This is a genomic window from Streptomyces sp. NPDC058525 (assembly GCF_042719495.1).
Taxonomy (GTDB): Bacteria; Actinomycetota; Actinomycetes; order Streptomycetales; family Streptomycetaceae; genus Streptomyces.
The window spans coordinates 1-56,768 of record NZ_JBHXNP010000048.1 but is presented as its reverse complement, the minus strand read 5'-3'; the positions used below and the strand labels follow the sequence as shown (position 1 = coordinate 56,768).

Annotated in this window: 50 protein-coding genes and 2 pseudogenes (1 of these 52 running past the window's edge); 19 read left to right on the top strand and 33 right to left on the bottom strand. The window is 71.3% G+C overall.

Going from position 1 to position 56,768, the window contains the following annotated elements; all coding sequences use genetic code 11:
• Positions 1-711, top strand: the 3' portion of a protein-coding gene (locus ACFWP3_RS22500; protein ID WP_384223858.1) for a SulP family inorganic anion transporter. It extends 717 nt beyond the left edge of the window; 711 of the gene's 1,428 nt are visible here — the last part of the coding sequence; the start codon falls outside the window, past its left edge; its stop codon occupies positions 709-711.
• An 18-nt stretch (positions 712-729) separates the two neighbouring features.
• The gene (locus ACFWP3_RS22495; protein ID WP_384223856.1) at positions 730-1,965 is read left to right on the top strand and encodes an APC family permease; all 1,236 of its coding nucleotides are present in this window, start codon (positions 730-732) and stop codon (positions 1,963-1,965) included.
• On the opposite strand, the gene ACFWP3_RS22490 is transcribed toward ACFWP3_RS22495, so the two are convergent.
• From ACFWP3_RS22490 to ACFWP3_RS22430, 13 genes are all read right to left on the bottom strand, one after another.
• Positions 1,949-2,476, bottom strand: coding sequence for an SMI1/KNR4 family protein (locus ACFWP3_RS22490; protein ID WP_384223853.1), 528 nt, complete (start codon positions 2,474-2,476; stop codon positions 1,949-1,951). The genes ACFWP3_RS22495 and ACFWP3_RS22490 overlap by 17 nt on opposite strands.
• Before the next feature lie 66 nt (positions 2,477-2,542).
• Positions 2,543-2,935, bottom strand: coding sequence for a YccF domain-containing protein (locus ACFWP3_RS22485; RefSeq protein ID WP_384223850.1), 393 nt, complete (start codon positions 2,933-2,935; stop codon positions 2,543-2,545).
• Positions 2,932-3,795, bottom strand: a complete 864-nt coding sequence (htpX, locus tag ACFWP3_RS22480) for a zinc metalloprotease HtpX (protein ID WP_384223847.1) — start codon at positions 3,793-3,795, stop codon at positions 2,932-2,934. The genes ACFWP3_RS22485 and htpX overlap by 4 nt, the downstream gene beginning before the upstream one ends.
• Before the next feature lie 245 nt (positions 3,796-4,040).
• Positions 4,041-5,597, bottom strand: a complete 1,557-nt coding sequence (locus ACFWP3_RS22475; RefSeq protein WP_384223845.1) for an NADH-quinone oxidoreductase subunit N — start codon at positions 5,595-5,597, stop codon at positions 4,041-4,043.
• Entirely contained in the window at positions 5,594-7,147 is a 1,554-nt protein-coding gene (locus tag ACFWP3_RS22470) for a NuoM family protein (protein WP_384223885.1), read from the bottom strand. The genes ACFWP3_RS22475 and ACFWP3_RS22470 overlap by 4 nt, the downstream gene beginning before the upstream one ends.
• Positions 7,148-7,185: 38 nt before the next feature.
• The gene (locus ACFWP3_RS22465; RefSeq protein WP_384223842.1) at positions 7,186-9,186 is read right to left on the bottom strand and encodes an NADH-quinone oxidoreductase subunit L; all 2,001 of its coding nucleotides are present in this window, start codon (positions 9,184-9,186) and stop codon (positions 7,186-7,188) included.
• On the bottom strand, positions 9,183-9,539 hold the full coding sequence (gene nuoK / locus ACFWP3_RS22460) for an NADH-quinone oxidoreductase subunit NuoK (protein ID WP_384223839.1): 357 nt from the start codon (positions 9,537-9,539) through the stop codon (positions 9,183-9,185). Before nuoK (ACFWP3_RS22460) ends, ACFWP3_RS22465 begins: the two co-directional genes overlap by 4 nt.
• The gene (locus ACFWP3_RS22455) at positions 9,539-10,129 is read right to left on the bottom strand and encodes an NADH-quinone oxidoreductase subunit J (RefSeq protein WP_384223837.1); all 591 of its coding nucleotides are present in this window, start codon (positions 10,127-10,129) and stop codon (positions 9,539-9,541) included. The genes nuoK (ACFWP3_RS22460) and ACFWP3_RS22455 overlap by 1 nt, the downstream gene beginning before the upstream one ends.
• Positions 10,126-10,728 carry a NuoI/complex I 23 kDa subunit family protein gene (locus tag ACFWP3_RS22450; protein WP_384223882.1) on the bottom strand — a complete coding sequence of 201 codons (603 nt, stop codon included), beginning with the start codon at positions 10,726-10,728 and terminating at the stop codon, positions 10,126-10,128. The genes ACFWP3_RS22455 and ACFWP3_RS22450 overlap by 4 nt, the downstream gene beginning before the upstream one ends.
• Positions 10,725-11,693 carry a complex I subunit 1 family protein gene (locus ACFWP3_RS22445; protein WP_069921482.1) on the bottom strand — a complete coding sequence of 323 codons (969 nt, stop codon included), beginning with the start codon at positions 11,691-11,693 and terminating at the stop codon, positions 10,725-10,727. Before ACFWP3_RS22445 ends, ACFWP3_RS22450 begins: the two co-directional genes overlap by 4 nt.
• On the bottom strand, positions 11,690-13,795 hold the full coding sequence (locus tag ACFWP3_RS22440; RefSeq protein WP_384223833.1) for an NADH-quinone oxidoreductase subunit C: 2,106 nt from the start codon (positions 13,793-13,795) through the stop codon (positions 11,690-11,692). The genes ACFWP3_RS22445 and ACFWP3_RS22440 overlap by 4 nt, the downstream gene beginning before the upstream one ends.
• Positions 13,792-14,418, bottom strand: coding sequence for an NADH-quinone oxidoreductase subunit B (locus tag ACFWP3_RS22435; protein WP_384223830.1), 627 nt, complete (start codon positions 14,416-14,418; stop codon positions 13,792-13,794). Before ACFWP3_RS22435 ends, ACFWP3_RS22440 begins: the two co-directional genes overlap by 4 nt.
• Complete coding sequence (locus tag ACFWP3_RS22430; protein ID WP_384223828.1) at positions 14,409-14,816, bottom strand: NADH-quinone oxidoreductase subunit A; 408 nt, start codon at positions 14,814-14,816, stop codon at positions 14,409-14,411. Before ACFWP3_RS22430 ends, ACFWP3_RS22435 begins: the two co-directional genes overlap by 10 nt.
• A 147-nt stretch (positions 14,817-14,963) precedes the next feature.
• On the opposite strand from ACFWP3_RS22430, the gene ACFWP3_RS22425 reads away from it, so the two are divergent.
• From ACFWP3_RS22425 to ACFWP3_RS22395, 7 genes are all read left to right on the top strand, one after another.
• The gene (locus ACFWP3_RS22425; RefSeq protein WP_384223825.1) at positions 14,964-16,139 is read left to right on the top strand and encodes a sensor histidine kinase; all 1,176 of its coding nucleotides are present in this window, start codon (positions 14,964-14,966) and stop codon (positions 16,137-16,139) included.
• Between the two features lie 628 nt (positions 16,140-16,767).
• Positions 16,768-18,129: a sensor histidine kinase gene (locus ACFWP3_RS22420; RefSeq protein ID WP_384223823.1), complete on the top strand. Its 1,362-nt coding sequence runs from the start codon at positions 16,768-16,770 to the stop codon at positions 18,127-18,129.
• A gap of 294 nt (positions 18,130-18,423) precedes the next feature.
• A complete protein-coding gene (locus ACFWP3_RS22415) occupies positions 18,424-19,083 on the top strand; it encodes a LuxR C-terminal-related transcriptional regulator (protein ID WP_384223879.1) in 660 nt (219 codons plus the stop codon).
• A 145-nt stretch (positions 19,084-19,228) separates the two neighbouring features.
• Positions 19,229-21,172: a 2-oxoacid:acceptor oxidoreductase subunit alpha gene (locus ACFWP3_RS22410; RefSeq protein WP_384223821.1), complete on the top strand. Its 1,944-nt coding sequence runs from the start codon at positions 19,229-19,231 to the stop codon at positions 21,170-21,172.
• Positions 21,165-22,232: a 2-oxoacid:ferredoxin oxidoreductase subunit beta gene (locus ACFWP3_RS22405; RefSeq protein WP_384223819.1), complete on the top strand. Its 1,068-nt coding sequence runs from the start codon at positions 21,165-21,167 to the stop codon at positions 22,230-22,232. The genes ACFWP3_RS22410 and ACFWP3_RS22405 overlap by 8 nt, the downstream gene beginning before the upstream one ends.
• Positions 22,233-22,479: 247 nt before the next feature.
• A complete protein-coding gene (rarD, locus tag ACFWP3_RS22400; RefSeq protein WP_384223877.1) occupies positions 22,480-23,367 on the top strand; it encodes an EamA family transporter RarD in 888 nt (295 codons plus the stop codon).
• A gap of 246 nt (positions 23,368-23,613) precedes the next feature.
• Positions 23,614-24,930: a M28 family metallopeptidase gene (locus ACFWP3_RS22395; RefSeq protein ID WP_384223816.1), complete on the top strand. Its 1,317-nt coding sequence runs from the start codon at positions 23,614-23,616 to the stop codon at positions 24,928-24,930.
• On the opposite strand, the gene ACFWP3_RS22390 is transcribed toward ACFWP3_RS22395, so the two are convergent.
• The 4 genes from ACFWP3_RS22390 to ACFWP3_RS22375 form a co-directional block, all read right to left on the bottom strand.
• Positions 24,927-25,337 carry a hypothetical protein gene (locus ACFWP3_RS22390; RefSeq protein ID WP_384223814.1) on the bottom strand — a complete coding sequence of 137 codons (411 nt, stop codon included), beginning with the start codon at positions 25,335-25,337 and terminating at the stop codon, positions 24,927-24,929. The genes ACFWP3_RS22395 and ACFWP3_RS22390 overlap by 4 nt on opposite strands.
• Positions 25,334-25,537: a hypothetical protein gene (locus ACFWP3_RS22385; protein ID WP_326588561.1), complete on the bottom strand. Its 204-nt coding sequence runs from the start codon at positions 25,535-25,537 to the stop codon at positions 25,334-25,336. The genes ACFWP3_RS22390 and ACFWP3_RS22385 overlap by 4 nt, the downstream gene beginning before the upstream one ends.
• A 110-nt stretch (positions 25,538-25,647) precedes the next feature.
• The gene (locus ACFWP3_RS22380; protein WP_384223812.1) at positions 25,648-26,844 is read right to left on the bottom strand and encodes an outer membrane lipoprotein carrier protein LolA; all 1,197 of its coding nucleotides are present in this window, start codon (positions 26,842-26,844) and stop codon (positions 25,648-25,650) included.
• Between the two features lie 244 nt (positions 26,845-27,088).
• Positions 27,089-28,099: a polyprenyl synthetase family protein gene (locus tag ACFWP3_RS22375; protein ID WP_384223810.1), complete on the bottom strand. Its 1,011-nt coding sequence runs from the start codon at positions 28,097-28,099 to the stop codon at positions 27,089-27,091.
• 202 nt (positions 28,100-28,301) lie between these two features.
• Here ACFWP3_RS22375 and ACFWP3_RS22370 point away from each other — a divergent pair, with 202 nt between their 5' ends.
• Both ACFWP3_RS22370 and ACFWP3_RS22365 read left to right on the top strand, forming a co-directional pair.
• On the top strand, positions 28,302-29,807 hold the full coding sequence (locus ACFWP3_RS22370) for a peptide MFS transporter (protein ID WP_384223808.1): 1,506 nt from the start codon (positions 28,302-28,304) through the stop codon (positions 29,805-29,807).
• A gap of 12 nt (positions 29,808-29,819) precedes the next feature.
• Positions 29,820-31,834 (top strand): annotated as a pseudogene (locus ACFWP3_RS22365) (CocE/NonD family hydrolase).
• A gap of 150 nt (positions 31,835-31,984) precedes the next feature.
• Here ACFWP3_RS22365 and ACFWP3_RS22360 read toward each other — a convergent pair.
• Complete coding sequence (locus tag ACFWP3_RS22360; RefSeq protein WP_384223805.1) at positions 31,985-32,791, bottom strand: Cof-type HAD-IIB family hydrolase; 807 nt, start codon at positions 32,789-32,791, stop codon at positions 31,985-31,987.
• A 141-nt stretch (positions 32,792-32,932) separates the two neighbouring features.
• Between ACFWP3_RS22360 and fahA the strand changes: the two genes are divergently transcribed.
• The 5 genes and pseudogenes from fahA to ACFWP3_RS22335 all read left to right on the top strand — a co-directional run bounded on the left by fahA (position 32,933) and on the right by ACFWP3_RS22335 (position 36,796).
• Positions 32,933-34,156: a fumarylacetoacetase gene (gene fahA, locus ACFWP3_RS22355; protein WP_384223803.1), complete on the top strand. Its 1,224-nt coding sequence runs from the start codon at positions 32,933-32,935 to the stop codon at positions 34,154-34,156.
• Positions 34,157-34,299: 143 nt separating this feature from the next.
• A pseudogene (locus ACFWP3_RS22350) lies at positions 34,300-34,713 on the top strand (HEAT repeat domain-containing protein); the annotation flags it as partial.
• Positions 34,714-34,800: 87 nt separating this feature from the next.
• Positions 34,801-35,445, top strand: coding sequence for a hypothetical protein (locus ACFWP3_RS22345; protein ID WP_384223800.1), 645 nt, complete (start codon positions 34,801-34,803; stop codon positions 35,443-35,445).
• A gap of 83 nt (positions 35,446-35,528) precedes the next feature.
• Positions 35,529-36,107, top strand: coding sequence for a hypothetical protein (locus tag ACFWP3_RS22340; RefSeq protein WP_384223798.1), 579 nt, complete (start codon positions 35,529-35,531; stop codon positions 36,105-36,107).
• A gap of 74 nt (positions 36,108-36,181) precedes the next feature.
• Positions 36,182-36,796 carry a Uma2 family endonuclease gene (locus ACFWP3_RS22335; RefSeq protein WP_384223795.1) on the top strand — a complete coding sequence of 205 codons (615 nt, stop codon included), beginning with the start codon at positions 36,182-36,184 and terminating at the stop codon, positions 36,794-36,796.
• Between the two features lie 56 nt (positions 36,797-36,852).
• On the opposite strand, the gene nuoN is transcribed toward ACFWP3_RS22335, so the two are convergent.
• The 14 genes from nuoN to ACFWP3_RS22265 are packed head-to-tail and all read right to left on the bottom strand — an operon-like array spanning position 36,853 to position 52,682.
• Positions 36,853-38,499, bottom strand: coding sequence for an NADH-quinone oxidoreductase subunit NuoN (gene nuoN, locus ACFWP3_RS22330; RefSeq protein WP_384223874.1), 1,647 nt, complete (start codon positions 38,497-38,499; stop codon positions 36,853-36,855).
• Positions 38,500-38,504: 5 nt separating this feature from the next.
• Positions 38,505-40,103 (bottom strand): NADH-quinone oxidoreductase subunit M, encoded by a 1,599-nt coding sequence (locus ACFWP3_RS22325; RefSeq protein ID WP_384223793.1) that lies wholly within the window; start codon positions 40,101-40,103, stop codon positions 38,505-38,507.
• A gap of 1 nt (position 40,104) precedes the next feature.
• Positions 40,105-42,000, bottom strand: coding sequence for an NADH-quinone oxidoreductase subunit L (gene nuoL, locus ACFWP3_RS22320; RefSeq protein WP_384223790.1), 1,896 nt, complete (start codon positions 41,998-42,000; stop codon positions 40,105-40,107).
• Between the two features lie 12 nt (positions 42,001-42,012).
• The gene (nuoK, locus tag ACFWP3_RS22315) at positions 42,013-42,312 is read right to left on the bottom strand and encodes an NADH-quinone oxidoreductase subunit NuoK (protein WP_030864698.1); all 300 of its coding nucleotides are present in this window, start codon (positions 42,310-42,312) and stop codon (positions 42,013-42,015) included.
• Positions 42,309-43,115: an NADH-quinone oxidoreductase subunit J gene (locus ACFWP3_RS22310; protein ID WP_384223787.1), complete on the bottom strand. Its 807-nt coding sequence runs from the start codon at positions 43,113-43,115 to the stop codon at positions 42,309-42,311. The genes nuoK (ACFWP3_RS22315) and ACFWP3_RS22310 overlap by 4 nt, the downstream gene beginning before the upstream one ends.
• The gene (nuoI, locus tag ACFWP3_RS22305) at positions 43,112-43,711 is read right to left on the bottom strand and encodes an NADH-quinone oxidoreductase subunit NuoI (RefSeq protein WP_384223785.1); all 600 of its coding nucleotides are present in this window, start codon (positions 43,709-43,711) and stop codon (positions 43,112-43,114) included. Before nuoI ends, ACFWP3_RS22310 begins: the two co-directional genes overlap by 4 nt.
• Positions 43,704-45,074, bottom strand: coding sequence for an NADH-quinone oxidoreductase subunit NuoH (gene nuoH / locus ACFWP3_RS22300; RefSeq protein WP_384223782.1), 1,371 nt, complete (start codon positions 45,072-45,074; stop codon positions 43,704-43,706). Before nuoH ends, nuoI begins: the two co-directional genes overlap by 8 nt.
• Positions 45,071-47,578, bottom strand: coding sequence for an NADH-quinone oxidoreductase subunit G (locus ACFWP3_RS22295; RefSeq protein ID WP_384223780.1), 2,508 nt, complete (start codon positions 47,576-47,578; stop codon positions 45,071-45,073). The genes nuoH and ACFWP3_RS22295 overlap by 4 nt, the downstream gene beginning before the upstream one ends.
• A complete protein-coding gene (nuoF, locus tag ACFWP3_RS22290) occupies positions 47,575-48,951 on the bottom strand; it encodes an NADH-quinone oxidoreductase subunit NuoF (protein WP_384223777.1) in 1,377 nt (458 codons plus the stop codon). Before nuoF ends, ACFWP3_RS22295 begins: the two co-directional genes overlap by 4 nt.
• On the bottom strand, positions 48,951-49,688 hold the full coding sequence (gene nuoE / locus ACFWP3_RS22285) for an NADH-quinone oxidoreductase subunit NuoE (protein ID WP_384223775.1): 738 nt from the start codon (positions 49,686-49,688) through the stop codon (positions 48,951-48,953). Before nuoE ends, nuoF begins: the two co-directional genes overlap by 1 nt.
• Positions 49,685-51,010 carry an NADH-quinone oxidoreductase subunit D gene (locus ACFWP3_RS22280; RefSeq protein WP_384223772.1) on the bottom strand — a complete coding sequence of 442 codons (1,326 nt, stop codon included), beginning with the start codon at positions 51,008-51,010 and terminating at the stop codon, positions 49,685-49,687. The genes nuoE and ACFWP3_RS22280 overlap by 4 nt, the downstream gene beginning before the upstream one ends.
• Positions 51,010-51,756, bottom strand: a complete 747-nt coding sequence (locus ACFWP3_RS22275) for an NADH-quinone oxidoreductase subunit C (RefSeq protein ID WP_384223770.1) — start codon at positions 51,754-51,756, stop codon at positions 51,010-51,012. Before ACFWP3_RS22275 ends, ACFWP3_RS22280 begins: the two co-directional genes overlap by 1 nt.
• Positions 51,753-52,307 carry an NADH-quinone oxidoreductase subunit B family protein gene (locus tag ACFWP3_RS22270; protein ID WP_007265818.1) on the bottom strand — a complete coding sequence of 185 codons (555 nt, stop codon included), beginning with the start codon at positions 52,305-52,307 and terminating at the stop codon, positions 51,753-51,755. The genes ACFWP3_RS22275 and ACFWP3_RS22270 overlap by 4 nt, the downstream gene beginning before the upstream one ends.
• Positions 52,308-52,322: 15 nt before the next feature.
• A complete protein-coding gene (locus ACFWP3_RS22265; protein WP_008738438.1) occupies positions 52,323-52,682 on the bottom strand; it encodes an NADH-quinone oxidoreductase subunit A in 360 nt (119 codons plus the stop codon).
• Positions 52,683-53,486: 804 nt separating this feature from the next.
• On the opposite strand from ACFWP3_RS22265, the gene ACFWP3_RS22260 reads away from it, so the two are divergent.
• Both ACFWP3_RS22260 and ACFWP3_RS22255 read left to right on the top strand, forming a co-directional pair.
• Positions 53,487-54,332: a C40 family peptidase gene (locus tag ACFWP3_RS22260; RefSeq protein WP_384223766.1), complete on the top strand. Its 846-nt coding sequence runs from the start codon at positions 53,487-53,489 to the stop codon at positions 54,330-54,332.
• 107 nt (positions 54,333-54,439) lie between these two features.
• Positions 54,440-54,802, top strand: a complete 363-nt coding sequence (locus ACFWP3_RS22255; protein ID WP_384223764.1) for a hypothetical protein — start codon at positions 54,440-54,442, stop codon at positions 54,800-54,802.
• On the opposite strand, the gene ACFWP3_RS22250 is transcribed toward ACFWP3_RS22255, so the two are convergent.
• A complete protein-coding gene (locus ACFWP3_RS22250) occupies positions 54,768-56,051 on the bottom strand; it encodes a geranylgeranyl reductase family protein (RefSeq protein WP_384223762.1) in 1,284 nt (427 codons plus the stop codon). The genes ACFWP3_RS22255 and ACFWP3_RS22250 overlap by 35 nt on opposite strands.
• A 98-nt stretch (positions 56,052-56,149) precedes the next feature.
• On the opposite strand from ACFWP3_RS22250, the gene ACFWP3_RS22245 reads away from it, so the two are divergent.
• Entirely contained in the window at positions 56,150-56,680 is a 531-nt protein-coding gene (locus ACFWP3_RS22245) for a GNAT family N-acetyltransferase (protein WP_384223760.1), read from the top strand.
• Positions 56,681-56,768: the final 88 nt, after the last annotated feature.

Below are 56,768 nucleotides of genomic sequence, written 5' to 3'. Positions count from 1 at the left end.
CTGGCGCTGATCGCCTCCGCCGAGACCCTCTTCAGCGCCGCCGCCGTGGACCGGATGCACGACGGCCCCCGGACCGACTACGACCGCGAACTCGTCGCCCAGGGCATGGGCAACACGGTCTGCGGGCTGCTCGGGGCACTGCCGATGACCGCCGTCATCGTCCGCAGCTCCGCCAATGTGGAGGCCGGGGCCCGCACCCGTGCCTCCCGGATCATGCACGGCGGCTGGCTGCTGCTCTTCGCCGTGGCCTTCCCCCAGGTGCTGGAGGCTGTGCCGCTCGCCGCGCTCGCCGGGGTGCTCCTGCACGCCGGATGGAAGCTCCTGCCGGCCCGGGCCGTGGCCGCGCTGTGGCGGACGCACCGGGGCGAGGCGGTGGTCCTGCTGGTCACGGCCACCGCGATCGTGGCCACCAATCTTTTCGAGGGCGTGCTGATCGGGCTGGGGCTCGCCATCGCCAAGGCGGCCTGGGAGACCTCCCACGTGCACATCGAGGAGGTCTGGGAGGACGGCGAGCTGTCCGTCCGGGTCGTGGGCAACGCCAGCTTCCTGCGGCTGCCCAAACTGCTCGACGCCCTGGACGCGCTGCCGCACGGGAAGCCCGTACGGCTCGACCTGAGCGGACTGCGCCATCTCGACCACGCCTGCCTGACCGCACTGGAGGGCTGGGAGCGCCAGCGGGTGCCGGCGCCCGGCCGGGAAGGCGTCATCTAGCGCCGGTACCCTCCGCGCGTGGACAACGAGTTGAGACGCACGCTCGGGCTGTCCGACGCCGTCGTCGTCGGGCTCGGTGCGATGGTCGGTGCCGGGATCTTCGCCGCCCTCGCCCCGGCGGCCCGCGCGGCGGGAGGGGCGCTCCTCGGCGCTCTCGCACTGGCGGCCCTGGTGGCCTACTGCAACGCGCACTCCTCGGCGCGGCTCGCCGCCCGGTATCCGGCCTCCGGCGGCACGTACGTCTACGGGCGCGAGCGGCTCGGGCCCTTCTGGGGGTATTTGGCCGGGTGGGGGTTCGTCGTCGGCAAGACGGCCTCCTGCGCGGCGATGGCCCTGACGGTGGGCGCGTACGTCTGGCCTGGGCAGCAGCACGCCGTGGCGGTCGCGGCGGTGGTGGCGCTGACCGCCGCGAACTACGGGGGTGTGCAGAAGTCCGCCCGGATCGCCCGGCTGATCGTGGCGGCGGTACTGGCGGTCTTGGCCGGGGTGGTCGTGGTGTGCCTTTCTTCGGGTGCCGCCGACGCCGGGCGGCTCGGCAGCGCGGACTGGGGTGCCTTCGGGCTGTTGCAGGGGGCGGGCCTGCTGTTCTTCGCGTTCGCGGGCTACGCCCGCATCACCACCCTGGGCGAGGAGGTGCGCGACCCGGAGCGGACGATCCCGCGGGCGGTGCCGCTGGCGCTCGGGATCGCGCTGCTGGTGTACGCCCTGGTGGCGGTGGCGGCGCTGTCGGTGCTGGGCGCCGGCGGGCTGGCGGGGGCCGCGGCCCCACTCGCCGACGCGGTCCGGGCGGCCGGCCGGCCCGAACTGGCCCCGGTGGTCCGGGTGGGTGCGGCCCTGGCCGCGCTGGGCTCGCTGCTCGCCCTCGTCCTCGGGGTCTCGCGGACCACGCTGGCGATGGCCCGGGACGGCCATCTCCCCCGCACGCTGGCCGCGGTACATCCCCGGCGCCGTGTTCCGCACCATGCGGAGCTCGCCGTGGGCGCGGTGGTGGCGGTGCTGGCGGCCACCGCCGACCTGCGGGGCGCGATCGGCTTCTCCTCCTTCGGAGTGCTGGCCTACTACGCGATCGCGAACGCCTCCGCGTGGACTCTCGGTTCAGGTGTCAAGGGGCGGGCCGTGGCAGCGGTCGGGCTGTCCGGCTGTGTGGTGCTGGCCTGCTCACTGCCCCTCGCGTCGGCGGTCGCGGGGGCAGGGGTGCTGGCGCTCGGGGCACTGGCCTACGGGGTGCGCGGGCGGATCAGATCCGGGATCTGAACGCCGTCCAGGGAACCAGCTCCAGGTCGGTCTCCTCGCCCAGCCCGGACTCCTCGCAGAACCAGGCGGTGCCGTCCAGCCAGCCGCGGAGCCAGCCGGCCAGGCTGGGGGTGTCGATGGACCAGGCGAGGTCCGGCTCCCCGGGATTCGGGTCGAACAGCAGGACCTGGGCGGTGTCGGAGCGGCAGTCCACGCAGACGTACGTGCCGCAGCCGAAGTCGGCTATCGGCAGCACGCCCTCCGGCCAGCGCCATCCGGACGACTCGCGCTGCGCCCCGTACGTCCGGACGGCCTGACGCAGCGGCAGCAGTCCCTGCTCGGGGCCGAATCCGCCGTCGCCGACGCGGGTGTGCAGACCGGCGAGCAGCGGCGGCAGGGCGAAGCCGAGTATGCCCTCGGCCCGGGCGATCTCCTCGCTGCCCAGCGGCGCGGGCAGGGCCCTTCCGTGCCCGCGCACGGAGGTGCGTACGCGGTCTGCGACTTGCTCCAGCAACTGCTCGGTCTCGTTCATGCGTTCATGGTGACGCACCCCACCGACAGCCCGCTCAGCCTGTGGAAAACTCTGCGGGGGACGCGGTCACCGGGAGGCGAACGGGGCGTCCGACGGGACGATTTCGCGGCCCAGCGGGAGCAGCGAGAGCGGGACCATCTTGAAGTTGGCGATGCCGAACGGGATGCCGATGATCGTGATGCACAGCGCGATGCCGGTGAAGATGTGGCCGAGGGCCAGCCACCAGCCCGCAAGGACCAGCCACAGGACGTTGCCGATGGCGGATCCCGCCCCCGAGTCACGGCGCTCGACCGTGGTGTAGCCGAACGGCCAGAGGGCATACACCGCGATGCGGAAGGCGGCGATGCCGAAGGGGATGCCGATGATGGTGATGCAGAGCAGCACGCCCGCGAGGCAGTAGCCGAGGAACAGCCAGATGCCGCTGAGGATGAGCCATATGACGTTCAGGATTGTCTTCACTGCCTACGGCCTGCCATCTGTTCGAGCCGGGCGATGCGCTCGGCCATCGGAGGGTGTGTGGAGAACATCTTAGAAAGCCCCTGGCCCGGACGGAACGGGTTCGCGATCATCATGTGGCTGGCGGTCTCCAGCCGGGGCTCGGGGGGCAGCGGGAGCTGTTTGGTGCCCGCGTCCAGCTTGCGCAGGGCGCTGGCCAGGGCGAGCGGGTCACCGGTGAGCTGGGCGCCGGAGGCGTCGGCCTCATACTCGCGCGAGCGGCTGATGGCCAGCTGGATCACGGAGGCGGCCAGCGGGCCCAGGATCATGATGAGCAGCATCCCGAAGAGGCCGGGGCCCTCGTCGTCGCTGGATCGACCGACCGGTATCAGCCAGGCGAAGTTCACGAGGAACATGATCACCGAGGCGAGGGCGCCGGCGACCGACGAGATCAGGATGTCGCGGTTGTAGACGTGGCTGAGCTCGTGGCCGATGACCCCGCGCAATTCGCGCTCGTCGAGGATGCGCAGGATGCCCTCGGTGCAGCAGACCGCGGCGTTGCGCGGGTTGCGGCCGGTGGCGAAGGCGTTCGGGGCCTCGGTGGGCGAGATGTAGAGGCGGGGCATGGGCTGGCGCGCGGACGTGGAGAGCTCGCGCACCATGCGGTAGAGCTCGGGGGCCTCGAACTCGCTGACGGGGCGGGCGCGCATCGCGCGTAGAGCCAGCTTGTCGCTGTTCCAGTACGCGTACGCGTTCGTCCCGAGGGCGATGACGACGGCGACGATCAGGCCGCCCCGGCCGAAGAAGCTCCCGATGACGATGATGAGTGCCGACAGACCGCCGAGGAGTACGGCGGTCTTCAGCCCGTTGTGCCGGCGGTGCACGGTACGCCCTCCTAGTGGTGCGGCAGGGGGACCCGATGCGAGGGTCTACGGTCCAGTGGACCCTCCCTTCCTGGTCAACGCGAGGTGGGCGCGTCTGGTTCCCAGGGCGCACGGGGGCCGCCGCCCCGGAGGCGGGGGCGGCGGGGCGGCGGCGGGCGTTGCTCCGTACGGGTTACGGGTGCGGGCGGGGGCGGTGCGTACCAGCAGAGCGCCTCGCTGAGCCCGCGGCCGTCGCGCGTTTCGGCCTACTGCGGGAAGAGGCTGCCCGACGCGAAGCGCAGGACCAGCTGCGGGGCGCCCGAGAGGACGACCGCCGTGACGGCGGTGAGGGCGATGGCCGCCGTGACCGGCCAGGGGGCCTTCGTACGGGCCTGCGCGGACTCGGCGGCGTCGGCGCCCTCGCCGGCCTCCGGGGCGCGGAAGAGGAGCGCGGTCCACCGCAGGTAGTAGTAGAGGGCGATGACGACGTTGACGGCCATGACCACGGCCAGCCAGCCCAGGCCCGCATCGACCGCCGACCGGAAGACGGTGACCTTGGCGAAGAGGCCGATGATGCCCGGCGGCAGTCCGGCCAGGCAAAGCAGGAAGAAGGCCAGCGAGAGCGCGGCCGCCGGGCGCTCCGCGTACAGGCCCCGGTAGTCGCTGATCCGGTGCAGCGGCTTCGTACGGGCGACCAGGGCGGCCACGGCGAAGGCGCCCAGGTTCACCGCGGCGTACATGAGGGCGTAGGCGACCGTGGAGCCGATCTGGTCGCGCTGGGAGTACGCGGCGGCGGCGATCGGGACCAGCAGGTAGCCGGCCTGGCCGACCGAGGACCAGGCGAGCAGCCGTACGGCGCTGTTCGGGCGGTCGGCGGACTGGCGCAGGGCGGCGGCGTTGCCGAAGGTCATGGTGAGCGCGGCCAGTACGGCCAGCGCCGGGCCCCAGATGTCGGAGTACGCCGGGAAGGCGATCACCGTGACGAGGATGAGGCCGGTGAATCCGACGGCCTTGCCGATCACCGAGAGGTAGCCGGCGATGGGCAGGGGGGCGCCGACGTAGGTGTCGGGGACCCAGAAGTGGAAGGGGACGGCCGCGGTCTTGAAGGCGAAGCCGACGAGGGTGAGGGCGACGCCGGCCATGGCGAGGGTGTCGAGCTGACCCGGTACCTCTTCGAGGCGGTCGGCCACCTGGGCCAGGTGCAGGGAGCCGGTGGTGGCGTAGACGAAGCTGACGCCCAGCAGCGACACGGCGGTGGCGGTGACGGAGGAGAGGAAGAACTTGAGCGCGGCCTCGGAGGAGAGCCGGTCGCCGCGGCGCATGCCGACGAGTGCGAAGGCGGGCAGCGAGGCCACCTCGAGGGCGACGATCAGGGTGGCGAGGTCGCGGGAGGCGGGCAGCAGGGCCGCGCCGGCGGCGGAGGAGAGCAGCAGGAACCAGTACTCGCCCGCGGGCATGCGCGTGTCGCGGACGGCGGTGACCGACAGCAGGGCGGTGACCAGCGCGCCGGCCAGCACCAGGAACTGCACGACGAGCGTGAAGTGGTCGGCGGTGTAGCTGCAGGCGGCCGGGTCCTGGTCGCCGACGAGGCAGAAGGTGCTCCGGTCGCCGGCGCGCAGCGGCAGCAGGGTGGCGGTCGCGGCGGCGAGGCCGGCGACGGAGATCCAGCCGAGGGCGGGCTTCGCGCGTTCGGGTACGAAGAGGTCGGCGACCAGGACCGCCAGGGCGACGGCGGCGGTGATCACGACGGGCGCGATGGCGAGCCAGTCGACGGACTGGACCAGGCTGGGGGTGTCGGCGGCCAGGACCGCGAGGGCCGTCATGCGTTGCCTCCTGCGAGGAGCTTCTGGACGGCCGGGTCGGTGAGGCCGAGGAGGACCGCGGGCCACAGGCCGGCGAGGACGGTGAGGGCGACGAGCGGGGTCCAGGCGGCGAACTCGTAGCGCTGGATGTCCGCGACGGCGTGCTCCGGGCCGGCTTTCGGGTCGCCCATGCAGACGCGCCGTACGACGATCAGCAGGTAGGCGGCGGTGAGCAGGGTGCCGAACGCGCCGATGGCCGTGTAGGTGAGGAACGCGGGGCGGGACAGGCCCTCGGCGGGGTCGAACGCGCCGAACAGGGCCAGCATCTCGCCCCAGAAGCCGGCCAGGCCCGGGAGGCCGAGCGAGGCGACGGCGGCGAAGGCGAGGAACGCCCCGAAGCGGGGGGCGCGGCCGTAGAGGGCGGCGCCGGTGGCCCCGGCGAGGGTGTCGAGGTCGGCGGTGCCGTAGCGGTCCTTGAGGGCGCCGACCAGGAAGAAGAGGAGGCCGGTGATCAGGCCGTGGGCGATGTTGGCGAAGAGCGCGCCGTTGACGCCGGTGGGGGTCATGGACGCGATACCGAGGAGCACGAAGCCCATGTGGCCGACGGAGGAGTACGCAATGAGGCGCTTGAGGTCGCCCTTGTTCCCCTTGCGGGCCAGTGCGAGGCAGGCGAGGGATCCGTAGACGATGCCGATGGCGGCGAGCGCGCCCAGGTACGGGGCGAAGGTGGCCATGCCGTCGGGGGTGACGGGGAGCAGGATGCGGACGAACCCGTACGTGCCCATCTTGAGCAGGACGCCGGCCAGCAGGACGGATCCGACGGTGGGGGCGGCGGTGTGGGCGTCGGGCAGCCAGCTGTGCAGCGGCCACATCGGGGTCTTCACGGCGAGGCCGATGCCGATGGCGAGGACGGCCAGGAGCTGGGTGGTGTGGGTCAGTTCGCGGCCGTTGTCAGAGGCGAGTGCCACCATGTCGAATGTGCCGCTCTTCAGTCCGATGAGCAGCAGACCGAGCAGCATGACGACGGAGCCGAGGAGCGTGTAGAGGATGAACCTCCAGGCGGCGGCCTGCCGCTGAGCACCGCCCCAGCGGGCGATGAGGAAGTACATCGGGATGAGGACCATCTCGAAGGCGAGGAAGAAGAGCATCAGGTCGAGGACGGCGAAGGTCGCGAGGGTGCCGGACTCGAGGACGAGGAGCAGGGCGACGAAGGCCTTCGGGGAGGGGCCTTCGGGGAGCTTGAAGTAGCTGTAGAGCGCGCACAGGAAGAACAGCAGCGCGGTCATCAGGAGGAGGGGGAGCGAGATGCCGTCGATGCCGAGGTGGATCCGGATGTTCAGCGCCTGGATCCAGCTGATGTCCGTCGTCGCCTGGAAGCGGGACGGGGCGTCGTGGTCGAAGCCCAGGGTGAGGGCGATCGCCGCGGCGAGGATCACGCCGGTCACGGTCACGCCGTGGCGGAGCACGGCCTGTTCGGGGCTGCGGCCCTTGAGCCCGGGCGGGGGCGGCAGGAGCGCCGCGGCCGCGCCGAGGAGCGGTGCGGCCACGATGAACGCCAGAAGGAACTGCATCACGGACGGGCTGATATCAATCACGGCTGACTCACGGCTCACGATCCGGCGTTGACGTTGGCGAGGACGGCGGTGGCGATCGCCAGGACCACGGCGCCGGCGAGCAGGGCGCTCAGGTAGCTCTGCACGTTGCCGGTCTGGGCGCGGCGTACGAGGCTGCCGAGCAGCCTGGTGCTGCCGCCCGCGCCGCGCACGTACGTCTCCACGACCTCGCGGTCGAGGAAGCGGACCAGGCCGGCGGCCGCGCGGACGGGTCGGACGAAGAGCCGGTCGTAGACGGCGTCGAGGTGGAAGCCGTCCGCCGCGTGGCGGTGCAGCGGGCCGAGGAAGGCCTTGCCGGGGTCGGGGGCGGAGCCGGCCGGGACGGCGGGGTGGTCGTGGGTGACCTCGGCGACCTCGGGGGTCTCGGCGGCTGACTCCGCGGCGGCGGTGGAGGCGGACAGGCCGGTTCCGTAGCCGGCTGCGGCGGCCTTGGCGGTGGCGCGCTGCCACAGGGCGTAGGTGAGCAGCGCTCCGATGACGGCGGCGCCGGTGCCGAGGATCGAGGTGGTCAGCGTCGGGGTGAGTTCCTTGCCGTCGAACCAGTCGGCGAGGGGGCCCGCCGCGAGGCCGAAGGCGGTGGACGGGATCGCCAGCAGCCACAGCACGCCGGTCATGGCGACGGGCTCCTTGCCGTGGTCGGGGGCGGCGGCGCCCCGGCCGCGGAAGGCCATCAGCCACAGCCGGGTGGCGTAGGCGGCGGTGAGCAGGGCGGTCAGCAGGCCGGCGGTGAGGACCAGCCAGCCGGCGGCGCCGGGGGCGAGCTCCGAGTGGCCGGTGGCGGTGTGCTCGGCGGCCACGAGGACGGCTTCCTTGGAGAAGAAGCCGGCGAACGGCGGGATCGCGGCGAGCGCGAGGAGCGCGATCGTCATCGTCCAGAAGGCGTCGGGAACGCGCTTGGCCAGGCCGTCCATACGGGACATGGCGGCCAGGGAGTTCGTACCGGCGGCGTGGATGATCACGCCCGCGCCGAGGAACAGGAGCGCCTTGAAGGCGCCGTGGGACAGGAGGTGGAAGACGGCGGCGCCCCGGTCGCCGACGGCCAGGGCCCCGGTCATGTAGCCGAGCTGGCCGACCGTGGAGTAGGCGAGCACCCGCTTGATGTCGTCCTGGGCCAGGGCGGCGAGGGCGGAGCCGACCATCGTGACGGCCGCAATGACGGCCATGACCACCAGCGCGGCGCGGGAGGCCGCGAAGACGGGGAGGAGGCGGGCGATGAAGTAGACACCGGCGGCGACCATCGTCGCGGCGTGGATCAGCGCGGAGACCGGGGTGGGGCCCGCCATGGCGTCCGGAAGCCAGGTGTGCAGCGGGAACTGCGCGGACTTGCCCGCGACTCCGGCGAGGAGAAGCAGCGCGATCAGTGTCGGGTGGTCGAGCCCGCCCGCGGCGACGGTGCCCAGGATCTTGGTGATCCGGAAGGAGCCGGCGTCGGTGGCGAGCGCGAACAGGCCGATCAGGAAGGGGACGTCGCCGAGCTTGGTGACGAGGAAGGCCTTCAGGGAGGCGGAGCGGGCCGCCTCGGTCTCCCAGTAGTGGCCGACGAGGAAGTACGAGCAGATGCCCATGACCTCCCAGCCGACCAGCAGCACCATCAGGTCGCCGGAGTAGACGACGAGCAGCATCGCGGAGGTGAACAGTGAGACCAGAGCGGCATACGACGGGTAGCGCGGGTCGTCGCGGAGGTACGCCGTCGAGTAGAGCTGTACGCAGGTGGCGACGACCCCGACCAGGACGGCGACCAGCACGGCGAAGCCGTCCAGGTGGAGCGAGAGCTCGATCGGGACCGAGCCGGTCGGGGTCAGTTCGGTCGCGGTGTCGATCGCCTTGCCGCCGCCTTGGCGGACGGCGACGAGCACGGCCAGTACGGCGGCGCCGAGCGTCGGCAGGATCGCGAGCGGCCGGACGAAGCCGGGGGCGGTGCGGCCGAAGAGCAGTCCCGCGACCGCGCCCAGGAAGGGCAGGAGGGGGACCAGGACGGCGAGGGTCGTGGTGCTCACGCGGTGACCTCGCTCGGGTTGTTCGCGGTGTTCGGGGCGGGCTCGTGGCCTTCGGCGGTGTCGCGCAGCCGGTCGACGTCCGAGGTGCCGCGGTTGCGGTAGACCATCAGCACGATCGCGAGGCCGATGCCGATCTCGGCGGCGGCGATGGCGATCGTGAAGAGGGTGAGGGCCTGGCCGGCGTGCAGGGTGTCGCGCAGCCAGACGTCGAAGGCCACCAGGTTGAGGTTGACGGCGTTGAGCATCAGCTCGACGGACATCAGGACCAGGATGGCGTTGCGGCGGGCGAGCACTCCGTACAGGCCCGTGCAGAAGAGCAGCGCCGCGAGCACGGCGGGGTAGGCGAGGTGCATCAGTGCTGCCCCTTGTCACTGGCGGCGCCGTCTTCGGCGGGGGTGTTCCTGCGTGACAGCACGATGGCGCCGATCAGGGCGGCGAGGAGGAGGACGGAGAGCGCCTCGAAGGGCAGCACCCAGTGCTGGAAGAGGATCTCGCCGGAGACCTTCGTGGAGCCCTGGACCGGGCCGTCGAGGTCGATCCAGGTCGTGCGGAAGGCGTCGACGACGACCCAGACGAGGGAGACGGCGGCGACGATGGCGACGGCGAGCGCGATCCAGCGGTTGCCCGAGTCGGCGTCCGGGGAGCGGCCGATGGGGGCCTTGGTGAGCATCAGCCCGAAGAGGAGGAGGACGACCACGGAACCGAGGTAGATCAGGACCTGGACCCAGGCGATGAACTCGGCGGTCAGCAGCAGGTACTCGACGGCGATGCCGCCGAGCGCGACGACCAGCCAGAGGGCGGCGTGCACGAGCTGCTTGGTGGTGACCGTGACGAGGGCCGCGCCGAGGGTGGCGAGGCCGACGAGGACGAAGGCGATCTCGACGCCGGTCGGGGAGAGGAATCCCTGGCCTGCGGCTGCGGCGAGAGTGACGGCGGGGGTCACGCGTCTCCCTCCGGGGTGGTCGGCGGCTGGGTGGCGGCGGCTTCGGCGGCTGCGGCTGCCGCTGCTGCCGCGGCGGCGGCGGTCTCGGCCTTCTCCACGGCCTTGCGGGCGGCGGCGATTTCCTTGGGCTCCTCGGCGGCCGGGTCCAAGGCGGGCGGGGCCGGGACGGTCCACATCCACTCGCGGAGCTTGTCGCGCTCGTGGGTCAGTTCGTGGATGTCGGTCTCCGCGTACTCGAACTCCGGCGACCAGAAGAGGGCGTCGAAGGGGCACACCTCGATGCAGATGCCGCAGTACATACAGAGGGAGAAGTCGATGGCGAAGCGGTCGAGGACGTTGCGGCTGCGCTCGCGGCCGCCGGGGGTGGAGGCCGGGACCGTCTCCTTGTGGGAGTCGATGTAGATGCACCAGTCGGGGCACTCGCGGGCGCACAGCATGCAGACCGTGCAGTTCTCCTCGAACAGTCCGATGACCCCGCGGCTGCGCGGCGGGAGCTGGGGCTGGACCTCGGGGTACTGGGCGGTGTGCGAGCGCTTCGTCATGGTCCGCAGCGTGACCGCGAGGCCCTTGGCGAGGCCGGATCCGGGGATGGGCATTATTGGATCGCCACCTTCACGATGCCGGTGAGCGCGATCTGGGCGAGCGCGAGCGGGATGAGCGTGGTCCAGGCGAGCTTCTGGAGCTGGTCCTCGCGCAGTCGGGGGTAGGTCACGCGGAGCCAGATCACGACGAAGGCGAGGATCGCGGTCTTGAGCAGGGTCCAGACCCAGCCGAGGCCGTCGGCTCCGAAGGGGCCCTGCCAGCCGCCGAGGAAGAGGACGGTGGTGAGGGCGCAGAGGACGACGATGCCGGCGTACTCGGCGAGGAGGAACAGTGCGAAGCGCAGGCCGGTGTACTCGGTGTACGCGCCGAAGATGATCTCGGAGTCGGCGACGGGCATGTCGAAGGGGGGCCGCTGGAGTTCGGCGAGGCCGGCGGTGAAGAAGACGAGCGCGCCGACGATCTGCCAGGGCAGCCACCACCACTCGAAGCTCTCGACGATGCCGGGGAGGGAGACGGTCCCGGCGGCCATGGCCACGGACGCGGCGGCCAGCAGCATCGGGAGCTCGTAGGCGAGCAGCTGGGCGGCCGTGCGGAGGCCGCCGAGGAGGGAGAACTTGTTCGCGGAGGCCCAGCCGGCCATGAGGGAGCCGAGGACTCCGACGCCCATGACGGCGAGCACGAAGAACACGCCGGCGTCGATGACCTGGCCGACGGCGCCTTCGCCCGGGCCGATCGGGATCGCGAGGAGGACGAGGAGGTACGGGAGCAGGGCGACGGCGGGGGCGAGCTGGAAGATCCGGCGGTCGGCGTTGGCCGGGACGATGTCTTCCTTCTGCGCGAACTTCACGCCGTCGGCGACGAGCTGGGCCCAGCCGTGGAAGCCGCCGGCGTACATCGGGCCGAGGCGGCCCTGCATGTGCGCCATCACCTTGTGCTCGGTCTGGCCGACGACGAGCGGGAGCACGAGGAAGACGGCGAAGACGATGATCAGCCGCAGGGCGACGTCGAGGACCTCGTTCACGAGTCTCCCTCCGGGGTGGTCGGCCGGGGCGCCTGCGGCGCGGGCTCGGCGTCGGGCTCGGGCTGCGGGGCGGGCTTGGGTGCTGGGTCGGGCTTGGGCTGGGGGGCGGGTGCGTGCGGCTCGGGCTCGGCGTCGGGCTTGGGCTTCGCCTCGGGCGCGGGGGCTGCGTCGGGCTCGGCCTGCGGGGCGGGCTCGGGCGCTGCTTCAGCCTTCGGCTCCGGCTTCGCCTGGGAGGCTGCCTGGGGCTCGGCCTGCTGCGTCGGCGCGGCCGCGGGCTCAGGCGCCGCCTGGGAGGCGGGCTGGGCGTCGGCCTGGGGCTGCGCCGGGGGTGCCGGCTCGGGCTTCGCCTCAGGTGCGGCATCGGCATCCGGCTTCGGCTGCGGGGCGGGCTCGGGCGCTGCTTCAGCCTTCGGCTCCGGCTTTGCCTGGGAGGCTGCCTGGGGCTCGGCCTGCTGCGTCGGCGCGGCCGCGGGCTCAGGCGCCGCCTGGGAGACGGGCTGGGCGTCGGCCTGGGGCTGCGCCGGGGGTGCCGGCTCGGGCTTCGCCTCGGGTGCGGCGTCGGCATCCGGCTTTGCCTCGGGCGTGGCGGCAGGCTTGGGCTGCGGGGCCGGGGGCTCCGGGGGTGCGAAGGCCGGCTTGGGGTCGTGCCAGGGGGCGTCGGGGCTGCTGGGGGTGGGGCGGGTGCGGGCCTGGGGCTCCCGTGCCGGGGTGGTCTGGCTGGCCGAGCCTTCCGACGCCGAGCGGGTGCGGCGCGGGGGGCGGGGCGGGGTTCCGGTGTTCGGGGTCGCCTGGCCCGCCTGCGCTCCCTGGGCAGCAGAAGTCGCCGGGGCCGCCGGGGCGTCCGGGGTCGCTGGGGTCGCTGGGGCCTCCGGGGTCGCTGGGGCCTCCGGGGTCGCCTGGTCCGTCTGCGCCGCCCGGGCAGCAGAAGCCGCCGGGGTCACCGGGGCGGCCGGGGCCGCCGTGGCGTCCGAGGTTGCCGGGGCGTCCGGGGTTGCCGGGGCGTCCGAGGTTGCCGGGGCGTCCGAGGTTGCCGTGGCGTCCGGGGTTGCCGGGGCAGCGGAGGTCGCCGACGCGTCCGGGGCCGCAGACGACTTCGTGGCGTCCGGGGCTGTCGGGGCAGCGGGGGTGTCCGGGGTTGCCGGGGCCGCCGGGACAGCAGGAGTCGCCGGGGCGTCCGGGGTCGCCGGGGTCGCCTGGACAGCAGACGACTCCGGGGTTGCCGGGGCCGCCGGGACAGCAGGAGTCGCCGAGGCGTCCGGGGTCGCCGGGGCGGCAGCTGTGTCCGGGGTCGCCGGGGCGGCAGAGGACTCCGGGGTTGCCGGGGTGGGCTGGCTGGCTGAGCCTTCTGTGGTTGTGCGGGTTCGGCGCGGGGGGCGGGGTGGGGTGTCCGGGGGCTGGGTGGCCGAGCCTTCCGTGACCGAGCGGGTGCGGCGCGGCGGGGCGCCCTCGCGCGGGGTGCGGGCGGCGGCGCCTGCCGCGCCCGCGGCGCGCGGGGTGCGGGCCGGGCGGGTGGGGGCCGGCGGGAGCTGGCCCTTCATCGGGCCCCAGTCGTTGGGGTCCGGGACGCCCGGCGGGAGCATCTGGCGGCGCTTGGGCGCGTCCGGGTCGTGCGCCTCGCCCGGCTCCTTGGCGCCGGGCCAGGCCTTGGCGACGCGCGCGGCCAGGACGAAGTCCTTGCGCAGCGGGTGGCCTTCGAAGTTCTCCGGGAGGAGGAGGGGGACGAGGTGCGGGTGGTCGGTGAAGGTCACCCCGAACATCTCGAACGTCTCGCGCTCGTGCCATTCCGCACCCGCGTAGACGGCTACCGCCGAGGGGAGGGAGGGTGCGGAGTGCGGGACCGTCGTGCGCAGCAGGAGGCGGCGTACGCGGTGGTTCTCCAGCGAGACCACGTGCGCGCAGATCCGGAAGCCGGTGCCCGGCTCGTCGACCGCGCTCAGCCAGTCGAAGTACGTGCAGCCCAGCTTGTCCCGGGCGATCTCCAGGGCGGAGACCCAGGAGCCGACCGGCACGTCGACGGTCAGGACGTCGTACGCGTACGAGCCCACGGCCTCCTCGCCGAAGACCGTCGCAGCCGCGTCGGGAAGGGAGTCGTAGAGGTTCACGCGCCGCTCCCGGGGGCCGGCGGGGGCGTGACCAGGCCGCTGGTGAGCTGCCCGACGGAGGGGCTGGACGCATAGCGGTCCGCGAGCGACTCCCGAGCGATCTTCTCCTGGAGCTTGAGGATTCCCTGGAGCAGCGCCTCCGGGCGAGGCGGGCAGCCGGGTACGTAGACGTCGACCGGGATGATCTGGTCGACGCCCTTGGTCACCGAGTACGAGTCCCAGTACGGGCCGCCGCAGTTGGAGCAGGCGCCGAAGGAGATGACGTACTTCGGCTCCGGCATCTGCTCGTAGAGCCGCTTCACGGCGGGCGCCATCTTGTCCGTGACCGTGCCCGAGACGATCATCAGGTCGGCCTGCCGGGGCCCCGGCGCGAACGGGATCACGCCGAGCCGGATGAAGTCGTGACGGGCCATCGACGCGGCGATGAACTCGATCGCGCAGCAGGCCAGGCCGAAGTTGAAGACCCACAGGCTGTACCGGCGGCCCCAGTTCAGGACCACCTTCATCGGTTCCGGGGCGAGCCGGGAGAGCACTCCCAGGCGCTTTGGTTCCGGGAGCACGACGCCCTCGGTCGGCGTCGCGGTCGGGGTAACGGCCGAGGTGGCGGCCGGTGTCACGTCCATTCGAGGACGCCCTTCTTGTACGCATAGAGCAGGCCGACGGCCAGGAAGCCCAGGAAGATGAACATCTCGACCAGGGTCGTGGCGCCGTAGCCGGCGGCGGCGAAGACCGTCGCCCACGGGAACAGGAAGATCGAGTCGACGGCGAAGATGACGTAGAGGAACGCGTAGACGTAGTAGCGGACCTGGGTGTGCGCCCAGCCCTCGCCGACCGGGTCGACACCGCATTCGTACGTCAGCAGCTTCTCGGGGGTCGGGACCACGGGCCGCAGCAGGCGGCCGGCGGTGAAGGCCACGGCCACGAAGAGCACACCGAGGAGGGCGAGCAGACCGACGACCGAATAACTCCGGAAGTAGTCCGCCGCGAGCACGGTTACGGTCGATACCGTCGGTTCGGGCACGTCCGTTCCTCGCTCCTCGGTCACTGTCGTCGATCTGGTACAGGCGGGAGTCTAGGGCCTGCCTCACACAGGGTGGGGTTATCCCCCGTTCACAGCCACCCGGCCACCCCATGGCGTCCGCGGACCGCCCTTGGCAGGCTGGGCCGCATGACCACGAGCCATGACACCCCCGACAACGACCGGCCGCCCCCCGTCCGCGCCGTCTTCAGCGCCGTGACGTGGAAGGAGATCGCCCATCTGGTGAGCAACCTGCCGGTGGCGGTGGTCGGATTCGTCTACGCGGTGGTCATGGTCGCCGGAACGGGCGGTCTGTCCGTGACCGCGATCGGACTTCCGCTGCTCGCATGTGGTCTCTGGTTGTCCCGACAGTTGGGACGGCTGGACCGGGCACGGGCCCGGGCGCTCCTGGGCGTACGGGTGGACGAGCCGACGCCGATTCCCGGCCCGCGGCGTGCGGGCGGGTTCTTCCCCTGGTTGTGGACGAGCATCAAGGACCCGGTCGGCTGGCGGACGGTGCTGTACCAGCTGGTCCGGCTCCCGTGGGGAGTGCTCACCTTCACGGTAGCCCTGACCGGGCTGTTCGTGCTGTGGCCGGTGCTGCCGTACGTGGTGCGGCTGCTCGCGAACGCGGACCGGGCGATGGTGCGGGGGCTGTTGTCGCCCTCCGACGACCTGGAACGGCGGATCGCGGAGCTGGAGTCGGACCGGGGCGTGGTGGTCGACACGGCGGCGGCCGACCTGCGGCGCATCGAGCGGGACCTGCACGACGGGGCGCAGGCGCGGCTGGTGGCGCTGGCGATGGGGCTGGGCCTGGCGAAGGAGAAGCTGCTGGAGGACCCGGAGGGCGCGGCGGCGATGGTCGACGAGGCCCACGGGGAGGTGAAGCTGGCGCTCCAGGAGCTGCGGGACCTGGCGCGCGGGATCCATCCGGCGGTGCTGACCGACCGGGGGCTGGACGCGGCGCTGTCGTCGGTGGCGGCGCGGTGCGTGGTGCCGGTGAAGGTGGCGGTGGATCTGCCGGCGCGGCCGGCGGCGGCCATCGAGGGGATCGCGTACTTCGTGGTGTCGGAGCTGCTGCAGAACGTGAGCAAGCACGCGGGGCCGGGGGCGCGGGGCGCGAGCGTGGAGGTGTGGCGGGCCGGGGAGCGGCTGCTGATCCGGGTGACGGATGACGGGCGCGGCGGTGCGGATGCCTCCCGGGGGTCGGGGATGGCGGGGCTCGCGGAGCGGTTGGGGGCGGTGGACGGGGTGTTCGTCGTGGACTCGCCGGAGGGGGAGGGGACGGTGGTCACGGCGGAGTTGCCGTGGCGGGGGCGGGGGTAGGTGGCTGGGCCGACTGTGGTGTGTAGCGGGGCTTCCGTCCGGGTGGGCAGGGGTCCCGTTTTCGTGTTCGGGGTGGTGGGGCGGGGCCGAGCGGGTGGAGTCGGGGGCCGCGCCGCTGCCGGGGCTTCGGGCCGGGGCGCGCGCCTTGAGCGCCGGCGGGGCTGGAGTTGCCGGGGCTTCGATCGGCTGGGGCCGAGCCGGTGGAGTCGGGTGCGGCGCCGCTGCTGGGGCTCCGCCCCAGGCCCCGCGCCTCAAGCGCCGGCGAGGCTGAAATTGCCCCGGCTTCGATCGGCCGGGGCTGAGGCGGTGGAATCGGGTGCCGCGCCGCTGCTGGGGCTCCGCCCCAGGCCCCGCGCCTCAAGCGCCGGCGAGGCTGAAATTGCCCCGGCTTCGATCGGCCGGGGCTGAGCCGGTGGAGTCGGGTGCGGCGCCGCTGCTGGGGCTCCGCCCCAGGCCCCGTGCCTCAAACGCCGGCGGGGCTGGAATTGCCCCGGCTTCGATCGGCCCGGGGTGGGGTTAACCCCCCTGTGGGGAGGCCGACGGGCTGGATGGTTTGGCGGGGGTGGGGGCGGGAGGGTGGAGGGGTAGTGCTGAGACGGGAAGGGTGGGTCCGGAGATGGATGACGGTATGGGGTCGGGCGTGGGGTTCCGGGCTGTGGTGCGGGCTCCGGTGGCGGGGCGGACGTGGCGGGAGTTCGGGTACCTGTTGATCGGGCTGCCGCTGAGCATCCTGTACTTCTCGCTCGCGATCACCGGCCTGAGCCTCGGCGCCGGGCTGCTCGTCACCTTCCTCGGGGTTCCGGTGCTCGCCGGGGTGCTCGCGATGTGCCGCGGGTTCGGCCGGCTGGAGCGGGCGCGGGTACGGGGCCTGCTCCGGGCCGACATCGCCGAGCCCGCGCCGATCCGGGCCCGCAAGGGCGGGGCCCTGTCCGCGATGGGGGCACTGCTCAAGAGCGGGAGCGCCTGGCGGCACGTGCTGTACTCCGTGATCCACTTCCCGTGGGCCGTCTTCGCCTTCTGCACGGCGCTGGTGTTCTGGACGACCGGCTGGTCCCTGCTGCTGTACCCGCTGTGGTTCTGGGTCTTCCCGGCCTACACCAACCAGCCCGGGCTCCAGCTCTTCCAGAACGGCGACTACTCCTTCTACCTCGACTCCCCCGGCGCGATCGCCCTCACCTTCCTGGTCGGGATGGCCTTCACCCTCGCGACCCCGTGGGTGCTGCGGGCGCTGACGGCCGTCGACCGGGTGGTGGTGGGCGGGCTGCTGGGGCCGTCCCGGCTGGCCAGCCGGGTGACGGAGCTGGAGTCCGACCGCGGGGTGGTGGTGGACACCGCGGCCGCCGACCTGCGGCGCATCGAGCGCGATCTGCACGACGGGGCGCAGGCCCGGCTGGCGGCCCTCGCAATGGATCTGGGGCTGGCGAAGGAGAAGGTGACCGAGGACCCGGTGGCCGCCGCCCGGATGGTGGACGAGGCACACGGAGAGGTGAAGATCGCCTTGCAGGAGCTGCGCGACCTGGCCCGCGGGATCCACCCGGCGGTGCTGACCGACCGGGGGCTGGACGCGGCGCTGTCCTCGGTGGCCGCGCGGTGTGCCGTTCCCGTACGGGTGACCGTGGACCTCCCGGCGCGGCCGACGGCGGCGATCGAGGGGATCGCGTACTTCACGGTCTCGGAGCTGCTGCAGAACGTCAGCAAGCACGCGCGGGCCAGGGTCGCCAGCGTGGAGGTGTGGAAGTCGGGCGAGCGGCTGCTCGTCCAGGTCTCCGACGACGGCCGGGGCGGGGCGGGCGCAGGCGTGGGCGTGGGTGTGGGTGTGGAGGCGGGTGCGGGTGCGGGCGTCGGTGCGGGCGCCGGGGCCGGGGCCGGTGGGGGGAGCGGGCTGGTGGGGCTGGCCGAGCGGCTGGACGCCGTGGACGGGATCCTCGTCGTCGACTCCCCCGAGGGGGTGGGGACCACGGTGACCGCCGAGCTCCCCTGGCGGGTCTGAGCAGATCGGAAGACGAGGACGTGCCCGAGAGACGAGGACGTGCCTGAGAAGTCGTGACGGAGGTCCGGGCCGATCGGCCCGGACCCCTTTGTTTTCCCGGCCCGACGCGTCCCCCGCGCGCCCCCCGGGCCCCTCCCGTACCCCCGCCGGAGCCCCGACCGCGGCCGAAACTCCCCCGTGTGCCCACTCGTTGTCCCGGCTCCGCCTGGATCCGGCCTCGAGGCTGGGATGCTTGGCTGAGTCAGGGAGTGCGGGATGAGTGGACGCGGGAGCTGCTGAATCGTGGACGACAGGGTGCGAGTGGTCATCGCCGAGGACTCGGTACTGCTGCGTGAGGGCCTGACCCGGTTGCTGACCGACCGGGGGCACGAGGTCGTGGCGGGCGTCGGGGACGCGGAAGCCCTGATCAAGACGGTGTCGGACCTCGCGGCGCAGGACGGGCTGCCGGACGTGGTGGTCGCCGACGTGCGGATGCCGCCGACGCACACCGACGAGGGCGTACGGGCCGCCGTACGGCTGCGCCGCGAGCATCCCGGGATAGGGGTGCTCGTGCTGTCGCAGTACGTGGAGGAGCAGTACGCCACCGAACTGCTGGCCGGTTCCAGCACCGGGGTGGGGTACCTGCTCAAGGACCGGGTGGCCGATGTGCGCGAGTTCCTGGACGCGGTGGTGCGGGTGGCCCGGGGCGGTACCGCCCTGGACCCCGAGGTCGTCGCCCAGCTGCTCGGGCGCAGCCGGAAGCAGGACGTGCTGGCGGGGCTGACGCCGCGCGAGCGCGAGGTACTGGGCCTGATGGCCGAAGGACGCACGAATTCCGCCGTGGCGAAGCAGTTGGTCGTGAGCGACGGAGCGGTGGAGAAGCACGTCAGCAACATCTTCATGAAGTTGGGCCTGTCGCCGAGTGACGGGGATCACCGGCGTGTACTGGCCGTTCTCACCTATCTGAAATCTTGATCGACTGACACTCTGTCAGATACGGCATACCGGTCGGGCCGTCTCGAAGGGCGGTCCAACGGTCCAGAATGTGGCCGCCCCGGAAGAGCTGACCGTCGTAGGGTTGGTTCTGGGGGTGCCCACGCCTCGAAGGAGGTCCAGTTCAGTGACCAGCCAGGTCAGTAGCCCAGCCGAGCAGGCCGACGGGGCTGGGGGTGCGGTTGTCGCAGGGCAGCGCACCCCGGCGACTCCGGGCGGCAAGGAAGTCCGCCGTCTTGATCGCGTGATCATCCGGTTCGCGGGTGACTCGGGTGACGGTATGCAACTCACCGGTGACCGGTTCACCTCGGAGACGGCGTCGTTCGGGAACGACCTCTCGACCCTCCCGAACTTCCCCGCCGAGATCCGCGCCCCCGCCGGAACCCTGCCGGGCGTGTCCTCCTTCCAGCTGCACTTCGCCGACCACGACATCCTCACGCCCGGTGACGCCCCGAACGTGCTGGTCGCGATGAACCCGGCCGCCCTGAAGGCGAACATCGGCGACGTGCCGCGCGGCGCGGAGATCATCATCAACACGGATGAGTTCACCAAGCGCCCGATGGCCAAGGTCGGCTACCAGACCTCCCCCCTCGAGGACGGCTCGCTGGCCGCCTACAACCTGCACCCCGTCCCGCTGACCACCCTCACCATCGAGGCGCTGAAGGACTTCGGGCTCTCCCGCAAGGAGGCCGAGCGCAGCAAGAACATGTTCGCGCTGGGCCTGCTGTCCTGGATGTACCACCGGCCGACGGAGGGTACGGAGAGCTTCCTGCGGCAGAAGTTCGCGAAGAAGCCGCAGATCGCCGAGGCGAACGTGGCCGCGTTCCGCGCGGGCTGGAACTTCGGGGAGACGACGGAGGACTTCGCGGTCTCCTACGAGGTCGCCCCGGCCACCCGGGCCTTCCCGACCGGCACCTACCGCAACATCTCGGGGAACCTGGCCCTGTCCTACGGCCTGATCGCCGCGAGCCGGCAGGCGGACCTGCCGCTCTACCTGGGCTCTTACCCGATCACCCCGGCCTCGGACATCCTGCACGAGCTGAGCAAGCACAAGAACTTCGGCGTACGCACCTTCCAGGCCGAGGACGAGATCGCGGGCATCGGCGCGGCCCTGGGTGCCGCGTTCGGCGGAGCCCTGGGTGTGACCACGACCTCCGGGCCCGGCGTGGCCCTGAAGTCCGAGACGATCGGCCTCGCGGTCTCCCTGGAGCTGCCGCTGCTGATCGTGGACATCCAGCGCGGCGGCCCCTCCACCGGCCTGCCGACCAAGACGGAGCAGGCCGACCTGCTCCAGGCCATGTACGGGCGCAACGGCGAGGCCCCGGTGCCGATCGTCGCCCCGCGCACCCCGGCGGACTGCTTCGACGCCGCCCTGGACGCGGCCCGGATCGCGCTGACCTACCGGACCCCGGTCTTCCTGCTCTCGGACGGCTACCTGGCCAACGGCTCCGAGCCCTGGCGGATCCCGGACATCGCCGACCTGCCCGACCTCACGACCCGGTTCGCCACCGGCCCCAACCACGAGCTGGCGGACGGCACCGAGGTGTTCTGGCCGTACAAGCGCGACCCGGAGACGCTGGCCCGCCCGTGGGCGGTCCCCGGCACGCCCGGTCTCGAGCACCGCATCGGCGGCATCGAGAAGCAGGACGGCACCGGCAACATCTCGTACGACCCCGCCAACCACGACCTGATGGTCCGCACCCGCCAGGCCAAGATCGACGGCATCGTGGTCCCCGACCTGGAGGTCGACGACCCCGACCAGGCCCGCACCCTCGTGCTGGGCTGGGGCTCCACCTACGGCCCGGTCACGGCCGCGGTCCGGCGCCTGCGGACGGCCGGCCGCCCCATCGCACAGGCCCACCTGCGCCACCTCAACCCCTTCCCGAGGAATCTCGGAGAGGTCCTGAAGCGTTACGAGAAGGTAGTGGTGCCGGAGATGAACCTCGGGCAGCTCGCCACCCTGATCCGGGCGAAATACCTGGTGGACGCCCAGTCGTACAACCAGGTCAACGGAATGCCGTTCAAGGCGGAGCAGCTCGCGAAGGTTCTCGAGGAGGCCATCAATGACTGAGGTGACCGACGCCCCGTCCCTGCTGTCGCTGGTACCGAAGGCCGAGGCAGCGCAGTCGGCCAAGGACTTCAAGTCGGACCAGGAGGTCCGCTGGTGCCCCGGCTGCGGTGACTACGCCGTTCTCGCGGCCGTGCAGGGCTTCATGCCCGAGCTCGGCCTCGCGAGGGAGAACATCGTCTTCGTCTCGGGCATCGGCTGCTCCTCCCGCTTCCCGTACTACATGAACACGTACGGGATGCACTCGATCCACGGCCGCGCCCCGGCCATCGCCACGGGTCTGGCCACCTCCCGCCGCGACCTGTCGGTGTGGGTGGTCACGGGTGACGGAGACGCGCTCTCCATCGGCGGGAACCACCTCATCCACGCCCTGCGGCGCAACGTCAACCTCAAGATCCTGCTGTTCAACAACCGGATCTACGGTCTGACGAAGGGGCAGTACTCCCCCACCTCCGAGGTCGGCAAGATCACCAAGTCGACCCCGATGGGCTCGCTGGACGCGCCGTTCAACCCGGTGTCCCTGGCCATCGGCGCCGAGGCCTCCTTCGTCGCGCGGACGGTGGACTCCGACCGCAAGCACCTCACCGAGGTGCTGCGCGCGGCCGCCGACCACCAGGGCACGGCGCTGGTGGAGATCTACCAGAACTGCAACATCTTCAACGACGGCGCCTTCGAGGTCCTGAAGGACCGGGAGCAGGCGCAGGAGGCCGTGATCCGGCTGGAGCACGGGCAGCCGATCCGGTGCGGCGCCGACGGCGACAAGGGCGTCGTCCGGGACCCGGCCACCGGCGACCTCCAGGTCGTCACGGTCACCCCCGAGAACGAGTCGCGGATCGTGGTCCACGACGCGTACGGCGCCAGCTCGACCACCGCCTTCGCGCTGTCCCGGCTGGCCGACCCCGACACCCTCCACCACACGCCCATCGGGGTGTTCCGGAGCGTCGAGCGGCCCGTCTACGACACGCAGATGGCCGACCAGCTCGACACGGCCGTCGACCGCAAGGGCAAGGGCGACCTGGCCTCCCTGCTGGCGGGCACCGACACCTGGACGGTCGTGGGCTGACCCGCACCGACCCGCACGCCGTACGAAGCACCAAGCGCGAAGCCGAGCCCGGACCCCCAGGGGGCCGGGCTCCGGCGCGTTACCGAGGGGTTTCGCCAGATGTCATGAGTATCTCGTGTAAACGGGCATGACATCCGGGTCGTACGGCGCTACCGTCGAGAGGTTGGCTGAAAGTCGTACAGGAGGACCCGTGAAGGCAGAGACGGACCAGCGCGCGGGTTTGCTCTACGGATTCGGCGCGTACGGGATGTGGGGGCTCGTCCCCCTCTTCTGGCCACTGCTCCAGCCCTCCGGAGCCATCGAGATCCTCGCCCACCGCATGGTGTGGTCGCTGGCCGTGGTCGGCCTGGCGCTGCTCGTGGTGCGCCGCTGGGGCTGGATACGGGAGCTGCTGCGCGAGCCCCGGAAGCTCGCGCTGACCACGCTCGCCGCCTCGGTGATCACCGTGAACTGGGGCCTGTACATCTGGTCCGTCAATAACGGCCACGTCGTCGAGTCGAGCCTCGGCTACTTCATCAATCCGCTGGTCAGCATCGCGATGGGGGTGCTGGTGCTCGGCGAGCGGCTGCGCCGCACGCAGTGGGTGGCGGTCGGCATCAGCTTCGTCGCGGTGCTGGTGCTCGCCATCGGCTACGGGCGGCCGCCGTGGATCTCGCTGGTCCTGGCGTGCTCCTTCGCGACGTACGGGCTGATCAAGAAGAAGCTCAACATGGGCGGCCTGGAGTCGCTGGCCGCCGAGACGGCCGTGCTCTTCCTGCCCGCCCTCGGCTACCTGCTGTGGCTCGGCGCGCAGGGCCAGTCCACCTTCGCCTCGCAGGGCACTGGACACACGCTCCTGCTGGCCTCGACCGGGCTGGTCACCGCGATCCCGCTGGTGTGCTTCGGGGCGGCGGCGATCCGGGTGCCGCTGTCCACCCTCGGACTGCTCCAGTACCTGGCCCCGGTGTTCCAGTTCGGGCTCGGCGTCCTCTACTTCCACGAGGCGATGCCGCCCGAGCGGTGGGCCGGCTTCGCCCTGGTGTGGGCCGCCCTCGCGCTTCTGACCTGGGACGCACTGGGCAGGGCCCGCCGCTCCCGGGCCGCGCTCGCCGCCGCGATGCCGCCCGTCGCCGCGCCGGCCCGCGAGCCCGCGTAACGCGCTCGCGCAGGGCCCGGGACGGGCCCGCGAGGAGCCCGCACCAGCGGGCACCCGACCCCCACGATCCCCGTTGCGGAACTTCCGCAACGGGGATCGTCCGTTTTCCGAACCACCCTGACCGAATTGTGGTCTTGACGGACTGTCACGCTCTCACTGACCATCGGGCTCGCACAGACGCACTATCGCTCACCTGCTCTATCCCCATAGTTCCGTCACATCCCCGCGGAATCCCGGAGCCCCCACATGAGCCTGTCCGTCTCCCGGCGCCTCGCCGCCGTGACCGCGTTCGCGGTCGCCGGCCTGTTCGCCGCCACCACTCCCGCCGCACTGGCCGCCCCGACGGCGGTCGCCGCGGCGCCGACGCCGCCCGACATCCCGCTGGCCAACGTCAAGGCCCACCTCACGCAGCTGTCGACCATCGCCGCCAACAACGGCGGCAACCGCGCCCACGGCCGGGCCGGCTACAAGGCCTCGATCGACTACGTGAAGGCCAAGCTCGACGCGGCCGGCTTCACGACCACCCTGCAGACCTTCACCTCCAGCGGCGCCACCGGCTACAACCTGATAGCCGACTGGCCGGGCGGTGACCCGAACTCGGTCCTGATGGCGGGCGCGCACCTGGACTCGGTGTCCTCGGGCGCGGGCATCAACGACAACGGCTCCGGCAGCGCGGCCGTGCTCGAGACGGCCCTGGCCGTCTCCCGGGCCGGTCTCCAGCCGACGAAGCACCTGCGGTTCGGCTGGTGGGGCGCGGAGGAACTGGGCCTCATCGGTTCGAAGTACTACGTCAACAACCTGCCGGCCGCCGAGCGCGCGAAGTTCTCCGGTTACCTGAACTTCGACATGATCGGCTCGCCGAACCCGGGCTACTTCGTCTACGACGACGACCCGACCATCGAGCAGACGTTCAAGAACTACTACGCGGGCCTCGGCGTCCCGACCGAGATCGAGACCGAGGGCGACGGCCGTTCGGACCACGCCTCGTTCAAGAACGTGGGCATCCCGGTCGGCGGTCTGTTCACCGGCGCCAGCAACACGAAGTCCTCGGCGCAGGCGCAGAAGTGGGGCGGCACGGCCGGGCAGGCCTTCGACCGCTGCTACCACTCGTCCTGCGACAACACGGCGAACATCAACGACACCGCCCTGGACCGCAACTCCGACGCCGTCGCCTACGCGATCTGGACCCTCGGCGCGGCCACCCCGGTCCCGCCGGGCCCGTCCTTCGAGAACACGGCGGACGTGAACATCCCGGACTCCCCCGCCGCCGCGGTGAACTCGCCGGTCACGGTGTCCGGCGTCGCGGGCAACGCCCCGGCCACCACCAAGGTGGACGTGAACATCGTCCACACCTACCGCGGTGACCTGGTGGTCGACCTGGTCGCCCCCGACGGCACGGTCTACAACCTGCACAACCGCACCGGCGGCAGCGCCGACAACCTCGTCCAGTCCTACACCGTGAACGCCTCCGCAGAGGTCGCCAACGGGACCTGGAACCTCCGGGTGAGGGACACGGCCGCGCAGGACGTCGGCTACATCAACAGCTGGAAGATCACCTTCTAGCGCCGGTCGGAACCTCGCGAGGCGGGCTGCGGGTCCTGTATGCGGGCCCGCAGCTCCTCGGCGACCGCCCCGATGTCGGCGAGGCCCAGCTTCGCCGCCTCGACCAGATCGCCCAGCACCTCGGGCGAGGGCAGCTGGCCGGCCCCGGCCACGCGCAGGTACGAGCGGGTCGCGGCGGCGGCGTAGAACTCGTTCATCGGGGATTCCAGCGCCGGGCACACCGCGAGGGTGTGCAGAAACGCGGCGGCCCGCCACGCGGTGTCCGGGGCGGGCTGTTCGGGCACCAGGACGAGGTCGTTCTGGTGCCGGGCGACCGCGGCGGCCACCCCGGAGGGGTCCCATACGGCCGGGTCGGACGGGAGATGGTGGGCGAGAGCGGTCCAGGCCCACTCCATGGTGATCTTCAATTGCCGAAACGCTCCTGGAAGTAGCCCCAGTGGTCGGCGAACTCCTCGATGCCGGACAGGAAGTTCTTCCGGTCCTCGTCGAGTTCGCGTTCCGTGACCTCGGTGATCAGCGCGGTGACCGTCGTGCCCAGGGCCGCCGCGCGCGCCTTCAGGCGTTCGTGGAAGTCCTCGTCCAGGCGGATGGTGACGTGTCTCGACATGCCCAACACCGTACAGCGGGCTTGCTGTACGGGGTACGGGAATGCCGGAAGGGTGGGCAGGGACACAGTCCCTGCCCACCCTTCCGGCTGTGCGGAAAGCTACTGGCGGACTACTTGGCGGAGTCCGCCGTCTTCACCAGCTGGTCCTTGGTGACCGCGCCGACGTAGACCTTGCCGTCGTCCGTGATCAGGGCGTTGACCAGGCGGGTGGAGAAGATGCGGCCCTCGCCGAACTTCCCGGAGACCTTGTCACCGAGGGAGTCGAGGAACTGCTTCGCCTCCTTCGGCGCGTTCTTGTCGTTCTCCAGATCCTTGAGGCCCTGGCCCGCCCCGGTGTTGATCTGCGCCACCGTGGCCCAGCCCTCGCCGAGGACCTTCACCTCGCCCTTGCCGTTCGCACCGCCGGTGAGGGCGTCCAGGCCCGGGAAGGACTCCAGTGCCTTGAACTCCTTCCCGTGCTCGCCCTTGCCGCGCTCGTCCGAGCCCTCGGTCACCTTGGCGCCCTTGGGCGGGGTGAAGGCGAAGGTGTCGGCGGAGGGCTTGGCGAAGTCCACCTTGGTGAAGCCCGCGTCCACGATGGGCTTGCCGCCCTGGGAGGACAGCAGCTGCACGCGCAGCGGCACGCCGTTCTTGGCGTCGACGGCGATCTGGATCGAGCCGACCGTGGAGCCGGCCTGCTTGGGCTTGAGCACCAGCTGGTAGGCGTCCCGCCCGGCGACCTGGGCGGTCTCGCCCACGCCGACGTCCGTGGTCGTGCCGGCGGCCTTCAGGACCTCCTCGGCCAGCTGCTGGGGCGAGGCGGCGAGGCGGTCGGCCGTCTTCTTCTCGTGCTCCGAGGCGCCGGCGGCGTTCTTCTCGTGGAACACCTCGTTCGACTTGGAGGCGTAGCCCCACACATCGGCGCCGTTGTGGATCAGGCTGTACTCGTCCTTGCCGTCCAGGAAGGTCAGCTTCTGGCGGTCCGGGCCGTCGGCCGCGACCCGGAAGGTGTGCGTGCCGCTGGCCAGCTGCGCGACCTTGTCCTCCGGGGCCGCGGAGCCCTCGGCGACACCGCTGCCGCCGAGCAGGCCGCCGGCGATCTTCGGCAGGCCCAGATCGGTGCTGATCTTGGCCGTGCCGGACAGCTCCTGGACGTCCGAGGCGGCGATCTTCTCGATGAGCTGCTGCGCCGTCACCTTCGGCAGGTCGGGGCCGCCGGCGTTGGCGAAGGCCGGGACCATCGCGACGGTCGCCGCGGCCACACCTGCCACCGCGACCGGTACGGCGTACCGGGCGACCTTGCGAGAAGTCTTCGTGTTCGCTGACATGTCAGTGCCCTGCCCTCTGTGTCGACGGCGGCGACCCCCGTGTCGCCGCGCTCACCCGATCTGGTGGGGTTTGATGACTCCATCTGACCAAAACGGCGGCACGGAAGCGTCAGCCCCCGGACGCAACTGAACGTACGACCGTGGGATGACACGAAACAGGCCCTTCTCACCCGACCCGTAGGGGTCGCGGTGCGGAAGGGCCCGTTCCGATCGAGCGGCCGCCCGTGCGGGCGAAGGCGGGGTGCTAGCCCGCGCGGTGGACCACCGCGTCGCAGAGCTCTTCGAGCGCCGACTTGGCGAAGCACTCGGGCAGCGGAGCGAGCGTGGCCCGCGCGTCCTGCGCGTACCGGATGGTGTCGCGGCGGGCCCGCTCCAGCGCGGGGTGCGCCCGCAGCCGGGTGAGCACCTCGGCGTGGCGGGCGTCGTCCGTCAGGTCCCCGTCCAGGAGCCGTACGAGTTCCAGGTCCTCCGGGGCTCCGTCGCGGGCGGCCATCTCGCGCAGCCGCAGGACGGGCAGGGTCGGGATGCCCTCGCGCAGGTCGGTGCCGGGGGTCTTGCCGGACTCGTGCGCGTCGGAGGCGATGTCCAGGACGTCGTCGGCGAGCTGGAAGGCGGTGCCGAGCCGCTCGCCGTACTGGGTCAGGATGTCGACGACCGACTCGTCGGCGCCGGACATCAGCGCACCGAAGCGGCCGGAGACGGCGATCAGCGAGCCGGTCTTGCCGGCGATGACGTCGAGGTAGTGCTCGACCGGGTCGCGGCCGTCGCGCGGACCGGCCGTCTCCAGGATCTGGCCGGTCACCAGCCGCTCGAAGGCCTCGGCCTGGATGCGTACGGCCTCGGGCCCGAGGTCGGCCAGGATGTGCGAGGCGCGGGCGAACAGGAAGTCACCCGTCAGGACGGCCACCGAGTTGCCCCAGCGGGCGTTCGCGCTCTCCACCCCGCGGCGCACGTCCGCCTCGTCCATGACGTCGTCGTGGTAGAGGGTCGCCAGGTGCGTCAGCTCCACGACCACCGCGGACGGCACGATCCCGGGCGCGTAGGGGTCGCCGAAGCGGGACGCGAGCATCACCAGCAGCGGGCGGAAACGCTTGCCACCGGCCCGCACCAGGTGCTGTGCGGCCTCGGTGATGAAGGGGACTTCGCTCTTGGTGGCTTCCAGCAGACCCGCCTCGACAGCGGCCAGTCCGGCCTGGACATCGGTCTCAAGAGCCTGGTCCCGCACGCTCAGTCCGAACGGCCCGACGACGGTCACGAGGGGTACTCCTGTCTGCTGACGATCACGTAGACGATCACCTGGATTGTCGATGTGTCGCTGCCATCACTCAACCCAGCGTATCGGGTCTGTTTTCGATCACCGAGAGCGCCTGTCCGGTCGCCACCCGCGCACCGCCCGAAGCGCACCGGTATGTTCTTGAGGAGCCGAATCAACCGGAGAATACGTTTTGTCCAGAACTATGACCGATATAGAGGACCCCCCGGATCCGGAGGCCGACCAGCCGCCGCCCGGAGACGACCACGCGTTCCTCGGCCACCCCCGCGGCCTCGCGACCCTGTCCGGGCTGGAGGTCTGGGAGCGGTTCTCGTTCCTGGGCATGCAGGCCATCCTCGTCCTCTACTTCGCGGACGCGGTCGCGAACGGCGGCCTGGGGATGAGCCCGGGCACCGCGGCCTCCGTATCGGCGGCCTACGGGACCATGGTCTACCTCGTCTCCGTCGCCGGCGGGTGGCTCGCCGACCGGATCCTCGGTTCGTACCGCTCCGTGCTCTGGGGCGGCATCCTCATCGCCTGCGGCCACTACGCCATGGCCGTGCCGACCGCCGCCATGACCTGGGTGGGCCTCGGCCTGATCAGCGCGGGCACCGGCCTGCTCAAGCCGAACGTGGCCAGCATGGTCGGCAAGCTCTACCGGACCGACGACGACCGGCGCGACGCGGGCTTCGCCCTCTACTACATGGGCATCAACATCGGCGCCTTCGCCGGACCGCTGATCACCGGCTGGCTCGGCGAGCACCAGGGCTGGCACTGGGGGTTCTCCGCCGCCGCCATCGGCATGACCGCCGGCCTGGTCCAGTACGTGCTCGGCCGCCGCCACCTGGCCGGACGCAAGCACTCCGCCGAGTACGCGCTGGCGCCCCAAGCGATGCGCGCTGCCGTGACGAAGATCATCGGCGGCTGCCTCGCCTTCGCCGCGCTCGCCACCCTGCTGGCCCTCACCGGCTGGCTGACGCTGGGCCGGTTCGTCGACCTGCTCACCCTCATCTCGGTGATCGCGCCGGTCGTCTACTTCGCCGTCATGTTCCGCAGCCCGCGGGTGACGGCCGAGGAGCGCGGGCGGCTGCGCCCGTACGTGGTGCTCTTCCTGGCCTCGGTCGCCTTCAACTTCATCCTCTTCCAGGCCTACTCGACGATGATGCTGCTGGCCTCCACCAACGCCCGCACCACCATCCTGGGCTTCGACTTCCCGGCGAGCTGGTACGCCTCCGCGCTCGGCGCCTTCGAGGTGCTGCTGGCCCCGGTCGTCGCCGCGCTGTGGGTCCGCATGGGCCACCGCCAGCCGCACGCCTCGAAGAAGATCGCCATCGGTGTGATCCTCGGCGGCCTGTCCTTCCTGCTGATGGTCATCCCGACCTCCGGGCACAGCGGGGACACCTACCGCATGGCCGCCTGGTGGATCGTCGGCTCCTACCTGCTGCTCGGGCTCGGCGACGTCCTGCTGGAGACCTCCGGCATGTCGGCCACCACCAAACTCGCCCCCAAGGCCTTCAGCAGCCAGACGATGGCCCTGTGGTTCCTCTCCCTGGCACTCGCCAACGGCATCCAGGCACAGGTGGTCAAGCTCTACGGCGAGGTGTCCAACCCCGTGTACTTCGGCGTCAACGGCGGGATCGCGGTGGCCGCGGGCCTGGCCGTGATCGCGCTCGCGCCCTGGCTGCGGCGCACGATGCACCCCGTCCACTGAGGTGGTTGTCGAATGATCATCCGCACCGATTTCCCGTACGAGACCACCCGCGAGGACGTCCGGATCCCGATGGCCGACGGGGTGGAGCTCTACGCCCGGATCTGGCGCCCGGTGACCCGGGAGCCCGTGCCGGCGCTGCTGGAGTACCTCCCGTACCGGCTCACCGACTGGACCGCGCCGCGCGACTGGCAGCGCCACCCCTGGTACGCCGGGCACGGCTACGCCTCGGTCCGCGTGGACGTGCGCGGCCACGGGTGCAGCGGGGGCCGTCCGGGCGACGAGTACGACGCCCGCGAGCTCGCCGACGGGGTCGCGGTGATCGAGTGGCTGGCGGAGCAGCCGTGGTGCACGGGCTCCGTGGGCATGTTCGGGATCTCCTGGGGCGGCTTCAACTCCCTCCAGATCGCCGCCCTGGCCCCCGAGCCGCTGAAGGCGATCGTCACCGTGTGCTCCACGGACGACCGGTACGACAACGACGTCCACTACATGGGCGGCTCCGTGCTGGCCGTGGACATGCACGCGTGGGCGGCCACCATGCTCGCCTTCGCCTCCCGCCCGCCGGACCCGGAGTACGCCGGCGACGGCTGGCGCCAGCAGTGGCTGGACCGGCTGGAATCGGTCGAACCGCTGATCCACACCTGGCTCTCGCACCAGACCCGCGACGCGTACTGGCGCCACGGCAGCGTCTGCGAGGACTACTCGGCGATCGGCGCGGCGGTCCTCGCGGTGGGCGGCTGGCACGACCCCTACCGGGACACCGTGCTGCGGCTGGTCTCCGCGCTGCCGTCCTCCCGGGTGCGCGGCCTGATAGGCCCCTGGTCGCACCAGTACCCGGACCGCGGGCTGCCGCCCGGCCCGTCCATCGGCTTCCTCCAGGAGACCCTGCGCTGGTGGGACCACTGGCTGCGCGGCGAGGACAACGGCGTGCTGGACGAGCCGCTGCTCCGCGCCTGGATCAGCGACTCGCACCCGCCGGCGACCACGTACGGGGAACTCCCCGGCCGCTGGGCCGGGGAGAAGGCCTGGCCCTCGCCGTCGGTGATCCCGGTCTCGTACGGGTTCCAGGGCGCCCCGGTCGCCGTCGCCTCCCCGCAGCACACCGGGCTGGACGCGGGCCGCTTCTTCCCCTTCGGCAACGACGCCGACCTGCCGCCGGACCAGCGGGAGGAGGACGCGAAGTCGGCGTGCTTCGAATTCCCGGTGGCCGACGGGGAGCCGGTGGAGATCCTGGGTCGGCCGTCGGTGACGCTGCGGCTCCGGCTGGACGTGCCGTACGGCCAGGCGGTGGCCCGGCTGTGCGACGTCGCCCCCGACGGCTCCTCCACGCTCGTCACCCGGGGCGCGCTGAACCTGTCCGCCCGCCAGGGCAGGGACCGGGCCGTGCCCTGGCCGGCGGGCTCGTACGAGGACGTCACCTTCGAGCTGAACGGCATCGGCCACGCCTTCGCGCCGGGGCACCGGATCCGGCTCGCCGTCTCCTCCGCGTACTGGCCGTGGATCTGGCCGCGGGCCGGCTCCGAGGCCGGACCCTGGACCCGGCGGGGAGCGCGCTGACGCTGCCGGTGCGGGCCGGGGCCCGGGCTGCCGCCGGCTCTGCGGACGAGGGGATCCTGTTCGAGGCGCCGGAGCAGGCAGAGCCGCTGGGGGTCGTCTTCCCGGCCACGCTCGACGAACCGCGGCCGGAGCGGCTGGTCGTACGGGACGTGGCGCGCGGGACGTGGCGGCTGGAGGTGGATCCGCGGTACGGGGGCACCCGGGTGTACCCGGACGGCCTGGAGTTCAGCGAGGACGCCCTGGAGGTGTACGAGATCCAGGACGGGGACCCGCTGTCGGCCCGTACCCGCTCGGACTGGTCGATCCGGCTGCACCGGCCGGAGCGGGGGTGGGACGCGCGGGTCGAGACGCGGTCGGAGATCTCGTGCGACGAGGGCGGGTTCGTGACGTCGAACGAGGTGGTGTGCCGGGAGGGGGGCGAGGTGGTCTTCCACCGGACGTGGGAACGCCGGCTGCCGCGCACGGCGGGCTAGGGCCAGGGCCAGGGCCCTACCGGGCCACCTGGGGCTCCGCCCCAGACCCCGCGCCTCAAACGCCGGCGGGGCTGGATTTGGCCACGGCCGGCTGCCTGGTGCAGCTGGATTGCCCGCAAGGCGAGTTCAACCTTGCCAGTGTTTGTGCCGCTATGCGTACAGTCGTTCCAGGATGACCGCGATGCCGTCGGACTCGTTCGACAGGGTGATCTCGTCCGCTACCGCGACCAGTTCGCGGTGGGCGTTGGCCATGGCCACCCCGTACGCGGACCAGGCGAACATCGGGACGTCATTCGGCATGTCGCCGAAGGCGATCGTCGTCGAGGCGGGCAGGCCCAGGGCTTCCGCCGCCCGGGCGAGGCCGCTGGCCTTGTCGATGCCCGGCGGCTGGAGCTCCACCGTGTGCTCCCCCGCCATGGTGACGTTCACCAGGTCGCCGACCACCGCCCGCGCCACCCGCGTCAGCTCGTCGTCGTCCAGCCGGGGGTGCTGGAGCAGCACCTTGTTGATCGGGGCCGACCACAGGTCCGACCGCCGCGGCACCCGGACCGTCGGCAGGTGCGGATGCCACATCCGGTAGCCCGGCCCTATCAGCATCTCCGCGTCGACCCCCTCCTGGTTGACCGCCGCGTAGACCTCGCCGATCTCCGCCTCGATCTTGCCGAGGGCAACCTCGGCCAGCCCCCGGTCCATGGACACGGAGTGCAGCAGGCGCCCGCGCGCCGCGTCGTACACCTGCGCGCCCTGCCCGCACACCGCGAGCCCCTCGTAACCCAGGCCGTCCAGCACGTGCCGGACCTGCGGGACCGGGCGGCCGGTGACGATGATGTGCTGCGCGCCCGCGGCGCGCGCCGTGGCGAGCGCCGCGTACGAGCGGGCGGAGACGGTGTCCCCGGCGCGCAGCAGAGTCCCGTCCAGGTCAGTGGCGATCAAGGCATAGGGGAGGGCGGAAGTCACGGCGCCAAGGATACGGACCCCGTTGGACAAGTCCTACAAATAGTGCCCGAATCCGGCCTCCCGCAGGCCCCACCAGCCACGTAACGTGTCAACCAGCCACCGGGACACCCCCGGACCGCGTCGAAAGCGAGGCAGCACCCCATGCCCCAGCAGAGCCCCCTCGATGTTCCCGAGGGCGACCCGTTCGGGCCGCACAACCTCCCCTACGGCGTCTTCTCGACCGCCGGGGAGGACCGTCGCCGGATCGGTGTGCGGATCGGCGGACACGTGCTCGACGCGGGGGCGGCCGCGGCCGCGCTCGGTTCCCCGTATGCCGGGCTGCTCGGGCAGTCCTCGCTCAACCCGCTGCTGGCCGCCGGGCGCACCGCCTGGCGCGACGTGCGCCGTGCGCTGACCGCCTGGGTCACCGACCCCGGCCACCGCCCCACCGTGGAGCCGCACCTGCTGCCGCTCGACGAGGTCGCGCTGCACCTGCCGTACGAGGTCGCCGACTACGTCGACTTCTACGCCAGCGAGCACCACGCCACCAACGTCGGGCGGATCTTCCGGCCCGACGGGGACGCGCTGACGCCCAACTGGAAGCACCTGCCGATCGGTTACCACGGTCGCTCGGGCACCATCGTCGTGTCCGGGACGGACGTCGTCCGGCCCTCCGGGCAGCGCAAGGCGCCCGCCGACCCGGCGCCCGTCTTCGGCCCGTCCGTCAAGCTCGACATCGAGGCCGAGGTCGGCTTCGTCGTCGGCACCCCCTCCGAGCTGGGCCGCCCGGTGGCGCTGGGCGATTTCGAGGACCACGTCTTCGGGCTGTTCCTGCTCAACGACTGGTCGGCGCGCGACATCCAGGCCTGGGAATACGTGCCGCTCGGCCCCTTCCTCGGCAAGTCCTTCGCCACCTCCGTCTCCGCCTGGGTGACCCCGCTGGAGGCCCTGGACGCGGCCCGCGTCGCCCCGCCCGCCCGGGACTTCCCGCTGCTGCCCTACCTGGACGACGCCTCCGCCGACCGCCCCGGCGGCTTCGACCTGCGCATCAGCGTCTCCATCAACGGGACGGAGGTGGCGCAGCCGCCGTTCGCGTCGATGTACTGGACCGCCGCCCAGCAGCTCGCGCACATGACCGTCAACGGCGCCTCGCTGCGCACCGGCGACGTGTACGGCTCCGGCACCGTCAGCGGCCCGGAGACCGGCCAGCGCGGCTCGCTGCTGGAGCTGACGTGGAACGGGCGCGACGCGCTCGAACTCGCCGACGGCAAGCGCACCTTCCTGGAGGACGGGGACACCGTCACCCTCACCGCGTGGGCGCCCGGCGCCGCCGGCACGCGGGTGGGCCTCGGCGAGGTCACCGGCCGCATCGTGGGATCCCGCTAGTCCGCAATGCGGTCGGGGGGGTGGCGGATCCGTCCGCCACCCCGCCGAACCCGCTGGTCAAAGACGCGCGGCCGTACTGCCCGTGGCGCAATACTGCGGCAACACCACGACGGGCCGACCGCCGGTACGTTCCCGGCGCCCTCGCCCGCGAGGTCCGGGTCGCCGTCGCCAAGGGCCTCGCCTCGGTGCACGCCCCGGCCCCGGACCCGCTGGATCCGCTGCCGGCCGACGCCGATCCGCTGGTGCGCGGAGCCGCCCTGGGGGCGCCGGCCGCCACCGGCTGCCCCGGGCGGTACGCCGACACGGCCGTGGCGGCCCTGGCCGATCCGGCCTGGCAGGTCCGGGCGGGTGCGGCCGCCGCGCTGTCGGCCGACGCCGCGGGAGCGGCCGTACCGGCCCTCGCCGGGGCCCTGGCCGATGCCAACGCCGATGTCCGCAAGGCCGCGGTCCTCGCGCTGCTCGCCCACCGGGAGGCCGGCGCGGCCCGGGCGGCCCTGGCCACGGCGGTCACCGACCCGGACGCGGACGTCCGCGCGTACGCCGCCCGGGCGGCCTGACCGGACCGACCGGCCTGCCGCCGGGGCGGACCGCGGGCCGTGGGTGATGCTCCTGGGGCTTCGACCCGACGATCCAGGAGTCCCCGTATGGCCTCTCGTACCGGCATGCTCGTCCTGGCCCTCGCCGCCGCGGCGGCCCTGACCGCCCCGGCGGGACCCGCCGCGGCCACCCCCGGCCCGCACGCCGGCCCGCCCCCGGGGCCGGGCACCGCCACGGGGAGCGCCACGGGCACCGCCACGGGCAGCGCCACCGCCGCCACCGTCCCCCGCACCGGCCCCGCGGCCCTGGCCGGCCTCGCCCGGGCGGCGGTGTCGAGCTCCCGGTACCTGCGGGAACCGGCGGCGACCGCCGCCGGGTACGTGCCCGACCGGTACTGCGTGGCCGACCCGGCGGGCGCCGGAGCCGTGGGCTACCCGCACTTCAACCACGCCTACGACGACTCCCTCGACCCCGCCAAGCCCGCGGCCCTGCTCTACGAGGACGACGCGGAGGGCCGGCGCAGGCTGGTCGCCCTCGAATGGGTCGTCATGGACCGGGACGGCAAGGTCGAGACGGACGACGACCGGCCGAGCCTCTTCGGGCAGCCCTTCAAGGGGCCGATCCCGGGCCGCTTCAAGGGCCAGAAGGTCCACTACGCCCTGCACGTCTGGCTCTGGAAGCCCAACCCGGCCGGCCTGTTCGCGACGTTCAACCCCGACCTGCGCTGCCGCCCGGGCACGACCCGGCCCTGACCCCCCGTTCGGAGGCGCGCCGCGTGCACCGGCCGGGGGCCGCCGGGAAGGTGGACGAAAGCCCCCGACCGGCAGGAGCCCCCATGTCCGCCCGTACTCGCAAGGCTGCCCTGACCTGTGCGGTCGCCGCGTCGCTCGGCCTGGCCGCCATGGCCCCGGCCCACGGCGTCGAAGGCCCCGCACCCGATCCGCGCAACCGCAAGGCGATGGCGGACATGGCGACGGCGATCAAGGTGACGGCCAAATACGTGGACGAGCGGGCGGCCCTCGAGGACGGCTACGTCCCGCACGGCAAGGAGTGCATGGCCAACCCGTTCGGGGTGGGCGCCATGGGCTACCACTACGTCAAGGCGGCCTACTGGGGTTCGAAGGACCCGAGCAAGCCGACCGCGCTCCTCTACAGCGCCGAGAAGGACCGCGACGGCCGCCGCAAGCTCCAGGCCGTGGAGTGGATGTCCACCGACCGCGACCAGGACCTGAAGACCGCCGACGACCGCCCGAGCATGTTCGGGCTGCCCTTCGACGGGCCCATGCCCGGCCACTGGACGGGCATGCCCAAGCACTACGACCTCCACATGTGGGCGTACGAGAAGAACCCGGCCGGCCGCTTCCACAACTGGAACCCGACCGTCAAGTGCGCGGGGCATATGACTCACCCATAAGGGCGGCTTCTCCGGCGTTCCCCGGCGATACGCTGAGCGGACTCGCGAGACTCCGCAGCATGGGAGCACTACCGATGAGCGTCGATCCCGAGACCCCCGAGCAGGGGCCCGCCCCGCGCTGGCCCGTTCCGCCTGCGGGTGGATGGACCGCCGACGACCTTGACCGGCTTCCCAACCTGCCTCCGCACACGGAGCTGATCGACGGGAGCCTGATCTTCGTGAGTCCGCAGAGCATCTTCCACGAGCGCGCCATCGACTTCTTCAAATGGCAGCTACAGGCGGTCGCACCGCCCGATGTGGAGGTCTTCCGCGAGCTCACGATCGACATCGACAAAGGGAATCGACCGGAGCCGGACGTGATCGTGGTCGAGTCCGGGGTCGTGGACGACCGACGCCAAACCCGGTTCCCCGTCGGTGCCGTACGTCTCGCCATCGAAGTCGTCTCACCGGATTCCGAGGCACGCGACCGCAGCAGCAAGCCACTCAAGTACGCCCGGGCCAAGATCCCGCACTTCTGGCGCGTCGAGGATCACGACGGGCGCGCGGTCGTCTACGTCTTCGAACTCGAACCGACTACGGGCGTCTATGTCGCCACGGGCATCTTCCACGACCGACTGAAGGTCTCCGTCCCCTATCCCATCGATCTGGACCTCACCACCATCACGCCGAAGCGGAGGCGCCCCGAGTAGCCCGAAGGGCCCGGCTCCCCCAGGGGAGCCGAGCCCTTCACCGTGCCGTGGGCCGGTCAGCGCACGAACGTGCTCGCCTGACCCGCCAGGTCCAGGAAGTATTGCGGGGCCACGCCCAGCACCACCGTCACCGCGACGCCCACCGCGATCGTCGTCATCGTCAGCGGCGAGGGCACGGCCACCGTCGGGCCGTCGGTCTTCGGCTCGCTGAAGAACATCAGGACGATCACCCGGATGTAGAAGAACGCGGCGATCGCGGACGAGATGACACCGACCACGACCAGCGCCCCGGCGCCGCCTTCCGCCGCCGCCTTGAACACGGCGAACTTGCCCGCGAAGCCGGACGTGAGCGGAATGCCGGCGAAGGCCAGCAGGAACACCGCGAACACCGCCGCGGTCAGCGGCGAACGGCGGCCCAGACCCGCCCACTTCGACAGGTGCGTCGCCTCTCCGCCCGCGTCGCGCACCAGCGTGACCACCGCGAAGGCGCCGATCGTCACGAAGGAGTAGGCGCCGAGGTAGAAGAGGACGGACGAGACGCCCTCCGCCGAGGTCGCGATCACACCGGCCAGGATGAAGCCCGCGTGCGCGATCGAGGAGTAGGCGAGGAGCCGCTTGACGTCGGTCTGGGTCACGGCGATCACCGCACCCGCCAGCATCGTGACGATCGCGATGCCCCACATCACCGGCCGCCAGTCCCAGCGCAGGCCCGGCAGGACCACGTAGAGCAGCCGCAGGAGGGCGCCGAACGCGGCCACCTTCGTCGCCGCCGCCATGAAGCCGGTGATCGGGGTCGGGGCGCCCTGGTAGACGTCCGGGGTCCACATGTGGAAGGGGACCGCGCCGACCTTGAAGAGCAGGCCCATCAGGATCAGTGCCGAGCCGATCAGCAGCAGCACGTCGTTGCCCATGGTGTCGGCGAGCGCCGGGTCGATCTTCGTGACCGTGCCGTCCACCACGTCGGCGATCGCCGCGTACGAGACCGAGCCCGCGTACCCGTAGAGCAGCGCGATGCCGAAGAGGAGGAAGGCGGAGGAGAAGGCGCCGAGCAGGAAGTACTTGACCGCGGCCTCCTGCGACATCAGCCGCTGGCGGCGGGCGAGGGCGCAGAGCAGGTACAGCGGGAGGGAGAAGACCTCCAGCGCGATGAACAGGGTCAGCAGGTCGTTGGCCGCCGGGAAGATCAGCATTCCGGCGATCGCGAACAGGGCCAGCGGGAAGACCTCGGTGGTGGTGAACCCGGCCTTGACGGCGGCCTTCTCGCTGTCGCTGCCCGGTACGGACGCGGCCTGGGCGGCGAAGGAGTCCACCCGGTTGCCGTGCGCGGCCGGGTCGAGGCGCCGCTCGGCGAAGGTGAAGACGGCGACGATCGAGGCGAGCAGGATGGTGCCCTGCAGGAACAGCGCCGGACCGTCCACCGCGATCGCGCCCATCGCCGCGATCTGCGCCTTGGTGGACCCGTACCCGCCGGCCGCGAGGCCGACGACCGCCGCGAAGGCCGAGGCCAGCGCGGCGACGGAGAGGAACACCTGGACGTAGTAGCGGGACTTGCGCGGTACGAAGGCCTCGACGAGGATCCCGAGGATCGCCGCGCCCACCACGATCAGCGTGGGCGCGAGCTGCGCGTACTCGATGACGGGCGCCGGGATCCGGTCGACCGGTGCCTCGGCCGCCAGCGGCCACAGGCTGTGGGCGGAAGTCAGTGTGCTCACTTCGCCGCCTCCACTTCAGGTGCGGGGTCGGTCTGCTTCACGTCCGACATGGTGTGCTTCACCGCCGGGTTGACGATGTCGGTCAGCACCTTCGGGTACACGCCCAGTCCGATCAGCAGCGCGATCAGCGGGGCGACCACCAGCACCTCCCGCAGGCGCAGGTCCGGCATGGTGCGGACCTCCTCCTTCACGGGGCCGGTCATCGTGCGCTGGTAGAGGACCAGCGTGTAGAGCGCGGCGAGCACGATGCCGATGGTGGCGATGATGCCGACGACCGGGTACCGGGCGAAGGTGCCGACCAGGACCAGGAACTCGCTGACGAAGGGCGCGAGCCCGGGCAGCGAGAGGGTGGCGAGGCCGCCGATCAGGAAGGTGCCGGCGAGGACCGGGGCCACCTTCTGCACGCCGCCGTAGTCGGCGATGAGCCGCGAGCCGCGCCGCGAGATCAGGAAGCCGGCCACCAGCATCAGCGCCGCCGTCGAGATGCCGTGGTTGACCATGTAGAGCGTCGCACCGGACTGTCCCTGGGAGGTCATCGCGAAGATGCCCAGGATGATGAACCCGAAGTGCGAGATGGAGGCGTAGGCGATCAGCCGCTTGATGTCGCGCTGGCCGACCGCGACCAGCGCGCCGTAGACGATGCTGATCAGGGCCAGGACGAGGATCACCGGTGTGGCCCACTTGCTGGCCTCGGGGAAGAGTCCGAGGCAGAAGCGGAGCATCGCGAAGGTGCCGACCTTGTCGACGATCGCGGTGATCAGCACGGCGACCGGGGCGGTGGCCTCGCCCATCGCGTTCGGCAGCCAGGTGTGCAGCGGCCACAGCGGGGCCTTCACCGCGAAGGCGAAGAAGAAGCCCAGGAAGAGCCACCGCTCGGTGTTGGTCGCCATGTCGAGCGTGCCCGCGGCGCGGGCCGCGGCGATCTCCTGGAGCGAGAAGTTCCCCGCGACCACATACAGCCCGATGACGGCGGCCAGCATGATCAGGCCGCCGGCCAGGTTGTAGAGGAGGAACTTGACCGCCGCGTACGAGCGCTGCGTGGCCGCGTTCTCGTCGGAGCCGCCCGCCGCGGCAGCGGCTGATCGAGAGGAAGTCGCCCGGTCCCCGAAGCCGCCGATGAGGAAGTACATCGGGATCAGCATGGCTTCGAAGAAGATGTAGAAGAGGAAGACGTCGGTGGCCTCGAAGGAGATGATCACCATCGCCTCGACCAGCAGGATCAGGGCGAAGAAGCCCTGGGTCGGCCGCCAGCGCTGACTCTTGGTCTCCAACGGGTCGGCGTCGTGCCAGCCGGCCAGAATGATGAACGGCATCAGGAGCGCGGTGAGCCCGATGAGCACCACCCCGATCCCGTCCACGCCCAGCTCGTAGCGGACGCCGAAGTCGGCGATCCAGGAGTGGGATTCGGTGAGCTGGTAGCGGTCGCCGCCGGGCTCGAAGCGGATCGCGACGAGCACGGCCAGGGCCAGGGTCGCCAGGGAGAAGAGCAGGGCGAGCCACTTGGCGGCGGTCCGCCGGGCGGCCGGGACGGCTGCCGTCAGGATCGCTCCGACCGCGGGGACCGCGGCCGTCAGCGTCAGAAGCGGGAAACTCATCTCACACCGCCCTCATCAGCAGGGTCGCGGCGATGAGGATCGCCGTGCCCCCGAACATCGAGACCGCGTAGCTGCGGGCGTAGCCGTTCTGCAGCTTGCGCAGCCGGCCGGACAGGCCGCCGACCGAGGCGGCCGTGCCGTTGACCACCCCGTCGACCAGGCTGTGGTCGACATACACGAGGGAGCGGGTCAGGTGCTCCCCGCCGCGTACCAGCACGACGTGGTTGAAGTCGTCCTGGAGGAGGTCCCGCCGGGCCGCCCGGGTGAGCAGCGAGCCGCGCGGGGCGATGACCGGGACGGGCTTACGGCCGTACATCGCCCAGGCGATGCCGACGCCGATGACGAGGACGACCATGGTGGAGGCGGTCACCGTCATGGCGCTGACCGGCGGGTGGCCGTGTTCGTAACCGGTGACGGGCTCCAGCCAGTTCAGGAACCGCTCGCCGATCTCGAAGAAGCCGCCGGCGAAGACCGAGCCGAAGGCCAGGATGATCATCGGGATGGTCATGGACTTCGGGGACTCGTGCGGGTGGGGCGCGTGCCCTTCGGCGTCCGGCTGCCAGCGCTTCTCGCCGAAGAAGGTGAGGAGCATGACCCGGGTCATGTAGAAGGCGGTGATGCCGGCGCCCAGCAGGGTGACCCCGCCGAGGATCCAGCCCTGGGTGCCGCCCTTGGCGAAGGCCGCCTCGATGATCATGTCCTTGGAGAAGAACCCGGACAGGCCCGGGAAGCCGATGATCGCGAGGTAGCCGAGGCCGAAGGTCACGAAGGTGACCGGCATGTACTTGCGCAGGCCGCCGTACTTGCGCATGTCGACCTCGTCGTTCATCCCGTGCATCACGGAACCGGCGCCGAGGAACAGGCCGGCCTTGAAGAAGCCGTGCGTGACCAGGTGCATGATCGCGAAGACGTAGCCGATCGGGCCGAGGCCCGCCGCGAGGATCATGTAGCCGATCTGCGACATCGTCGACCCGGCGAGGGCCTTCTTGATGTCGTCCTTCGCGCAACCGACGATCGCACCGAAGAGCAGCGTGACCGCGCCGACGATGGTGACCACCAGCTGGGCGTCCGGAGCGGCGTTGAAGATTGCTCCGGAGCGGACGATCAGGTACACGCCCGCGGTCACCATGGTCGCCGCGTGGATCAGGGCCGAGACCGGGGTCGGGCCCTCCATCGCGTCACCGAGCCAGGACTGCAGCGGCACCTGGGCGGACTTGCCGCAGGCGGCCAGCAGCAGCATCAGGCCGATCGCCGTCAGCGTGCCCTCCGACGTCTCCCCCACCGCGCCGAGCACCGGCCCGAAGGCGAAGGTCCCGAAGGTGGTGAACATCAGCATGATCGCGATGGACAGGCCCATGTCGCCGACCCGGTTGACCAGGAAGGCCTTCTTCGCGGCCGTGGCCGCGCTGGGCTTGTGCTGCCAGAAGCCGATCAGGAGGTACGAGGCGAGGCCGACGCCCTCCCAGCCGAAGTACAGGAGCAGGTAGTTGTCGGCGAGGACCAGCAGCAGCATGGCCGCGACGAACAGGTTGAGGTAGCCGAAGAAGCGGCGGCGGCGCTCGTCGTGCTCCATGTACCCGATCGAGTACACGTGGATGAGCGTGCCCACCCCGGAGATCAGCAGGACGAAGGTCATCGACAGCTGGTCCAGCTGGAAGGCCAGGTCCGCCTGGAAGCCCTCGACGGGGATCCAGGTGAACAGCCGCTGGTGCAGGGTCCGGTCGTCGGCGCCGCGTCCCAGCATGTCGGCGAAGAGCACGGCGCCGATGCCGAAGGAGACGGCCGCGAGCAGGGTGCCGATCCAGTGGCCGGTCTTGTCGAGGCGCCGGCCGCCGCACAGCAGCACCACCGCTCCGAGCAGGGGCGCTGCCACCAGCAGCGCAATCAGATTCTCCACTGTGAACGCCCCTTACAGCTTCATCAGGCTGGCGTCGTCGACCGAGGCCGAGTGGCGGGTACGGAACAGCGACACGATGATCGCCAGGCCGACCACGACCTCCGCGGCGGCGACGACCATCGTGAAGAAGGCGATGATCTGGCCGTCGAGGTTGCCGTGCATCCGCGAGAAGGCGACGAAGGCGAGGTTGCAGGCGTTGAGCATGAGCTCCACGCACATGAACAGCACGATCGCGTTCTTGCGGATCAGCACGCCGGCCGCGCCGATGGTGAACAGCAGGGCCGCCAGGTACAGGTAGTTGACCGGATTCACTTCGGGGCCTCCTCACGGCCGAGGCGCTCCGAGGAGGCCTGTTCCAGTGCCTTGAGGTCGGACAGCGCCTCGGCGGAGACGTCGCGGATCTGGCCGCGGGCGCGCAGCGTCTTGCTGACCGTCAGCTCGGACGGGGTGCCGTCCGGCAGCAGACCGGCGATGTCCACGGCGTTGTGCCGGGCGTAGACGCCGGGCGCGGGCAGCGGCGGGAGCTGGACGTTCTCGCGGACGCGGCGCTCGGCCAGTTCGCGCTGGGTGGCGGCCCGCTCGGTGCGCTCGCGGTGGGTGAGCACCATCGCGCCGACGGCCGCGGTGATCAGCAGCGCGCCGGTCAACTCGAAGGCGAAGACGTACTTGGTGAAGATCAGCTGGGCCAGGCCCTCGACGTGCCCGGCGGAGTTGATCCGGCCGAGTCCGTTGAAGTGGGTGAGCCCGGCGTTGCCGATGCCGGCGATCAGCAGGATGCCGAAGCCGAGCCCGCACAGGACGGCCAGCCAGCGCTGTCCCTTGATGGTCTCCTTGAGGGAGTCGGCGGCGGTGACGCCGACGAGCATGACCACGAAGAGGAAGAGCATCATGATCGCGCCGGTGTAGACGATGACCTGGACGACGCCCAGGAAGTACGCCCCGTTCGCGAGGTAGAAGACCGCCAGGATGATCATCGTCCCGGCCAGGCTGAGGGCGCTGTGCACGGCCCGCTTCATCAGGATCGTGGCCAGCGCGCCGATGACGGCGACCGTGCCGAGGATCCAGAACTGGACCGCTTCGCCCGTCGAGGTCACGGTGGCGGCGAGGGCGCTCATGCCTGCACCCCCTCGTTGTCTTCCGCGGTCTCGCCCTTGGACACGCCCGTCTGCCGGACGGTGCCGGGGGCGGCCCCCGTCACCAGTCCGCGGTAGTAGTCCGTGTCCTCGGTGCCGGGGAACATCTCGTGCGGCGCCTCGACCATGCCCTCGGTGAGCCCGGCGAGCAGCTGCTCCTTGGTGTAGATGAGCGACTCGCGGCTGGCGTCGGCCAGTTCGAACTCGTTCGTCATGGTCAGCGCCCTGGTCGGGCACGCCTCGACGCACAGCCCGCACAGGATGCAGCGGGCGTAGTTGATCTGGTAGACGGCGCCGTACCGCTCCCCCGGGGAGTAGCGCTCCTCCTCGGTGTTGTCCGCGCCCTCCACGTAGATGGCATCGGCGGGACAGGCCCAGGCGCACAGCTCGCACCCGATGCACTTCTCCAGACCGTCGGGGTGCCGGTTGAGCTGGTGCCGCCCGTGGAAGCGCGGGGCGGTGGTCTTCTGCTGCTCCGGGTACTGCTCGGTGAGGCGCTTCTTGAACATGGCCTTGAAGGTCACGCCGAAGCCGGCAACCGGGTTCTGCCACTTCTCGTTCGGGTCGGTGTCAGCCATTTCCAGCACCCTCCTCTCGGTCACTCTCAGTATTCGCGCCACCACTGACAATCAGCTCCCACTCGCTCCGCGGTCGGCGCCGCGGTACGGGTGCCAGGTGCTGGCCGGGCTTGGGCGGTACGGGGAATCCGCCCGCGAGCGGGTCGAAAGGCTCGGCCGCGGCGGTCTTGCCGGCCACCTCCGCGGCGGCCTTCTCCCGTTTGTCGCGGAACAGGTCCGCGATGAAGGAGAGGAGCAGGATCGCCACGACGCCGCCGCCGACGTAGAGGACGATCTGGCTGAAGTCGTACTGCTCGTTGCGCAGCGCCCGCACGGTCGCGACCAGCATCAGCCAGACCACGGAGACCGGGATCAGGACCTTCCAGCCGAGCTTCATCAGCTGGTCGTAGCGCACGCGCGGCAGCGTGCCGCGCAGCCAGATGAAGAAGAAGAGGAGCAGCTGCACCTTGAGGACGAACCAGAGCATCGGCCACCAGCCGTGGTTCGCGCCCTCCCAGAAGGTGCTGATCGGGTACGGGGCCCGCCAGCCACCCAGGAAGAGGGTGACCGACACCGCGGAGACGGTGACCATGTTGACGTACTCGGCGAGCATGAACAGCGCGAACTTGATGGACGAGTACTCGGTGTTGAAGCCGCCGACCAGGTCGCCCTCGGACTCCGGCATGTCGAAGGGGGCGCGGTTCGTCTCGCCGACCATCGTGACGACGTAGATGATGAAGGACACCGGCAGCAGCACGATGTACCAGCGGTCGGCCTGGGCCTCCACGATCGCCGAGGTCGACATCGACCCGGAGTAGAGGAAGACCGAGGCGAAGGCCGCGCCCATCGCGATCTCGTAGGAGATCATCTGCGCGCAGGAGCGCAGGCCGCCGAGGAGCGGGTAGGTCGAGCCGGAGGACCAGCCGGCCAGCACGATGCCGTAGATGCCGACCGAGGCCACCGCGAGGATGTAGAGCATCGCGATGGGCAGGTCGGTCAGCTGCATCGTGGTGCGCTGGCCGAAGATGGAGACCTCGTTGCCGGCGGGACCGAAGGGGATCACCGCGATGGCCATGAAGGCCGGGATCGCCGCGATGATCGGGGCCAGGACGTAGACGACCTTGTCGGCCCGCTTGACGATCAGGTCTTCCTTCAGCATGAGCTTCACGCCGTCGGCGAGGGACTGGAGCATGCCCCAGGGGCCGTGCCGGTTGGGGCCGATGCGCAGCTGCATCCAGGCGACGACCTTGCGCTCCCACACGATGGAGAAGAGCACGGTCACCATCAGGAAGGCGAAGCAGAACACCGCCTTGATGACGACCAGCCACCAGACGTCCCTGCCGAACAGGCTCAGGTCCTCGGCGGCAAGCTGTACCGCGTTCACGCGCCCACCTCCGCAGTGGTGTCGCCGGTGCCGGCCGGGGTCGCGGGGCCGATCCGGACGAGGGTGCCCGGGCGGGCTCCGGTGTCGGCGAGGACCCCGGACCCGGTGGAGTTCAGCGGGAGCCAGACCACGCGGTCGGGCATCTCGGTGATCCGCAGGGGCAGTTCCACGGAGCCGGCCGGGCCGGTGACCGCGAGGACGTCCCCGTTCTTGACGCCCGTCTCGGCCGCCGTGGCCGCCGAAAGCCGGGCGCTGGCCTCGTGCCGGGTGCCGGCCAGGGCTTCGTCGCCCTCCTGGAGCCTGCCCTGGTCGAGCAGGAGCCGGTGGCCCGCGAGGACCGCCTCGCCGGCGCCCGGGCGGGGCAGCGGCGCGGTGTCGGCGGACTGCCCGGCGGCGCGCTCCCCGGCCCAGCCGCCGAGGCGGTCGAGCTCGCGGCGTACGGCGTGTACGTCGGGCAGCGCGATCGGCCGGTCGGCGGCGTCGGCCAGCATGTGCAGCACGCGGGCGTCGGCCGGGGCCAGCCGGCGGGTCATCTGGTCGGGCTTGAGCGCGGCCTCGAACGGCCGGACCCTGCCCTCCCAGTTGATAAAGGCGCCGGCCTTCTCGACCACGGCGGCGACCGGGAAGACCACGTCCGCGTGCTCGGTGACCTCGCTCGGCCGCAGTTCCAGGGAGACCACGAAGGCCTCCTGGAGGGCGGTCCGGGCGCGGGCCGGGTCGGGCAGGTCCGCGACCTCGACGCCCGCGACCACCAGCGCGGACAGTTCGCGGGTGGCCGCGGCCTCGACGATCTGGCCGGTGTCGCGGCCGTAGCGGTGCGGGAGTTCGTCCAGGCCCCAGGCGGTGGCGACCTCGTCGCGGGCCCGCGGGTCGGTGGCCGGACGGCCGCCGGGCAGCAGGGACGGCAGCGCGCCCGCCTCGACGGCGGCCCGCTCACCGGCCCGGCGCGGGATCCACACCAGCGTCGCCCCGGTCGCGGTGGCGGCCCGTACGGCGGCGGTCAGCGCGCCCGGCACGCCGGCGAGGCGCTCGCCGACGACGATGACCGCGCCGCTCTGGCGCAGTGCGTCGGCGGCGGCCGCGCCGCCCGCCTCCAGACCGGTCCGGGAGGCGAGTGCGTCCAGCCACTCGGGCTCGGTGCCGGGGGCGGCGGCCAGCAGGGTGCCGCCCGCCTTCTCCAGGCCCCGGGTGGCGAAGGGGGCCAGGGCGAAGGTCCGCTGCTTGTGCTTGCGGCGGGCCTTGCGCAGCCGCAGGAAGACCCCGGGGGCCTCCTCCTCGGACTCGATGCCGGCGAGCAGGACGGCCGGCGCCGCCTCCAGCGAGGTGTACGTGACCCCCGCGCCCCCGAGGTCCTTGCCGGTCCCGGCGACGGCGGCGGCCAGGAAGTCGGCCTCCTCCGCGCTGTGCACGCGGGCCCGGAAGTCGATGTCGTTGGTGTCCAGGACCACCCGCGCGAACTTGGCGTACGCGTAGGCGTCCTCGACGGTGAGCCGTCCGCCGGTCAGCACCCCGGCCCGGCCGCGCGCCCCGGCGAGGCCGTTCGCCGCGGCCTCCAGGGCCTCGGGCCAGCTCGCCGGCTCCAGGACACCGGCGGCGCTGCGCACCAGCGGGGTCGTGAGCCGGTCGCGCTGCTGCGCGTAGCGGAACCCGAAGCGGCCCTTGTCGCAGATCCACTCCTCGTTGACCTCGGGGTCCTCCGCGGCCAGCCTGCGCAGCACCTTGCCGCGCCGGTGGTCGGTCCGGGTCGCGCAGCCGCCCGCGCAGTGCTCGCACACGCTCGGGGAGGAGACGAGGTCGAAGGGGCGGGAGCGGAACCGGTACGCGGCGGAGGTGAGGGCGCCGACGGGGCAGATCTGGATGGTGTTGCCGGAGAAGTACGACTCGAAGGGGTCGTCCTCGCCGGTGCCGACCTGCTGGAGCGCGCCGCGCTCCAGCAGCTCGATCATCGGGTCTCCGGCGATCTCGTTGGAGAAGCGGGTGCAGCGCGCGCACAGCACGCACCGCTCGCGGTCCAGCAGCACCTGCGTGGAGATCGGGACCGGCTTCTCGTAGGTGCGCTTCCTGCCCTCGAACCGGGATTCGGCGTTGCCGTGCGACATCGCCTGGTTCTGCAGCGGGCACTCGCCGCCCTTGTCGCAGACCGGGCAGTCCAGCGGGTGGTTGATGAGCAGCAGCTCCATCACACCGCGCTGGGACTTGTCGGCGACCTCGGAGGTCAGCTGGGTCTTGACGACCATGCCGTCGGTGCAGGTGATGGTGCAGGAGGCCATCGGCTTGCGCTGGCCCTCGACCTCGACGATGCACTGGCGGCAGGCGCCGGCCGGGGAGAGCAGGGGGTGGTCGCAGAACCGCGGGATCTCGATGCCCAGCTGCTCGGCGGCCCGGATGACGAGCGTGCCCTTGGGGACCGACAGCTCGACGCCGTCGATGGTGAGGGACACCAGGTTCTCCGGTGGTACGGCGCCCCCTCCGCCACCGGCGGGAGCGTTACTGGTGACGGTCATGCGTTCACCTCCGTGTCAGCCCAGAGGGTCGACTTCCTGGGGTCGAAGGGGCAGCCCTTGCCCGTGATGTGCTGCTCGTACTCCGCGCGGAAGTACTTGAGCGAGGAGAAGATGGGGCTGGCGGCGCCGTCGCCGAGCGCGCAGAAGGACTTGCCGTTGATGTTGTCGGCGATGTCGTTCAGCTTGTCGAGGTCCGACATGACGCCCTTGCCGGCTTCGATGTCGCGCAGCAGCTGGACCAGCCAGTACGTGCCTTCGCGGCAGGGCGTGCACTTGCCGCAGGACTCGTGGGCGTAGAACTCGGTCCACCGGGTCACGGCCCGCACCACGCAGGTGGTCTCGTCGAAGCACTGGAGCGCCTTGGTGCCCAGCATCGAGCCGGCCGCGCCCACGCCCTCGTAGTCCAGCGGGACGTCGAGGTGCTCGTCGGTGAACATCGGGGTGGAGGAGCCGCCCGGGGTCCAGAACTTCAGCCGGTGCCCGGGCCGCATCCCGCCGCTCATGTCGAGCAGCTGGCGCAGGGTGATGCCGAGCGGGGCCTCGTACTGGCCGGGGCCCGCGACGTGCCCGGAGAGCGAATACAGCGTGAAGCCGGGGGACTTCTCGGTCCCCATCGACTTGAACCAGTCCTTGCCCCTGTTCAGGATCGCGGGAACCGAGGCGATGGACTCCACGTTGTTGACGACAGTGGGGCAGGCGTAGAGCCCCTCCACGGCAGGGAAGGGGGGACGCAGCCGGGGCTGGCCGCGCCGGCCTTCGAGGGAGTCGAGCAGAGCCGTCTCCTCGCCGCAGATGTAGGCGCCCGCTCCCGCGTGCACCGTGATGTCGAGGTTGCGCCCGGTGCCGTCGATGTCCTTGCCGAGGTATCCGGCCGCGTTCGCCTCGCGCACGGCCTCGTGCAGGCGCCGCAGGACGGGCACCGTCTCGCCGCGCAGGTAGATGAAGGCGTGCTCGGAGCGGATCGCGTAGCAGGCGATGATCATTCCCTCGATGAGGGAGTGCGGGTTGGCGAAGAGGAGGGGGATGTCCTTGCAGGTTCCCGGCTCCGACTCGTCGGCGTTCACGACGAGGTAGTGCGGCTTTCCGTCGCCCTGCGGGATGAACTGCCACTTCATCCCGGTGGGGAAGCCGGCGCCGCCGCGGCCGCGCAGACCCGAGTCCTTGACGTAGGCGATGAGGTCGTCCGGGGTCATCGCGAGCGCCTTGCGCAGGCCTTCGTAGCCCTCGTGGCGCCGGTAGGTCTCCAGCGTCCACGATTCGGGTTCGTCCCAGAAGGCCGACAGGACGGGTGCGAGGAGCTTCTCCGGGCTGGTCCCTCCCCCGGTCTCCGGCTGGGAGGTACCCCCGTGACTTTCCTTGGATGACACGGACATCACTCCCCTCCCTCGATGGTGCTCTCGCCGCGCGGGTGGACGATCGGGGTGCGCGGGGTCTCGCCGCGGGCGATGCGCAGGCCGATCAGGGAGGCGGGGCCGGCCCCGCCGGTCGCCTCGACCGCGCCCTCGCGCTCGTCGGGGAAGCCGGCGAGGATCCGGGCGGTCTCCTTGTACGTGCACAGCGGCGCGCCCCGGGTCGGCTCGACGGGCCGGCCGGCCAGCAGGTCGTCCACCATGGCCTTGGCGGACTCGGGGGTCTGGTTGTCGAAGAACTCCCAGTTGACCATCACCACGGGGGCGTAGTCGCAGGCCGCGTTGCACTCGATGTGCTCGAGGGTGACCTTGCCGTCGGGGGTGGTCTCGTTGTTGCCGACCCCGAGGTGCTGCTTGAGCTCGTCGAAGATGGCGTCGCCGCCCATGACCGCGCACAGGGTGTTCGTACAGACGCCGACCTGGTAGTCGCCCGAGGGCTTGCGCCGGTACATCGTGTAGAAGGTGGCCACCGCCGTGACCTCGGCGGTGGTCAGGCCCAGTACGTCGGCGCAGAAGCGGATGCCGGTGCGCGAGACGTGGCCCTCCTCCGACTGGCACAGGTGCAGCAGCGGCAGCAGCGCGCTGCGGCTGTCGGGGTAGCGGGCGATGACCTGCTTCGCGTCGGCTTCGAGGCGCTCGCGTACGTCGGCCGGGAAGTCGGGGGCGGGAAGCTGCGGCATGCCCAATGAGATGTCGGTCATCGGTCGACGCCTCCCATCACGGGGTCGATGGAGGCGACGGCGACGATGACGTCGGCGACCTGGCCGCCCTCGCACATCGCCGCCATGGCCTGAAGGTTGGTGAAGGACGGGTCGCGGAAGTGGACCCGGTAGGGGCGGGTGCCGCCGTCGGAGACCACGTGCACCCCGAGCTCGCCCTTGGGCGATTCGACGGCCGCGTAGGCCTGCCCGGCCGGCACCCGGAAGCCCTCGGTCACCAGCTTGAAGTGGTGGATGAGGGCCTCCATGGAGGTGCCCATGATGTTCTTGATGTGGTCGAGCGAGTTGCCGAGCCCGTCGGGGCCCATCGCCAGCTGCGCCGGCCAGGCGATCTTCTTGTCGGCGACCATCACCGGGCCCGGCTCCAGCCGGTCCAGGCACTGCTCGACGATCCGCAGCGACTGGCGCATCTCCTCCAGACGGATCAGGAAGCGTCCGTAGGAGTCGCAGGTCTCGGTGGTCGGCACGTCGAACTCGTAGGTCTCGTAGCCGCAGTACGGGTCCGACTTGCGCAGGTCGTGCGGCAGGCCCGCGGAGCGCAGGATCGGGCCGGTGGCGCCCAGCGCCATGGCTCCGGTGAGGTCGAGGTAGCCGACGTCCTGCATGCGGGCCTTGAAGATGGGGTTGCCGGTGGCGAGCTTGTCGTACTCCGGCAGGTTCTTCTTCATGGTCTTCACGAACTCGCGCAGCTGGTCGACGGCGCCGGGCGGCAGGTCCTGCGCCAGGCCGCCGGGGCGGACGAACGCGTGGTTCATGCGCAGTCCGGTGATCAGCTCGAAGATGTCGAGGATCAGCTCGCGGTCGCGGAAGCCGTAGATCATGATCGTGGTCGCGCCCAGCTCCATGCCGCCGGTGGCGATGCACACCAGGTGGGAGGAGAGCCGGTTGAGCTCCATCAGCAGGACGCGGATGACGGTGGCGCGGTCCGGGATCTGGTCGGTGATGCCGAGCAGCTTCTCGACGCCGAGGCAGTACGCCGTCTCGTTGAAGAACGGCGTCAGGTAGTCCATGCGCGTCACGAAGGTGGTGCCCTGCGTCCAGTTCCGGAATTCGAGGTTCTTCTCGATGCCGGTGTGCAGGTAGCCGATGCCGCAGCGGGCCTCGGTGACCGTCTCGCCGTCGATCTCCAGGATCAGGCGGAGCACTCCGTGGGTGGACGGGTGCTGCGGGCCCATGTTGACGACGATCCGCTCGTCGTCGGCCTTGGCCGCGGACTGGACGATCTCGTCCCAGTCGCCGCCGGTGACGGTGTAGACGGTGCCCTCGGTCGTCTCGCGAGCAGAGGCATGGTTTGACGTGGACATCAGCTGTACGACCTCCGCTGGTCGGGAGCCGGGATCTGGGCGCCCTTGTACTCGACGGCGATGCCGCCGAGCGGGTAGTCCTTGCGCTGCGGGAAGCCCTGCCAGTCGTCCGGCATCATGATCCGCGTGAGGGCCGGGTGCCCGTCGAAGACCAGGCCGAAGAAGTCGTACGTCTCGCGCTCGTGCCAGTCGTTGGTCGGGTAGACGGAGACGAGCGAGGGGACGTGCGGGTCGCTGTCCGGGACGGACACCTCCAGCCGCAGGATCCGGCCGTGGGTGAGCGAGCGCAGGTGGTAGACGGCGTGCAGCTCGCGGCCCTTGTCCCCGGGGAAGTGCACCCCGGAGACGCCGGTGCAGAGCTCGAAGCGCAGGGCGGGGTCGTCGCGCAGGGTGCGCGCGACCCGGACGAGGTGCTCGCGGGCGATGTGGAAGGTGAGCTCGCCGCGGTCGACCACGGTCTTCTCGATGGCGTTCTCGGGGACCAGGTCCTGCTCCTCCAGGGCGCCTTCGAGTTCGTCGGCCACCTCGTCGAACCAGGAGCCGTACGGGCGGCTGGCCGGTCCGGGCAGGGCCACGGTGCGGACGAGGCCGCCGTAGCCGCTGGTGTCGCCGCCGTTCGCGGCGCCGAACATGCCCTTGCGGACGCCGATGACCTCGGGGCCGCTCGCGCGCGGGGCGGGGACGTTGTTCTCGCCGTCGCCGTTGCCGTTGTTGTCGCCGTTGTCCGGCTCTCGGGTCTCGCTCACCGGAGCAGCCCCTTCATCTCGATGGTGGGGAGGGCCTTGAGGGCCGCCTCCTCCGCCTCACGTGCCGCCTCTTCCCGGTTCACGCCGAGCTTCGAGCCCTGGATCTTCTGGTGGAGCTTGAGGATCGCGTCCATCAGCATCTCGGGGCGCGGCGGGCAGCCGGGCAGGTAGATGTCCACCGGGACGATGTGGTCGACGCCCTGGACGATCGCGTAGTTGTTGAACATTCCACCCGAAGATGCGCAAACCCCCATGGAGATGACCCATTTGGGAGCCGGCATCTGGTCGTACACCTGCCGCAGCACCGGCGCCATCTTCTGGCTGACCCGGCCGGCCACGATCATCAGGTCGGCCTGGCGGGGCGAGCCCCGGAAGACCTCCATGCCGAAGCGGGCCAGGTCGTACCGTCCCGCTCCGGTGGTCATCATCTCGATGGCGCAGCAGGCCAGGCCGAAGGTCGCGGGAAAGACGGATGACTTGCGCACCCAGCCCGCCGCCTGTTCGACGGTGGTCAGCAGAAAGCCGCTCGGCAGCTTCTCTTCCAGTCCCATGGGAAATTCAGCCCCTCAGTCCCATTCCAGGCCGCCGCGGCGCCACACGTAGGCGTAGGCGACGAAGACGGTGAGCACGAAGAGGAGCATCTCGACGAGCCCGAAGATCCCCAGGGAGTCGAAGGTGACCGCCCAGGGGTAGAGGAAGACAACCTCGATGTCGAAGACGATGAAGAGCATCGCCGTCAGGTAGTACTTGATGGGGAAGCGGCCGCCGCCGGCCGGCACGGGTGTCGGCTCGATGCCGCACTCGTATGCCTCAAGCTTTGCCCGGTTGTACCGTTTTGGGCCGATCAGCGTGGCCATGACCACGGAGAAGATCGCAAACCCTGCGCCGAGGGCGCCGAGCACGAGGATGGGCGCGTACGCATTCACGCTCCTCGCTCCTTCCAGTCGTCCTTGACCGTTGGACCGCTGCGCCGGCTGGGGTACCTCCCAGCGGCAGCCGGGGCGTGTCCCGCCTCGCGAAGATCACTCCTTGATCGAACGCATCCATGTGAGGCAGTTCACAAGCCGGACTCGTGCGCATCTTATGCCTGCTCCTCTGTGATCTGCGACACGGGTAACAACACCGAGTTTGTGATCTCCACCACCTGACGAACGATCATCAAGTCCGATGAGTGGTGATCTTCGTACGCGAAGCATCCACATGATCACCAAAGGTGACATCGGAGCCAGTTACCGCAGGTGGAAGAGGTTTCGCCCTATCAAATGATGGCCATTGCAAGCAAATTGGCCTTGGGTCCGTCGCGGTGATAAAGGAACCGGCGTCGCCCGGTCGAGGGAGGGTGTGTGTACGGAGGTGGACGCCGGGCATACGGGGGTCCAGGGACACCCCCGCCGCGTGCATCCGTTCACGAAGTCGGACGGGGAGTTCACGGCGAGGTCACGGAAGGCCCACAGCGTCCGCACAGTGTGACGCTCCTGTGACCTGCGCCACTCCCGTTTCGTGACGAGGAAAGAGGGCTTGGCCATCTGTGCGGAGGGATGGTAGGCCAAGGATCAATTCGGACTTATTTCGGAAACCCCATGATCACAGCCTTGTGAAAGGGTGTCCGTTCTGCCCGTTACGGCGTCAATAAGATGCGCGGCACGCCCGGTTAGCGCCGTTCGCGCGCAACTGTGGCGCAAGCCACGTTTCTTGAAGGGACCCCTCGCGCCCTGATAGCGGTTGTCCTCATGTCCCACACCGCTCACATACCCAGCCACCGGAAGCCCCGCCGCAGCGCCTCGAAGCTCGCGGTCCGCGCCGGAGTTGCCGGTGGCGTCCTCAGCACCCTCGCCATGGCCGGCACCGCGAGCGCGTCCCCCGCCGAGCCCGTGGCCGAGACGACGCTCGAAATGCCGGTCCTGAACCTGGACCTGGCCGCCGAGGTCTCCTCCGCCGTCGCCACCGCCGCCGAGAACACCCGCGCGGCCGCCGTCGAGGGCGAACTGACGGCCCAGGAGGAGAGCGCCCGTACCGGCGCCGCCGCCGAGGCCAAGCAGGCGAAGGAGGCGGCCCAGAAGAAGGCCGACGACGACGCCGCGGCCAAGAAGGCCAAGGAAGAGGCCGACCGCAAGGCCGAGGCCGAGCGCGCCAGCCGCAACAGCACCCGCTCCACGCTGCAGACCAAGTCCACCGCGACGCCCAGCGACGGCTCCGGCGCCTCCGTGGCCGCCCCGGCGACCGGCTCCGCCGCCGCCATCGTGAACTTCGCCCGCGCGCAGGTCGGCAAGGCGTACGTGATGGGCGGCACCGGGCCGTCCTCGTTCGACTGCTCCGGCCTCGTCCAGGCCGCCTACCGCCAGGCCGGCATCAGCCTGCCGCGCATGTCCCAGGCGCAGTCCTCGGCCGGCACGTCGGTGTCGCTGAGCGCCCTGCAGCCGGGCGACATCCTGTACTGGGGCTCCAAGGGCAACGCGTACCACGTCGCCCTGTACGTCGGCGGCGGCAAGTTCGTCGGCGCGCAGAACCCCAGCACGGGCATCGTCGAGCGCAGCATGAGCTACGACAAGCCGACGGGTGCCGTGCGCGTCCTCTGAGCCGCCCGCACCGCTCGAAACGGCGCAAGGGCCGGTGCTCCCCCGCTCGGGGGCGGAGTACCGGCCCTTCGTCCTGCCCGCGAACCGGGCCCTGCGAAGATGGCGGCGTGAACCTGAAGCCGTACGGGAAGCACGGCCCCGGCGATCCGACCGCCGCCCGGGCCGCGCTCGGGCTCGGCCTCCTCGCCGTCGGCGGCTGGCTGCTGACCACCGCCCGCCCCTGGCACAGGCCCGGGCACCCGCTCGCCCTCGCGCTCGGCTGGACCGTCTCGGGCGCGATGCTGGTGTGCGGGCTGCTCCTGCTGGCCCGGTGCGTGCGCAGCGTGCACGCCGAAGCGGACCGGGACGGGGAACCCCCGCCCGATCCGCCCGATCCGCCCGGTCCGTCCGGTCCGCCCGGTCCGTCCGGTCCGTCCGGTCCGTCCGACAGCCGACTCAGGCCTTCGGGGCCACCTTCGAGAGGCCGTTGATGATGCGGTCCATCGCGTCGCCGCCCGTCGGGTCGGTGAGGTTGGCCAGCATCTTCAGCGTGAACTTCATCAGCACCGGGTGCGTCAGGCCGCGCTGCGTGGCGACCTTCATGACCTTCGGGTTGCCGATCAGCTTCACGAAGGCGCGGCCCAGCGTGTAGTAGCCGCCGTACGTCTCCTTCAGCACCTTCGGGTAGCTGTGCAGCGCCAGTTCGCGCTGGGCCGGGGTGGCCCGGGCGTGCGCCTGCACGATGACGTCGGCCGCGATCTGGCCCGACTCCATGGCGTAGGCGATGCCCTCGCCGTTGAACGGGTTGACCAGGCCGCCCGCGTCACCGACCAGCAGCAGGCCCTTGGTGTAGTGCGGCTGCCGGTTGAAGGCCATCGGCAGGGCCGCGCCGCGGATCGGCTGGGTCATGTTCTCCGGGGTGTAGCCCCAGTCCTCCGGCATGGACGCGCACCAGGCCTTGAGGACCTCGCGCCAGTCCAGCTCCCTGAAGGCGGAGGAGGAGTTGAGGATGCCGAGGCCGACGTTGGACGTGCCGTCGCCCATGCCGAAGATCCAGCCGTAGCCGGGCAGCAGCCGGTCCTGCGCGCCGCGCCGGTCCCACAGTTCCAGCCAGGACTCCAGGTAGTCGTCGTCGTGCCGCGGCGAGGTGAAGTACGTGCGCACGGCCACGCCCATGGGCCGGTCCTCACGCCGGTGCAGTCCCATGGCGAGGGACAGCCGCGAGGAGTTGCCGTCGGCGGCGACGACCAGCGGGGCGTGGAAGGTGACCGGGGTCTTCTCCTCGCCCAGCTTGGCCTGTACGCCGGTGATGTGGCCGGTGCGGGGGTCGCGCACCGGCTCGCCGACGGTGCAGCGCTCGTACAGCCGGGCGCCGGCCTTCTGCGCCTGGCGGGCCAGCGTCTCGTCGAAGTCGTCGCGCTTGCGGACCAGTCCGTAGTCCGGGTAGGAGGCGAGTTCCGGCCAGTCCAGCTGGAGCCGCTGCCCGCCGCCGATGATGCGCAGGCCCTTGTTGCGGAGCCAGCCGGCCTCTTCGGAGATGTCGATGCCCATCGCGACCAGCTGCTTGGTGGCGCGCGGGGTCAGGCCGTCGCCGCAGACCTTCTCGCGCGGGAACGCGGTCTTCTCCAGCAGCAGGACGTCCAGTCCGGCCTTGGCGAGGTAGTACGCGGTGGTGGAGCCGGCGGGCCCGGCCCCGACGACGATCACGTCCGCGGAGTGTTCGGAGAGGGGCTCGGTCACGGCTGGGTCTCCCGAAGGCTCGATAAAGGGTGCCCAACGGCACCGGACATGTGCAGTCTATGCAGCGAGAGAGATCGCGAACCGAAGGGCTGCCTCCTGTGACCACCTCGCCGACCCGGCCGCTCCCCGCCGTAACGCTGCGCGTGCCCACCCATGAGGACGCGCACGCCTGGCACGGGGTGTTCGACGACCCGGACGTCATGGAGTTCCTCGGCGGACCGGCGGAGCTCTCCTCGTACGTGGAGTTCACCGCCCGCCAGCGCATGCACGACGCACAGCTCGGCTACTGCCTGTGGACGCTGCTGGACGAGGAGGGCGCGGTGGTCGGCTTCACGGGGGCCCAGCCGTGGCCGCGGGAGAAGGAGTGGGGCCCGGTCGGGGAGATCGAGATCGGCTGGCGGCTGGGACGCTCCGCGTGGGGCCAGGGCTACGCGTACGCCGCTGCGCTGGCCACGCTGGAGCGGGTGCGGGGGGCGGGGGTGCCGCGGGTGGTGGCGATGATCGACGACACGAACACGCGGTCCATCGCGGTGGCGGAGCGCCTGGGCATGACCCTGGCGGACCGCTTCCCCCTCCCGAGCGGCACCCGCCACGCCCGCCGCTACGAACTGGACCTCGCCCGGCCCTGACCCCCCAAAGCCCAGGCTCCGCCCGTTCAAAGACCTGGGGCTCCGCCCCAGACCCCGGGCCCCCAAAGCCCGCGGGGGGGGTGGTGGC

What these genes read in the sequence shown, in the direction of transcription:
- ACFWP3_RS22490 (WP_384223853.1), bottom strand. Translation starts at nt 2,476, where the DNA reads ATGAACGAGACCGAGCAGTTGCTGGAGCAAGTCGCAGACCGCGTACGC.
- ACFWP3_RS22475 (WP_384223845.1), bottom strand. Translation starts at nt 5,597, where the DNA reads ATGACGGCCCTCGCGGTCCTGGCCGCCGACACCCCCAGCCTGGTCCAG.
- ACFWP3_RS22470 (WP_384223885.1), bottom strand. Translation starts at nt 7,147, where the DNA reads ATGCAGTTCCTTCTGGCGTTCATCGTGGCCGCACCGCTCCTCGGCGCG.
- nuoK (WP_384223839.1), bottom strand. Translation starts at nt 9,539, where the DNA reads ATGCACCTCGCCTACCCCGCCGTGCTCGCGGCGCTGCTCTTCTGCACG.
- ACFWP3_RS22435 (WP_384223830.1), bottom strand. Translation starts at nt 14,418, where the DNA reads ATGGACGTGACACCGGCCGCCACCTCGGCCGTTACCCCGACCGCGACG.
- ACFWP3_RS22425 (WP_384223825.1), top strand. Translation starts at nt 14,964, where the DNA reads ATGACCACGAGCCATGACACCCCCGACAACGACCGGCCGCCCCCCGTC.
- ACFWP3_RS22420 (WP_384223823.1), top strand. Translation starts at nt 16,768, where the DNA reads ATGGGGTCGGGCGTGGGGTTCCGGGCTGTGGTGCGGGCTCCGGTGGCG.
- ACFWP3_RS22405 (WP_384223819.1), top strand. Translation starts at nt 21,165, where the DNA reads ATGACTGAGGTGACCGACGCCCCGTCCCTGCTGTCGCTGGTACCGAAG.
- rarD (WP_384223877.1), top strand. Translation starts at nt 22,480, where the DNA reads ATGTGGGGGCTCGTCCCCCTCTTCTGGCCACTGCTCCAGCCCTCCGGA.
- ACFWP3_RS22395 (WP_384223816.1), top strand. Translation starts at nt 23,614, where the DNA reads ATGAGCCTGTCCGTCTCCCGGCGCCTCGCCGCCGTGACCGCGTTCGCG.
- ACFWP3_RS22385 (WP_326588561.1), bottom strand. Translation starts at nt 25,537, where the DNA reads ATGTCGAGACACGTCACCATCCGCCTGGACGAGGACTTCCACGAACGC.
- ACFWP3_RS22380 (WP_384223812.1), bottom strand. Translation starts at nt 26,844, where the DNA reads ATGTCAGCGAACACGAAGACTTCTCGCAAGGTCGCCCGGTACGCCGTA.
- ACFWP3_RS22370 (WP_384223808.1), top strand. Translation starts at nt 28,302, where the DNA reads ATGACCGATATAGAGGACCCCCCGGATCCGGAGGCCGACCAGCCGCCG.
- fahA (WP_384223803.1), top strand. Translation starts at nt 32,933, where the DNA reads ATGCCCCAGCAGAGCCCCCTCGATGTTCCCGAGGGCGACCCGTTCGGG.
- ACFWP3_RS22345 (WP_384223800.1), top strand. Translation starts at nt 34,801, where the DNA reads ATGGCCTCTCGTACCGGCATGCTCGTCCTGGCCCTCGCCGCCGCGGCG.
- ACFWP3_RS22340 (WP_384223798.1), top strand. Translation starts at nt 35,529, where the DNA reads ATGTCCGCCCGTACTCGCAAGGCTGCCCTGACCTGTGCGGTCGCCGCG.
- ACFWP3_RS22335 (WP_384223795.1), top strand. Translation starts at nt 36,182, where the DNA reads ATGAGCGTCGATCCCGAGACCCCCGAGCAGGGGCCCGCCCCGCGCTGG.
- ACFWP3_RS22325 (WP_384223793.1), bottom strand. Translation starts at nt 40,103, where the DNA reads ATGAGTTTCCCGCTTCTGACGCTGACGGCCGCGGTCCCCGCGGTCGGA.
- ACFWP3_RS22310 (WP_384223787.1), bottom strand. Translation starts at nt 43,115, where the DNA reads ATGAGCGCCCTCGCCGCCACCGTGACCTCGACGGGCGAAGCGGTCCAG.
- nuoI (WP_384223785.1), bottom strand. Translation starts at nt 43,711, where the DNA reads ATGGCTGACACCGACCCGAACGAGAAGTGGCAGAACCCGGTTGCCGGC.
- ACFWP3_RS22295 (WP_384223780.1), bottom strand. Translation starts at nt 47,578, where the DNA reads ATGACCGTCACCAGTAACGCTCCCGCCGGTGGCGGAGGGGGCGCCGTA.
- nuoF (WP_384223777.1), bottom strand. Translation starts at nt 48,951, where the DNA reads ATGTCCGTGTCATCCAAGGAAAGTCACGGGGGTACCTCCCAGCCGGAG.
- nuoE (WP_384223775.1), bottom strand. Translation starts at nt 49,688, where the DNA reads ATGACCGACATCTCATTGGGCATGCCGCAGCTTCCCGCCCCCGACTTC.
- ACFWP3_RS22280 (WP_384223772.1), bottom strand. Translation starts at nt 51,010, where the DNA reads ATGTCCACGTCAAACCATGCCTCTGCTCGCGAGACGACCGAGGGCACC.
- ACFWP3_RS22270 (WP_007265818.1), bottom strand. Translation starts at nt 52,307, where the DNA reads ATGGGACTGGAAGAGAAGCTGCCGAGCGGCTTTCTGCTGACCACCGTC.
- ACFWP3_RS22260 (WP_384223766.1), top strand. Translation starts at nt 53,487, where the DNA reads ATGTCCCACACCGCTCACATACCCAGCCACCGGAAGCCCCGCCGCAGC.